The sequence below is a fragment of the Brucella thiophenivorans genome, from assembly GCF_002252445.1.
Taxonomy (GTDB): domain Bacteria; phylum Pseudomonadota; class Alphaproteobacteria; order Rhizobiales; family Rhizobiaceae; genus Brucella; species Brucella thiophenivorans.
Genome location: NZ_NNRJ01000019.1, coordinates 399,615 through 457,285 on the forward strand (window position 1 = coordinate 399,615; position 57,671 = coordinate 457,285).

The following is a 57,671-nucleotide window of genomic DNA, read 5'->3' on the forward strand; positions in this document are numbered from 1 at the left end:
CCATTCTCGACGACTTGCAGGACCGTGGATTTACGGGACTGGAACTATGGACGCGAGGGGTTGACCGATCGCTGTTTTATGCACGCAGTGAAGTGGAAAGCGAGCTTCCCAAACCGGTTTTCATCTGCGTCGGACGCGTTGCAACGGAAAAAAACCTGCCAGCATTTCTGGAGCTGGATTTACCGGGCACCAAACTGATCGTGGGCGATGGCCCCGCACTTGAAAATCTGAAAGCACGCTTCCCGGAAGCCGTATTTGTCGGCAAAAAAGAGGGAAAGCCACTGGCACAAGCCTATGCATCAGCCGATGTCTTTGTTTTTCCGAGTAGAACCGATACTTTTGGTCTCGTTTTACTGGAAGCGATTTCAACTGGATTACCAGTCGCGGCCTTTCCCGTGCCCGGATCGAAAGACGTTATCGGTGCAACCGGGGCAGGTGTTCTTTCCGAAGATTTGAGGGCTGCAGCTTTGCAAGCCCTTGAAATGTCGGAATTTAATCCTGAAGAGCTTCTGAAGCCTTTCACATGGGAGGCTTGTGCAGATATTTTTGAGAATGTCCTTGCCTCAACGCACAGCGTTAGTAAACAAGGCTATAGCGCGAACGCTCAGCCCCAAACGGCAGCTTCTGGTGGATAAACAAGCGCACCATCATATCGGAGGTTTGGAACCCGATCTTGCGCCAAGAGGAGCGGGCCGTCGAGATCAACAACATCAGCTTTCTGTGCGAGCAATACGGCAGGCGCCATGCCAAGCGATGTTCCGACCATGCAGCCAACCATGACCTTTAGGCCAAGCGAAATGGCCTTTTCGCGCATGATCAGCCCTTCGGTCAGCCCACCAGCCTTGTCGAGTTTGATGTTCACAGCATCATAACGTTTCGCGAGGTCTTCAAGACCAATCGACGTGTGCACGCTTTCATCGGCACAGATGATAACCGGACGCTTGATACGGCTTAGAATTTCGTCTTTTCCGGCGGGCAGGGGCTGTTCGATCAGAACCACACCAGCCTTTGCGGCAGCACTCATGTTTTCTACAATATTATCATCGGTCCAGCCTTCATTGGCATCAATGATGATACGGCTATTGGGGGCTGCATCTGCAACCGCCTGAATACGCGCGATGTCATTATCTCCACCCATTTTGACCTTGATCAGCGGGTAATGCGCAACTTTTGCAGTCGATTCCGCCATTTCTTCGGGCGTACCGAGCGACACTGTGATGGCCGTTTCAAGTGGACGCGTTGATAGTCCGAGTAAAGCCGCAACAGTTTTGCCGGCTAACTTTGCCTCCAGATCCCAGAGAGCACAATCAACTGCATTGCGCGCGGCACCCGCGGCCATAATCGTCTGAATTTCCTGACGCGTTGCACCGTTCTCGATGGCACCGCGCACCGCCTCGATCTGCGCACTTACACTGTCAATTGATTCGCCATAGCGTGCATAAGGCACACATTCGCCACGCCCCAGCTTGTCTCCTTGGGCGATCTCGCAAACGATCACGAAAGCTTCAGTCTTGGAGCCGCGGGAGATTGTGAATTTCCCAGCAATAGGGTAGCGTTCAGAGATGATTTTCAAGTTTTTGTGCATGGCTATGGCTTCCAGTACGCAGTATTTCGGTCGCGCAACGACTCGTTTAAGAGGTTAGGCCATGTTGACCGACGCTGACGACAAAACAAGTGGGAGCGCCAATGTTGCGCCAAAGATTGATTTGGCCGAACAGGATGGCGCACGCCATATCAGCCTGAGCGGACGCTGGATTTCGCAGAACGTTGGCATCGTCGACAAGAAAATGCGCGAGCTCGAAAATATTGGAGGCTCGCAAGCAGCGATCATCAATGCATCTGGTGTGGAAAGCCTTGATACGGCTGGTGCCTGGTTGATAGAACGCCTGCGCCAACGCCTGCTGTCTCACAAGATCGATGTGCAGCTTGAAGGCATTAAACCGGCATGGCTACCGCTTGTGGAAGAGGTCGGAAATTCCGTAGAACGCACATTGGATGTGCAGCCAACTCAGAAGCCATTTTTCCTCATAAAAATGCTCGATTCTACCGGTCGAGGTGTTGCATCAGTCTATCAGGATTTCCTGATGGCAATGCATATTCTCGGTGCGACTATTCGCGGTGCACAGCTTAAAGCAGGGCGTGGCAGCGGCATTCCATTCCCGGCCATCGTCAAACAGATAGACCGGATGGGCGTGGGCGCGATTCCGATTATCGTCCTCATGTCGACAATTGTGGGTGCCATTATTGCGCAGCAGGGTGCATTCCAGCTTCGTTACTTCGGTGCTGAAATCTTCGTCGTCGATCTGGTCGGCATTCTTGTTCTTCGTGAGCTCGGCGTGCTTTTGACTGCCATCATGATCGCAGGTCGATCAGGCAGTGCGATCACGGCTGAAATTGGCTCGATGAAAATGCGCGAGGAAACCGATGCGCTCACAGTCATTGGGCTTAATCCGGTCGGCGTTCTGGTCTTCCCTCGGCTTGTCGCCCTGGTCGTGATTCTACCGCTTCTCACGATCATTGCCGACTTGTCCGCTCTGGTGGGTGCCGCCGCCGTCACTTATTTTTATTCGAATATCTCGCCGGAAGCATTTGTCAGCCGTTTGCACGACGCAGTCGCACTTAACACTTATTTTGCAGGCCTTATTAAAGCGCCTTTTATGGCAATGATTATCGGCATACTTGCTTCTGTTGAAGGCATGAAGGTTGGCGGCAGCGCAGAATCACTTGGCAGTCGCGTGACTGCTTCTGTGGTTAAATCAATTTTCGTCGTCATTGTTGTCGACGGTATGTTTGCGATGTTCTACGCAGCAATCGATTTCTAAGCCCTATATATAAGAAATTGTGGGGTCTTTCGGACACAGTTGCAGACAAAACCTATACAGTTTTATTTCATACTATTCTGTTGAAGGTCATGCTCGGATAAACAATAAATATGGAGAATATCATCGATAATCAGCAGCCAGCACAGAACGCAGAAAGCAGCAGTACACCTGTACCGATCATTTCGGTTCGGGACGTTACCGTTGGTTTCGGCGGTCGCGCGCCTGTGCTCGATAATCTCTCACTTGATGTTTATAAGGGTGAAGTCCTTGGCTTCATCGGACCTTCAGGGTCAGGTAAGTCTGTGCTGACCCGCACTATTCTGGGTCTGAACAAGAAGCAGTCCGGCCAGATCGAGATTTTGGGAAACAATATTGATAAGCTGACCGATGTTGAAAAAATGGCCATTGATATGCGTATGGGCGTTTTGTTTCAGCATGGTGCATTGTTTTCTGCGCTCAGCGTTCTTGAGAACATTCAGGTTCCGATGCGCGAATATCTGGACCTTCCTCCAAAACTGATGGATGAACTGGCACGTCTGAAAATAGATTTGGTTGGTCTCAATCCCGATGCGGCAGATAAGTTTCCATCTGAACTTTCAGGCGGCATGATCAAGCGCGCAGCATTGGCCCGCGCTTTGGCTCTCGATCCCGACATCGTATTTCTTGATGAGCCGACATCTGGTCTTGACCCGATCGGTGCGGCGGACTTTGACGAATTGATCGCCAATCTAAGCGATACTATGGGTCTGACTGTTTTCATGGTAACGCATGACCTCGACAGTCTTTTTGCAATTTGCGACCGGATTGCAGTTCTAGGCAATAAAAAAATTCTGGTTAGCGGTTCCATTGAGGACATGCTGACTGTAGACGATCCGTGGGTTAAATCCTATTTCCGAGGAAAGCGCGCGCGTCAAATTGATACTTCATCGACGAGCAGAAGACGGCCTGACAGCCGTTTGCAGACTGGATAAGATATGGAAACTAAGGCCAATTACGTTGTGGTAGGAGTTTTCACGTTAGTCGTCAGCCTGCTGGCTTTCGCTTTCGTGTATTGGATTGCGCGCTACGGCGAAGCGCGTGATTCCGTAGGGCTCGACGTTCGCATTCCCGGATCTGTGACCGGTCTTAGCATCGGCAGTCAGGTTCTGTTCAACGGTATCAAGGTTGGCGATGTTCGTCGTCTGCACCTTGATGAGTCCAATCCAAGCATGGTTATCGTGCAAACCCGCGTCAACGCGTCCACACCGATCACCCGTTCCACAAAGGCAACGCTCGGCTTCCAAGGCCTGACCGGTCAGGCCTATATTGAATTGAATGGTGGTAGCCTCGAAGAACCTAATCTGCTCACAGAAGCAGCCAAGGAAGACACGATTGCCCGAATTGATGCTGATCCTTCATCGATAAACAATCTCCTTGCGACGGCGCAGGATATTTTTGGACGCGCAAATTCCGTTTTGGGCGAGTTGGAAGGCTTTGCGAAAGAAGCTCGTGGGCCATTGATTGACACCATCAACAATACAAAGACCTTTACAGACGCACTGGCAAAGAATGCGGATGTTATTGATGAGCTTGGCTCCAATGCCGATAACATCAATCAGATCGTTGCGGAAGCAAAGCAGATGATGGAGCGTCTCAATGCTGCTTCTGCCCGTGTTGAAAATGTTATTGCAAAGGCAGATCAGCTTCTCTCCAGTGATGATAAAAATGGCATTGTTGCACAAGCCAAGGCTACACTTGAATCCATTCGCCAGCTTTCCAGTAATCTGGATAAGCGTATCACCCCGATTGCAAGCAATCTTGAACGCTTCTCCGGTCAGGGGTTGAGTGATGTTCAGGCGCTGATTGGTGATAGCCGTCGCGCTGTACAGCGTGTAGAACAGGCTGTAACCGATATTGAGCGTAATCCGCAGCGCTTGTTTTTTGGTGGCCCCGGCAGTGTACCGCAGTATAACGGAAGGACGCGTCATTAATGTCCAATACAGGTTCTGTCGTGACAAAATCCCACTATCGTTTCATTCTGCCTCTCCTGCTTGTAACTATGCTTGCAGGCTGCGGAACAACAACCCCACTCGATACATTCAATCTTTCGGCACCGCAGCAAACGCAGTCAGCGTCAGCAAACCGCAAGAACCTCCAAATTCTGGTTCCGGCACCAAGCGCTTTGAAGGCGCTTGATAGCGAGAATATTGTTGTCAACACCGCACCCGGCTCAATTGAGTATCTCAAAGGCGCACAATGGGGCGACAGGCTGCCGAATATCGTGCAATCACGTCTCGTTCAGGCCTATGAAAACACTGGCGCTTTTGGCGGTGTAGGACGTCCTGGCGATGGTCTGGCTATCAATTACCAGATACTCAGTGATCTGCGCGTATTCAGCATTCAGGCCTATGGCGCTCAGAGAGCGGCAGTTGTGGAAATTGCCGTCAAGCTGATGAACGACAAGAATGGCGAAGTCCGTGCAACGCGCGTCTTCCGCGCTACAACACCAGTATATGGCACGTCCAATGGCGAATATGTCAAAGCGCTGGATGGTGCATTCGAACGCGTAGCCAGTGAAATTGTCGGCTGGACCGTCTCGTCGCTCTGAAAGCTGATAAATCAATAATTCGAGGCAGTTTGGTGTTATCCGAACTGCCTTTTTTATTGACTTAAATTCAGCCTTATAGCTGATCAACAAATTTCAATGAAGATGCAGAGGACTACCGGCGAGCCATAATAATAAGAATACCGCTGCTCAATCTTACGAAGCCAGTGACTTTGAAACACATTTGTCGATATTCGAAAACAAGCTATCGACCTACCTTGCAATGGAAGAGCGCCAAGAATTTATGGGCAGCTTTATTTGGCTCTGACACTTAAAGCACATCCCGAAAAGTGTGAAACGGTTTTCGGACCAAGATGCGCGTCAAAACAAACATTTAGAGCGCCGATCTGATTCAATCAGATCGTAACGCGCTCTAATGGTTCAGTCGCTAAATGTGGCGAACCGACTGCTGACGCAAAAAATCGGCAAATATCTCGGTCTTGGAGAATTGTTTTGAAATCGATGCCGCGACGTGGGTTGGGTAAGCAACTGACAAATATCCAATTGGATCAAGCATGTTTATTGGCGAAATTGGATGAACCGGTAATTACAAAGACCCAGCCTGGTTCAGGATTTTTTCAGCAATTAGAGCATTCCCCGCAACAGTGCATAGCGGCTTTGCGTAGGATATTGCGTGAAAAAATAGAAAGAGTGGCTCCAGCGATTCCCGTCAAACATGAACCACTCTAGGATTCAAGGTTTCAGGAATTACTCCTAACGTATACGGACCGGCTTTAGATCGTCGGGACATTAAAATGCCGATCTCTTAGGCGATAACAGACATCTGCTTAACGTATCATGTGCCTGCAACGAGACAAAAAACGCGGCCCGAAAGCCGCGTTTTTTCTCATTTATGTATCAGGGATTAGCGCAGACGACCGCTTGCATGGGCGAGCATCGTGTATACTTTGCCGGTATCCGAAGTCAGATACGTGCGCGTTACCATGTTATCACGATCGTTGCGGGCAACGTCTTCAAGCAGGCGCTGGAAGTCGTCCATGTAACGATCAACTGCGCGGCGGAACTCACCATCCGTCTGATATTTGCGCTTGATGTCGTCAAAGGTCTGTTGACCTTTCAGCGTATAGAGACGGCGAGTGAAGACATTGCGCTCACCACGGCGATAGCGGTCCCAAAGTTCAACCGAAGCTTCATGATCAATTGCACGCGCAATATCGACCGAGAGCGAGTTGAGAGATTCAACCACATGACTTGGCGAACGCGGAGCAACAGTTGGCTGAGCCTGTGAAGGCGCTGCAACTTCTTCTTCGCGTGAAGCGCGTGCCAGAAGATCAGAAACCCAGCCGCGTGGCTTTTCATCCGATGCCGCAGTCTGTACGGGTCTCGGTGCTTCTGCCGGACGAGCACGGACAGCTACATCAGCCTGTGGGCGCGGTGCAGCCGGAGCCTGAACCGGAGCCGATACTGGGGCAGGTCGCTGTGTTTGAACCGGACGAGAAACCGGGCGGTCTGCACGGCTTTCGCCGACATCGACCAGACGTCCCGATTTGTTGACGATTTCAGCAAGCTCCTTAAGAGCATTGATCTGTTCACCAACGGCCTTGCGCATAGCGCTTGTCGTTTCCTTGGCTTCAGCCGGCATATCAAGTACGCCTCGCTTGAGTTCGCCACGTGTCGTGTCGAGTTCGGTGCGGATTTCCGTTGCAGTCCTACGAATATCATCGGTTGCAGCAGAGAACTTCTGCGATGCCTGTTCAACGATCTCGGCAACGCTTTCGCGCATCTTCTCAGCTGAAGTGCGTGTCTGCCCCTCAGCGCGCTGGAAGGCGGAAGCCACGACCGTTTCAAACGACTGCATCAGCTTTTCGATGCCTTCCGACTTCTCGACCAGACCTGCAGCCAACTTATCCAGCGCCAGATGGCGATCTTCAAGTGTACCAGTAAGACCATTCTGGGCAGAGCTGATCATGTCAGAAGCCGAAGAAAGAACCTTGCCATGCTCCTCAAAGCGCTCGGCAATATCGGCAATCTGCGACAGTGTACCATCGGACAGCGCACGCAGTGTGCCGATATTGTTGTCGATGAGGCCGGTTGAGGCCTGGAACATCTGTGCTGCACGGTTGGCATTTTCGACGAAGCTGCTTGTTGTCTCAACCAGACGGCCATCAATGCTCGTTAGGTTACGTGCAGCAACTTCAATCAACTTGCCAAGTTCGCCATTGGAAGCGGCGAGGCGGTCGATCAAATCACTTACATTGTCTGAGAGACCAGATTTTGCCTGCTGAACGGCCGCAATGGTTTCAGCCGTGCGGCTGGCCAAGGCATTAACCAGTGCCGCATTTTCGGCACGAAGACGGTCAGTGGCAGCGTGGGTTGCTTCTTCTAGCTGCTCTGCAAGGCCGCGACCGCTATCCGCCAGACGCTGCACGAGAGGCTCGGCAGTGTCGTTGAGGATCTGGGTGATTTCCTGAGAGCGAGCTGCAAGAACTGCATTGAGTTCACGTGTGCGTTCTTCAAGCGTAACAGCGGTTGTGTCCGTCACCTGAGCGATGCGCGCTTCAACAGAACCCAGTTCCATCGTGATTCGCGAACCGATGTCGCCAAGACGCGTGGCAATTGCATCTGCGCGTTCAGTGAGGCGAGCCTCAGTGCCCGACAGATTTTCGGTAACGCTTGAAGAGAATGCTTCGCTGTGACCGGCCAGTGTTTCACTGGTCTTGGTCGCAGTGTCGGCAATCCGTGCTTCAATTGCCGAAAGTTCCCCGGTGAGGCGACTTTCGATGGCTTCGAGGCCACCAGCAATCGCACTAGCACGCTCGTTCAGGCGAGATTCGGTGCCAGCCAGATTATCGGCAACGTTTGTAGCAAATGCTTCGCTATGGCCAGCAAGCGTTTCGCTTGTCTTGGCAGCTGTATCAATGATGCTGCTTTCAATCTGCGACAGACGCGATGCAATCGCATTGGCGCGTTCACCAAGACGCTCTTCCGTGGCGGAAAGATTGCTGGTGAGGTCTGCACTGAAGCTTTGACCGAAACCGTCGAGTGCTTCGCCAGCCTTGGCAGCTTCTGCTGACAAGACAGTGGCTGCTTCTGTAATCTTTTCACGCAGCGAACCTGCAACAACACCGGCACTGTGTTCCAATGCGCGACGAACATTGTCGACGCCAATGGTCAGCGCTTTTTCCATAGTCTGAGTGCGTTCTTCGATGATGCCAGTCTGGCCTTCGAAAGCACGGGTAATGGAATCGCTGCTGTTTTCAATTGCGTTATGCAGATTGGTGGTGCGCTGTGAAAGAATATCGCCATGATCCTGAAGCGTCTGGCTTAGCGATGCAGTGCTTTCTGTAAGGGTTTCACGAATTGCGGCGGTACGACCTTCAATGGTCTGCTCATGTCCATCAAGAATATGGGCAAGGGTGCTGTTGTGATCGTTGAGAACCGAACGGAGACCGCTTGTGCGTTCTTCAACGCGCTGCACATGATCGGTAAATGTCGCTTCGAAAGCATCGCGGCTTGCGCCGATTGTTTCGCTGATCGCCTGCGAACGCTCATCAAAGACACGTGCGAGTTCTTGCTGGTTATCAGCAATAAGCGCCTGGAGTGAGGTGACGCGCTCATCAAATGTGCGTGCCAGAACTTCCCGATTTTCATTGAAGTTATCGCGCATTAGGCTCGTGCGTTCATCCATCAACTGAGCCAGCATGGCCTGATTACCAACAATAACGCTGTTGAGCGAAGCAGCACGTTCATCAAGCGAACGGGCGTGATCTGCAAATGTCGCATCCAGACGCGATGCATTGTTTGCCATTTCTTCCTGCAGAACATTGGTCCTGTCAGCAAGGATTGCGGCATGCTGTTGCGCAGCAGAATTAAGAGCCGAAGCACTGTTGTTAATGGCATTTTCAATGTCGCTCGTGCGCGCAGTCAGCGTGTCTGCATGACCACGAATGACGGCAGAAACGCGCTCGGTCTCACCTTCAAGCGAGGAGGCAAGAACATCGCGGCTTTCTGCAAGCTTCCCGGCAAAGGCGGAAGCTTTTTCGCTGAGAACGTTACCGACGCTTTCACTGATCGAATTCAGCTCATCGCTGATCTTCGTCTTGGTTTCATCGATCATGCCACTCAGCGCGCTGCGTCCACCAGAAAAAGTTTCTGCAATTTCACGGGTACGGGCAATGAGGTTTTCATTGATCTGACGCGAACGTGTTTCAAGCGCTGCGTTGAGCTTTTCTGTGCTGCTGTCGAGCGCATGGGCGCGTGTTTCAAACTCGGTGAGAAGCGAGCGACCACGTTCATTGAGCGTTGTGTCGAGCTGTGTCAGACGCGCATCAAACTCGCTGATCATCGACTGCGTTGCGCCGCCGAGCAATGTTGCAATTCCAGCAGTACGCTCGTCAAGTGCCGAGCTAACGCGTTCCGAAATCTCACGCGACTGCTGGTCAAGCGTTGTAATGCGGCTATCGAGTTCGCTTGAGAAGGCTTCACCAGATGTGGTGATACGGTTTGCAATATCGCCGGTACGCTTTTCAATTGCTTCGGCAATCGCACCACCGCTTTCATTGATGCTGCCGATCAGGCGTTCGCCAGAATCGCCCAAAAGCGAGCTGAGCTGTTCCGATGCAGAGGCAACATTATCGCGTATGATATTGGCCGCACTCGACAATTCTTCCTTGAGCTGCTCATGAGCGCCGGTAATGGAAGAGCGAACACGTTCGGCATGGCTGACGACAGCTTCGCGTTCATTGCCAAGATCGCTGACAAGCGAACGAATGCGAACTTCGTTATCGCTGTAAGCACGTTCAAGCTGATTGACCTCAGACTGAACAAGGGTCTCAAGTTCAACAGCGCGTGCGAGCGTACGCTCAATGCCTTCGTTCATCGCAGCTACTTCGCGACGAACAGCCTGGCTCAGCGTGGAAACACGATCGCCGGCTGCAGCTTCAGGCTGCAAGAGCTTAAGCGCTGCTTCCGACATGCTGCGGGCTGCAACATGCATTTCTTGCGCGCGTTTAACGATGTGAGCAAAGCCCCAGAACATGGCGATTGGCAATGCGACGCCAGCAGCAACACCGATGCCGGCAGGGGATGTAAAGAAATTCGTCGTTGCCTGAAGACTTGAGAAGACATCCGGGCTGATTGCCTTGCTGATTGCAACGCCACCAGCGGCCCAAAGGACGCTCATAGCAGTCGTTGTCCAGTAAAGCTTGGACGAGCGCTCAGTTGCGCGGCGCGGCGCAGTCACGATGGAACGACCATTGCGCGAATCGTCATTGGCAGGCGTAAGCGATGTGGCAGGCGTGGCGGCTACAACAGATGGTGCAGGCGAGGCCGAAGCCGTTGCAGCAGCTTCCTGAACAACAGGCTTGGCTTTATTGGCAGGCTTTTGTGTAACATTGGCGGCTTCAGGCACGGCTGATGAAGCTGTCGCTTTGTTTGCTGGGGCGACCGGAACGATCGGAACAACCGGCGGCATGGGCGGCGCTGCAGGGCTGGCAATGACGGAAACGGTTGTGATCGCTTCAGCTTTCGCAGTTCCTTCAGTAGTAATATCGACAGGGGAGACTTGCGGTGCTTGAACCACTTTCGTGTTCTGCTCTGCGACGAGTTCTTCGGCCGCGCGCGAAATCTGCTCTTCCAGGTCATCGACTGAGAATTCTTCGTCAAGCGCACTCATATCCATGTCGATGTCGAAATCGTCACCGAAATCAATGTCGAGTGCCTGTTCAAGTGCCTGTTCAACCTCGTGGTCGAGCTTCTGCGCCTTGGATTTTGAAGCCATAGCCTTGCCTACCTCGTACTCATTACTGCGACGGCCGGATCACTACAGAGCCGTTACAAAACTCATTCCGCCATTTTTCATCGTACCGGCTCAGGCTTGTTAAGGAAATAGGCGCCTGGGCCAGATGTCTAAAACTTTAAATACAAGGTTAACAAATGCGACCTCATATGCAGAAAATCCCGGAATTCCGGCGTTTTTAAGTTAATGATCATTCTGTGGAAATCAAACAAATACGAGAAATCACTATAGCGCATCCCCGGCAAAAGGTTAACAAAAATACGCGCAGAAGGTGAACTGATAGTTTTCTTCCACCCATAGTTCGATTCAATGCCGTGCATTTTGGGTCGTGATCAGCACATTACCATTAATATGTAACGGCATATTGGCGCAGTTCTCTACGGAGCGACTTCCTGTGGTTGAAACTAGGCGCATAAGACCGTATTTGCCTTTGCAACATATCAAAGAAGCTTGTTGTGCCTTGAAGAGGGCGTTAAACGGCTATAAATCGCGCCGTCTTGGCGTGTTCAGGAACTTAAAATGACAAAGATTATATTCGTTTCCGCTGATGATGCTTCACGCATTGAAGTCGACGCCGACAATGGATCGAGCGTTATGGAAGCAGCAATCCGTAACGGTATCCCGGGCATCGACGCGGAATGCGGTGGTGCATGCGCCTGTGCAACCTGCCATGTCTATATTGATGAAGACTGGACGGACACGGTTGGCGGGCCAGATGCGATGGAAGAGGATATGCTGGATTTCGCCTATGAACCTCAGCCGAACTCACGTCTTTCCTGCCAGATTCGCGTAAGCGACGAGATCGACGGCCTCGTCGTTAAAGTCCCTGAACGCCAGAATTAATTACTTTACTGGCTCATTTTTTCGAGCTTGTAAGTCAGTAACCGCTCAAAACGGCGCTCGAAATTGATTGTTTCAACACGATCAAATCGCTCCTGCGCCTTATCATGCGCTGCCATCAGCTGTTCTGTCACCTTATCAATGTCAGCGCGAAGCGTCGCACAATCCCTGCGGCTGCGCAGCGAACGTATCTGCCGCTCCATCTCGCTCGCATGACTACGGGCGATCACAATATGACTTTCTTCGTGGCGACGAATGTCCTGATAGAGAGTATCCCAGATGAGTGCCAGTTCAGGCGAGGCTTTGCGACGCTGCTTCCAGCGCGGCAGCATCACCTTCGCGTGCACATTGACATAAACACCCTGAACCTTGCAGGCGCGGTCGCCTGTCGCGCGGCCGTAACGCACTTTGGCGTCAAAGCGGATTTCGGCAGCACCCGGATGATGTTGTCCGGTCTTTTTGAGAAATGGTCCGCTGCGCGACAATGCCTTGTCGAGATCTTCCGCTGTCTTTCCGTTCACGGTATAAAAGTTGAATGTCCGGAAAATGGAAGCCGCTTGCGCCTGTGGAACAACCACGGCCAGCGCCAAACCTATAGCCAGAACTCGTTTCTTAAAAGACATGTTCCGGCACCTCTTCATATAACCAGAAAGAAATTCGCAAATTCATTGATGAGCAACATGGCATGCAATCGTCAAGAGAACTATAACGACCAGCATAAAACGTCATACTTGTTATTTGGCTGCATCAGTTCCGACAACAAAGACAATTGGAATATTCATCAATGATGAAAGAATGGCAACTTGCCCATGATCGTAACCTTCAATTGGGTGCAAAATCTGTCATCATGGGCATTTTAAATGTCACGCCGGATTCATTTTCCGATGGCGGTCTTCATAATGATGTCGACAAGGCATTGGTGGTTGCTGAAAAAATGCTGGATGATGGCGCAACTATTATCGACGTTGGTGGCGAGTCGACCCGTCCGGGTGCAGACGCTGTGGATGCTGAAACGGAAGCGGCTCGCATTGTGCCGGTCATTCGCGCACTGACCGAACATTTCGGCTGTATTATTTCAATTGATACCTACCGTGCTTCAACGGCTCAGCTCGCGGTTGAAGCAGGCGCGCACATCGTCAACGACGTTTGGGGTCTGCAAAAAGAGCCGGAAATCGCAAAGGTTGCCAAACATACCGGATCAGGTCTGGTCATCATGCATACCAGTCGCGACCGGTATGCCAATCCCGATGTGATTGCCGATCAGTTTGAATTTCTCGATAGCTCATTGGAAATCGCGGGCAGGGCAGGCATTGAAGCCTCCCGCATTGTGCTTGATCCGGGTTTTGGCTTTGGCAAAGACAAAGATGAAGACATTGCGCTGATGGCGCGTATGGAGGAGTTGCAGCGTTTCGACTATCCTCTGCTCGTTGGGACGTCGCGTAAACGTTTCATCGGTGCAATCACCGAACAGGTCGACCCTTTGATGCGCGATGTGGGAACGGCTGCAACATCGGTAGCGATGCGTCTGGCTGGTGCCAGTATTTTCCGAGTTCATAATGTCGCTTTTAATAGGGACGCACTTGCAGTTGCTGATGCTATCCTGCAAAGCAGAGTAAATAGGTAATAGGAACAAAGCCGTGTACACCATTCGCATCATGAATTGCGCATTCTTCGCGCATCACGGCGTCTTTGACGAAGAGAACAAGCTCGGCCAGCGTTTTTATGTAGATGCTATCCTTGATGTCGATCCGAGCGATTCACTGGAAAATGACGATATTGAAGGCACAGTTCACTATGGAATCGCTTTTGCCGTCATTGAGGACATCATCACCGGACGGCAACGTTATTTGATCGAAACACTGGCGCTCGATGTCGGCAAAGCACTCACAGAGCGTTTTCCGCAAATTAAGCGTGCTGAAATCACGATTCGCAAACCGAATGCACCGGTTCCGGGTGTGCTCGATCATGTGGAAGTCACGGTGGTATATCCGCGTTGATCGAAACAGACATGCCTTATCGCGCCTGGCTGGGTCTTGGCGGCAATATTGATAATCCCGTTGCGTCCATGGCCAAAGCATTGAAATTGTTTGATGGGCGTGGCGACACGAAGGTCATCGCCGTCTCAAATGTTTACCGCACACCGCCATGGGGCAAGACCGATCAGGCGTGGTTTCACAATGCATGCGCAGAAATCACAACGGCACTTGAACCGATCAAGCTCATAGAGACATGTCTTGAAGTGGAGCGATCGCTCAAGCGCGTGCGGCTGGAGCGCTGGGGACCGCGCATCATCGACATTGATATTCTTGCGATGGAAACCAACGCGGGGGAAGCCATCGTCTTGAATGAGACATCTCTTGAACTCCCGCATCCGCGCATACAAGACCGCGCATTTGTAATTGTACCGCTCAATGATATTACACCGGAATTGCAAATTGCTGGAAAAAGCGTTTCCGAATGGGAAGCTTCCTGCGAAAGTTCGGAAATAGAAAAAGCCCGCACGGATGCGGGCTGGTGGCTTGAAACATAGATGGTTTAATTCTTGGCGATGCTGCCGACAGCCATGTTGTCAACGCGCTTCAGACTCATACCGATCACCGGAACCAGTTCCTTTTCGACGCGAACAGACACAGTAACATTCATAGTGTTTTGATCGGAAACACGAGCAAGCATGGCCCCATTGAGGTCTTTGCGATTGAGGCCTAGAACAACCTTGTTACCGGTGACGGAACCAGACGTTACATTGAGGCCTTTGCCTTCTGCACCGTCATTGAACTTGCCGGAATAGCTTGAGCCGCTGCGGGTAACTGTCGCTTTCATTGGCTGCGAAAACACGCCAACGCGGCAGGAACCATCCAGCGTCATACCGATTGAATCATCGGGCGTTGTGCCAGCCAGCGTGCAGACGAATTTCGTGCCTTTGTATTTTCCGGCAACAATCTCACCCGGGCCCGACCATTGGCCCTCGATGGTCTGGAAAAACTGTTCGTCCTTGTCAGCAGCCAGTGCAGGTGCAGCAAGGAACGATGCGGGCAGTAGCGTGAGGCATGCAACGATGTAATTTTTCATATTCAGCTCTGTCCCGGAATTTCCACCACAAAGGCCATTCCAATCGTTTATTTCAATACACGCTGGCACGAACGCTCAGCATGTTTCGAAGGCGCAGGGATCGCAGATTCGAGCACCCAATATTCATGTCTTATAATCGTCGCGAATGGTTAATGCTTCGTTGTTGCGGATCGGAAAGTCAACTCATTTGCATCAATATGAGATGTTTCTAGCCACGATTTTTGGGCTTTAGATCCTTATCGCCATTTATGCGCGCAATATCACCAATGAAGTCGCCAATACCGGGTCTTTTCTCTGCATTGAAAGGGAAGGGCCGCACGACATCCATGGCCGCAATCCCGATGCGAGCCGTCATCAAACCATTGACCACGCCTTCACCGAGCTTTGCGGAAAGCTTTGACGCCAGCCCATGACCGATAAGCTGCTGGATGACGCTGTCCCCCATGGCAATTGTACCAGTCACAGCCAGATGCGCGACAACGCGCCGCGCAAGCTTCAAAAAGCCCAGCGTTCCGGGGCGGCCACCATAAAGCTGTGACAGTCTGCGAATAAGACGCGCCGATTCAAAGATCACATAACCAATATCGACGAGCGCACGCGGACTGATCGCAGTCACAAGGGAAACACGCTTGGACGCATTGAGAATGAGCGCACGGGCTTCGCGATCCAGCGGACGCAGAATTTCAGTTTCTGCAAGCTGAATAAGATTGCGACCATCGATGATTTCATCGCTTAAGCCATCCAGCATCTGTCTTCCGCGTGCGGTTTCGGGCAGGCTTGCTGCAATGGTGCGCAATTCATCGACAGCTTTGCGCGCTGCCGCCATATCATCACGCTCGGCAGCATCAGCTGCATCCTTGCGCAGATGCTGAACCGATGCCAGCCTGCGCAATGCCAGCAACTCGCGCATAATAATCGCAACAAACGCGATGAGGGCAATCATCGCAACACCAAGCGCTGTCCAGCCAAGCCAGTCCGCACGTGAAAACAATGCCTGAATGAGGTCTTCAATCCAGATGCCAATGGCAAACGAAGCCAGGATACCCAAGGCACCGAACAGGATTTTGCTTAAAGACCATCGCCGGGAAGGTGGCGCTTCAAAGGACGGATCAAGGATCTCAAGCTCTGCCGCTTCGTCATCGCTAAGCGCAAAAACATCCACGTCAGGAACGAGCCTTTCCATATCCGTGACTGCGCGAGGACGACGGGGGACGTCTTGCGCCATGTCTGGAGACGAAACCGTATCAACAGGTTTCCTGACGGTAAACGCCGTCGGTTTGCGTGGAGGCTGCTCACTCATGCCAGACGATCTCCGATAAGAAACTGGAGTGCGCGATCAAGCCGGATGTGTGGTAGCGAAAGGGTGATGCCTTCCGCAGTGCGTTCAAGACGCGGAGGGCGAAAGCGCACAAAACGAATGGCTGGCTCTTCACTCGAAAGCGATTGTTCGAATATTACATTAGGATTTTTTGGTAAATCACCGGGAAATATAGCAGTTTCTGTTTCACCATCGAATATATCGCCGTCAATATGCTCGCCTTTAAGCGGCGTTCCGATGATGACGGGCAGTGTGTCTTTGCCTTCTTTGACTGTCGCTTCGCGGGTGGCACGAACGGCGGCCATGGCCAGCACTTCAATATCAGCGCCGGAAAAATCAGCGCGCTCAATAGCGCGTTCCACAAGGCGCCGAACGATTGCCTGCAATCTGTCATGGCTTTCATGATGCAGATGGTCGGCTTTGGTTGCCACAACCAGAATACGCCCGATACGACGCTGGATCAGTCCTGTGAGCAAATTGGCGCGTCCCGGACGGAAGCACGAAAGAATATCGGTGATTGCGCGTTCAAGATCACTCACCACGGCACCACCGGCATTCATGGCCTGCATAGCGTCAATCAGGATTATCTGGCGATCAAGTCGCGCAATATGCTCGCGAAAAAATGGTTTGATCACATGCGTTTTGTAAGCCTCGTAACGACGCTCCATCATCGCAGCCAGACTACCGGTTTTGAAATCATCCGGCTTTAAATCTGGCAGGGGGGCGAAAGTAAGCGCTGGCGATCCTTCGAGATCACCTGGCATCAGAAAACGTCCCGGCGGCAAGGTCGAGAGAGCACGCTCATCGGCTTTACCGGCGCGCAAATAAGCAGTGAAACTCTTTGCCAGTCTCTGCGCGGTCAGTTCATCGGCATTACCTGATGGCGTAACGCGCTCAGCCTCTCGAAGCCAATCCTCTGCCAGATCCACATGGGTCGGCTCATTGGCAAGCGCAAAAGAATCTGCGCTGAATTCACGATAGCTTTTGCCAAGCAAAGGGAGATCAAGCAGCCATTCGCCGGGATAATCGACAATATCAACGGACAGACGCCCCGGCGAAAGCCAGCGCCCCCATGCCGATGCGGTCTCATATTCGATGGTCAGGCGAAGCTGCGATATGGCGCGAGTTGAATCCGGCCAGATACGTTCATCAAGCAGCGCTGAAAGATGCTCTTCATATTGAAAACGCGGCACGGCATCATCCGGCTGCGGCTCAAGCAGAGAGCGGGAAATACGTCCGGATTTATAGGCTTCAAACATCGGCAGGCGACCACCATGCACCATATTGTGCACGAGTGCCGTGATGAAGACGGTTTTGCCTGCCCGCGAAAGACCAGTGACACCAAGTCTCAATGAAGGAGACATTAAACCAGTCGCACGATCTGCTAATGTATCGAGCGCGATCCGTGCCTCATCACCGAAACTGGTCAGTTTTGCCAATTGTTACCTCGTAAAAATTACATCACGTCAGAGCCATAGATAGGAACTCATGAGGCATATCAACAAGGTCGAGTTGGAATGCCTGACCAGTATCTATGATTTTGGCAGAGGAAAACTTTCCAGAATTCCTTTGCCATGAGCAATTTCAGACAGCGGCCCATCAAAGCGGATTGTGGCAAGAGCTGCGGTTGGAAAACCGGCTTCCAGTCGGGAGAGACTCGAAGAGTCACCTTCGCCGCACAGCGCCAAAGTCAAATCTTCGATACTCGGATTATGCCCCACCAGCATCAACTGCTCCGAATCGGCAGCTGCTCGAATGGCTTGCATATATTCACCCGGGCCTCCGCTATAGATAGCCTCATCGATGATTGTCTCAACCTTAATACCGAGCCGTTCGATCAAACCAGACGCCGTTTCGCGCGTTCGACAGGACCCCGAAAGCAAAACCTTGTCGGGAAAAAGCCCGGAAGCTTTCATAGCCTCTGCCAATCCGTCCAGAGCGGATATTGCTTCTTCATCCAAGGGCCTATCAAAATCATTCATTGCTGGCTTTGTCCACACTGCCTTGGCATGTCGGAGAAGGAAAAGACGACTCATAGAGTGCTCCTGGCTGCAATTTGAAAGGCGTGATCTGGTAGTGGTGCCACAATTTCTGCAAATTTGCTTTGGCTAGATATAGTTTTAGATCGTTTTTTTATAATTCACGTGAATATTCACAGGTAGTCTTGCTTTTTTATTGGGCATAAACTGGATGATCGATTGTTCTTCATTCGTAATTATGTTTCGTAAGTAGTGGCCTGACGAGGCTTTTGAAGATGTTTATAAAAATAATAACTAATAAATTGTCCACCTAAAATAATGTGCATATTTTTTCATCAAAATCATACAATTTTGATGACTTAAAAAGTAGTGAAGCGCGTGTGTTTGATGTTGTGTCCTCGTTGCGATGGACTTATATAACCGCTCGCGTCTCCTAGATGTGGGGTAATTCAGAATGAGTGAATTGATCGACCTTGACTATAGGCCCACTGAAGACGAGCCGTTCATGAATGAACGGCAGAAGTCTTACTTCCGTGCAAAGCTTGTTGCATGGAGGAATGATATTCTGCGCGAAGCGCGCGAAACTCTCGACGCGTTACAGCAGGAAAATGCAAACCACCCGGACCTGGCGGATAGGGCATCCTCCGAAACGGATCGGGCAATTGAGCTTCGCGCTCGTGACAGACAGCGCAAACTGATTTCTAAAATTGATGCAGCCATTGGCCGTATTGAGGAAGGAACCTATGGTTTTTGTGAGGAAACCGGCGATCCAATCAGTTTGAAACGACTTGATGCACGACCAATCGCAACGCTTTCTATCGAAGCACAAGAGCGCCATGAGCGCCGCGAAAAGGTCTATCGCGACGATTGATTTTCATCCAGTCGTGTATGAAATTTGAAGGCTGCGGTTTCCGCAGCCTTTTTTTCTTTGCTTAGAGCGTTTCCAGCAAAAGTGCGTAGCGGTTTTGCGTAGGATAATGCGTAAAAAATACATAGAGCCATTCGTACACTTCCACTTAAACGGGAACTGCTTCGTGTAGCGCACAAAAAAGGGTATCAGCCCATAAGGCTGATACCCTGAAACTATGGAAGCATATGATCAGAAATTGCGTGTTTCGTTTCTGGTAAGCTCACCAAGAAGCTTTTCCATCTCATCCTCGATGCTATCGTCTTGACGGAGGTCCGGCTTATTATCGTTTGGGGAAATATCGAGCGAACCAAGCAGTTCTTCTTCAAAAAGATCGACGTCAAGCATTGCTGGCTCGTTATTAGCAGAACCAGCCGCGCTTTCAGTTACCAGATCAGCCATGATTGCATCATGTAATGCGCCACCGATATCGCCGAGATCATCATCAGCAAACTCCGGCTCGGCATTTGCAGACACCATAGCTGGCTCTGCTTTAGGCTCCACATGCGCAACAACCGCCGGACTCTGCACCACATCGCTGATTTCGGGCACAGGCGCTTTTATGCTCGTCGTTTCACGTTCTGGCGTCACACTTCCAAGATCGGAAGTCGCAACCGTTGCTGTGGCAGCAATGGCACCTGCACCGAGGCCCGATGTCGAGCTTAAGACACCGCGCGATACCTGGCTCAGCGGATAGGCTGGGTGCAGACGTGGAGACTGAGGCTGCTCAGCCGGGCGAGGTGCTGCTGGCAAAACCGTGCGTGGCTGTGGCGGATAATTCGGGGCAGGGCGTGGCGGTTGAGGGCGCGACTGTACGACAGGTGCTTCTACCGTCCGTGGTGCCTGCGGCGCAACCGGCATAACCGGCGGAGCAGGAGGTGTGCGAAACTGTTGTGCCTCAACATGAGCGGGTTGCACAATTGCTTCCCGCACAGGTTCTGGCTTGCGCTGGAGCGGCGTTTCGATTGGGGAATTAAGCTGGATAGCTTCGTTTTTCTCCCCCGCCTGCGAAACTTGCTGTGAAAGCGTCGGACGCTCTGCCACTTCAGACGTGATGCTCGCCTCATGCTGGCGGAAACGCTCAATATGTTCCGGCTCGATACGGGTTGCCTGACGCGAATTGGCGCGCGATTCCATCACAATATTCTGCTCGACGACGACATCAGTCGGTCCACCAATAAGCAGAAGATGTTCGACATCATCGCGACGGATCAGAACCAGCTTACGGCGGCTGTCTACGGCAGCAGCATCCATCACTGAAAGTCTCGGCTGACGTCCTGTTCGCCCATTCGAAGCAAAACCGCCGCCGCTAAAGCGGCGGATAATACTCAGAACAACGAAAATTCCGCCTAAAATGATCGCAAAAATAAGGATGAAACCGACAATATTTGCCGCGCTTTCCCCAACAAGACCGCTGAGCCATTCCTTCATGCGGGTAACCCTCTCATACTAAAACCAATAATGTCCGGTTGACCGAAACCACAAGTTCCCCACGTTTCATCACCGCGACAACACATATTCGATAGAACACTAGTTCAATTTGCCTTGCTTGGGAATGTTCCATCCATTTGCAAGAAACATATGATCCCCAGCCAAAACAGTGCAAAACGCGGCGCTTCGTGCTGTTTTATGCGAGCCATGCTTGTGCTGTCAGGCAATTAACGCATTCTGCGAATCGGATATACCCTGCAATATGCGTCAAAATCTGGCACAAGACGTAAAGCTGGAAAGCGATGCAGGGAACGTGATTGGTTTTGCTTAATGAAAAAGATAGCGCTTGAGCTGGGAGAAAACATCATGAAAGGGCAGTGGGCCTGATGTCGCGACAGACGGACAATAATTATCCGAAACCGCTCGTGATGCCGAAGCGTGGCTCCAGCTCAGCCTTGAGGCTCCTGATTATCGGCGTTGTGCTGACAACGGCAGCCCTTGTCTATTTCCTGTTTCGCGATCAGCTTGGCGACGGTTTTGCAATCGTTCTGATGGGCATATTGTCCATGATCGGCGTTTTCTATCTTTTTGGCGCAGCCACTGGCCTGATCCAGTTCAGCCAGCGTCACGGTGGACAGGATCTGGCGCATGCTTTCATGGATACGCAGCCGGAAGGAACAGTCATTTCCGATGCACGCGGCCAGATTGTTTATGCAAACCGAGCCTATGCCGGAATGACCGGCGTTGCATCCGCAGAAGGCATACGCTCGCTTGATAATATACTGACAACGGAACCTGCTGCATCCGATGCCATTTATCGCCTGACAAATGCTGTGCGTGACGGTCTTTCAGGGCAGGAAGAAGTGCGGATTTCCGGCGGACTGTCGCGGGATAATCATGGCTCTGCCGCTCCCGTCTGGTATCGCATCAAGGCGCGTCCGGTGGATGGCGGACAGGACTTCAAGGGAACACTTGTTGCCTGGCAGATCGCAGATATTTCAGACGAGCGTGCCGAACAAGAGCGCTTCTTTCAGGAGTTGCAGGAAGCAATCAACCACCTCGATCACGCACCGGCTGGCTTTTTCTCTGCTGATCCGTCTGGCCGCATTATCTATCTTAATGCTACCCTCGCTGAATGGCTTGGTGTCGATCTGACCCAATTTACACCGGGTTCGCTCACTCTCAATGATATTGTTGCTGGCAGCGGTATGGCGCTGATCAAAGCCGTCAAAGCCGAACCCGGCACCAGCCGCAACACGGTGATCGATCTTGATCTGATCAAGCGCAACGGCCAAAGCCTTGCCGTACGCTTTTATCATCGGGTACAGGCTGCACGCGACGGAACACGCGGCACAAGCCGAACCATCGTTCTTGATCGCGCTGAGGGCGAAGATTCGTCGGCAACATTGCGCTCGGCAGAAGTGCGCTTCACACGCTTCTTCAATTCCGCTCCGATGGCAATTGCGGCAGTCGATGCACAAGGCCATACACTGCGCACCAATGCGCGATTCCTCGATATTTTCGCACCCGTTGTTGATCGCGATGCGGTCGATAACCGCGTCAAACTTGAAAACGTCGTTCACGAACGCGATCGCGAGACCTTCAACAAAGCTTTGGCTGCAGCCTTCGCAGGGCAGGCCAGCATTTCGCCCGTCGACACTGTGTTGCCGGGCAATGAAGATCGTCATATCCGTTTTTATCTGAGTGCTGTCACCGATTTGGGCGAAACAAGCGAAGAAGCTGCGATTGTTTCTGCGGTCGAAACCACCGAGCAAAAAGCGCTCGAAAATCAGATGGCGCAAAGCCAGAAGATGCAGGCTGTGGGACAGCTTGCCGGCGGCATCGCGCACGATTTTAACAATGTGCTCACAGCTATCATCATGTCGTCGGATTTGCTGTTGAGCAATTACCGCGCTTCCGATCCGTCCTTCCCGGACATTATGAATATTAAGCAGAATGCAAACCGTGCAGCCTCGCTCGTGCGGCAATTGCTTGCATTCTCGCGCCGTCAGACCTTGCGTCCTGAAGTTCTCGACCTCACAGACGTTCTGGCCGATCTGCGCATGCTTCTCGCACGTCTCGTCGGCAAAGATATCGGTCTTAAGATCGAGCATGGCCGCGATGTCTGGCCTGTTAAGGCTGATCTTGGTCAGTTCGAACAGGTGGCTGTCAATCTGGCCGTCAATGCGCGTGACGCCATGCCAGACGGCGGCGACATCACACTGCGCACACGCAATGTCAAAGCACACGAAGCTGCCAAGCTCAATTATCGCGATCTGCCCGAAGCCGACTATGTCGTCTTCGAAGTCGAAGACAGCGGAACTGGCATACCAGCCGATGTTCTTGAGAAAATCTTCGAGCCGTTCTTCACCACCAAGGAAGTCGGCAAGGGCACCGGCCTCGGTCTTTCGATGGTGTATGGCATCATCAAGCAGACCGGCGGCTTCATCTATTGTGATTCCGAAGTCGGCAAGGGTACGACATTCAAAATCTTCCTGCCGTGCCATATCGAAGAAAATGGTGCCGACAATGCGCCTGTAGCGGTCAAGGAAAAGAAGGTTGAGAAGGCGGCCGATCTTTCCGGTTCGGCAACCGTGCTGCTCGTTGAAGACGAAGACGCCGTGCGCATGGGCGGCGTGCGTGCGCTTCAATCGCGTGGCTATACGGTGCATGAAGCAGCATCTGGTGTCGAAGCGCTTGAGGTTTTGGAAGAACTCAACGGCCAGGTGGACATTGTCGTCTCCGACGTCGTTATGCCTGAAATGGATGGCCCAACGCTGTTGCGCGAATTGCGCAAGACGCATCCAGACATCAAATTCATCTTCGTATCCGGCTATGCGGAGGATGCATTTGCCCGTAATCTGCCTGCCGATGCCAAGTTTGGCTTCCTGCCAAAGCCTTTCTCTCTCAAACAGTTAGCAACTGCTGTTAAAGAGATGCTGGAGAAAGAAGATTAATGCCTGAACGCTTGGTTGCGATTTTCGGTGGCGGACCAGCAGGACTATTCGCCGCCGAACATTTGTCGGCACTTGGGCATTCGGTTACCATCTATGAACAGATGCCGACCGTTGGGCGCAAGTTCTTGCTTGCAGGAAAATCTGGCCTCAACATCACGCATTCCGAAGATTTTTCGCAATTTGCGCAGCGCTTTGGGACAAGCAATGACCATCTGTTGCCTGCCTTGCAGCAATTCACACCACAGGATTTGCGCGACTGGGCCGACAGGCTTGGTGCTGAAACCTTCGTAGGCTCATCAGGTCGCGTCTTTCCAAAGGCGATGAAAGCCTCGCCGCTTCTGCGTGCATGGCTGCGACGTCTGGAGGCGCAGGGCGTCAAAATTCTGACCCGTCACAAATGGCTTGGGTTTGAAGGGAACAAGCCTTTGGTTCAGACGTCCAACGGCATTGAAGCGATAGCGTGCGATGCAACGCTCTTTGCCTTTGGCGGCGGCAGCTGGCCCAAGCTTGGCTCCAATGGCGCATGGACCGAACTGTTTGCAGAGCAGGGCATCGATATTGCTCCTCTACGTTCTGCCAATTGCGGTTTTGATGTCGATTGGAGCAAGTTTTTTTCAGAGCGCTTTGCGGGAGAGCCGGTCAAATCAGTGACGATCACAAGTCAGGCAGCCGTGACACAGGGCGAGTTCGTCATTACGCGCAGCGGTGTGGAAGGCAGCCTGGTCTATGCGCTTTCGGCGGTCTTGCGCGATGAGCTTGAGCAGAACGGGCAGGCAAATCTCGTGCTTGATCTGACGCCGGGGCGCACGCAAGAGCGGATCGCACATGATATTTCACGTCAGGATAAGAAGATAAGTATAAGTAATCTATTGCGAAAAGGCGTAGGCCTTACGGGTGTGAAAGCAGCACTGGTACTTGAGTTTGAGCGGGAGAAAGACCCGATCAGACTTGCGCACACAATCAAGTCGCTCAAAATTCCGCTGCTGCGCCCAAGACCTATTGAGGAAGCTATCTCCTCTGCTGGTGGCATAAAATGGAGCGAGATTGACGCGCATTATATGCTGGCAAAAATGCCCGGCACATTTGTGGCCGGAGAGATGATCGACTGGGAAGCACCAACTGGCGGTTATCTTGTCACCGCATGTTTTGCGAGCGGGAAGGCATCCGCAAACGGCATTCATAAATGGCTTCAAAAAAGCGGTTAGACTTTTCATCTAAGCGTCACATGGGAGGGAATATGATACGCTTTTTGAAAGTTACAGGTTTCATTGTCCTTCTCGGTCTTGTGGGTGCCGTATTATGGCTGGGTTTCAGACCGCCGGAGCTTCTTAAAGTCGGCACCGGCTATGCCGCAAAAATCGTCTGTTCCAACGTGTTTCTGGCCCATCGCAATGCCGACGAAGTGCTCGCTATTGATGTGCAGGCACCCGGGCATCCGCTGCTCAAATATCTCAATGTATCCGTTAACAATGACGACCAGAGCGTAACCGCGCATATTTTTGGTTTCTTTGCTCCGAGCAAAGCCGTTTATCGCCCTGGACTTGGCTGCGCCAATATTCATAACGAGGATTTGCGTCCCCAAATGACCGTGCCTGCCGACGCTGCGGCCAGAATATCAGACATTCAGATCAATCCTGCAATTCAAAGCATCATCGAGAACCCAACAATGGCCGGTCCCGGAATGCGCGCCATAGCGGTGCTAAAAGACGGTCAGATTATTGCCGAAACCTATGCGCCAGGCTTTGATTCAAATACGCCTCTGCTGGGCTGGTCTATGACCAAATCAGTGATGGCAACCTTGATCGGCATGCGCATTGCCGAAGGAAAAATGGACTTGCAGCGCGATCATCTTTTGCCGGAATGGGAAAATGACGAGCGTTCAAAGATCAGACTAGCTGATCTGCTGGCTATGGAAAGCGGTCTGAAATTCGATGAGGATTACGGCGATGTTACCGATGTAACGCGAATGCTTTACCTGGAAAACGATATGTCTGGTTTCGCTGCCTCATTGCCGCTTGTAGCGCAGCCCGGCGAAAAGTTCAGCTATTCGAGTGGCACATCCACTATCCTTTCAAAGCTCTATATGAATAGCTTCGACAGTCAGGAAGAGGGCCTATCCTATGCCAAAAAGGCGCTTTTCGAGCCTTTGGGTGTAACCAATGCGACATTGGAATCGGATGCAAGCGGCGTACCGGTCGGTTCATCTTATCTTTATGCGACTGCTCACGACTGGCTTCATCTCGCAGGTTTTCTGATCGAGAATGGCCGGATTGGTGATCAGCAGCTTTTGCCAGACGATTTCGCAAGCTTCATGCGTCAGCCATCCAAAGCCTCTCAGGGACGCTATGGATCGGCACAAGTCTGGTTGCAAACCGCGGGTGTTGCGGCAGGAATGGGCGGCATTCCGGCGGACGCCTTCTGGATGTCCGGCCATGATGGACAAAGCCTGATTATTGTTCCGTCAATGGATCTGGCGATCGTCCGTCTCGGCCTCACGCCATCGCGCGCCGGATATAAGGTTTCCACGCTTCAGGAGGCCGTCATCAAGGCACTTCAGGATTTGCCTTGATGTCAACCAGATTAAGCTTACGGAAATCGCCACCACTTGGATTCTGGAATGGATAAAGACCAAATTCCGGCATCACTGCATAGAGATGATCGAAAATATCAGACTGGATTTGCTCATACGAAGCCCAGACGGTTGTATTGGTGAAGCAGTAGATTTCGAGCGGCAAACCGTCTGGTGTGGGATCCATCTGGCGCACAAGCAAGGTCATGCCGCTGTGAACGCCCGGATGGTTTTGCAGATAGGTTTGAACATAAGCGCGGAACGTACCGATATTTGTGAAACGGCGCGTATTAACCGGGTTGTTGGCCTTTTCACCCAGTTTGGAATTCCAATCGGCTATCTCTTTTTCTTTTTTCGACAGATAGTTGGTTAGCTGGTCAATCGAAGCAAGGCTGTGAAGTTCATCCTCACTTAAAAAGCGAATTGTAGCCTGATCGATAAATAAGGCACGCTTGATGCGACGGCCGCCTGATTGCTGCATACCGCGATAGTTTTTCATCGGTTCGGTGATGAGCTTGCGGATCGGAATTGTGGTGATCGTCTTGTCGAAATTCTGAACTTTGACAGTATAAAGCGCAATCTCGGTCACATCGCCATTGGCATCAAGATTTTTCATCTCGATCCAGTCACCAACCCGTACCATGTTGGAGGAAGCAATCTGCATACTGGCAACCAGTGAAAGCAGGGTATCCTGAAAAACCAGAATGAGCACTGCGGCCATCGCACCAACGCCAGACAACAGGATTACCGGCGAGCGATCCAGAAGCGTCGCAATAATCAGCACAATCGCGATGATGTAAATGATAAGCTTGCTGACCTGAATATAGCCCTTGATCGGGCGATCCTTGGATTCTTCGCGGCGACTATAGAGCGTGTCGACGACACTCAAAACAGCGCTTACCGTAAACGCTAAAGTTAGAATGATGAAGGCTGTAGCAACATTGCTGATCACAGTCAGCGCCGTATGAGGCAGCTCCGGGACAGCGGCAATGCCGGATGCAATGATCAGTGCAGGAACAATATTGGCCAGATGTCCGATGACACCATGCTGCTTTAATTCCTCATCCTGTCCGAAAGTCGTTTTTTGAACGATCCGGTTGAGAACCTTGAGCAGAACTGCCTTAACGAGAAAATTTGCTACAAAGGCTGCAAGAAAAAGGCCGCATAACATTGCAACCGTTTGCGCCCATGGATGAGCAATAAAAAATTCCGACAATAGATTTTCCCGATATTGGCCTGAATATTTTGATGATTTGTAAGAGTCCTACGTGCGTGAACCGCTGAAATCAACCTTCGGGCTTAAAAACAAACAAATCCCGGCCAAAAGGCCGGGATTTTTATCCATATATACAGAATACTTACTGAGCCGGTGCCGGGGTTGCTGGCGTGGCAGGTGCCGTCGCATCCGGTGTTGCCGGAGCAGGCGTTGCTGCTGGAGCGTTCGTTTCTGTGGCTGCATTTGGATCGGCTACACCATCCTTAAACAACACTGAACGTTCAAATGCTGGTGCTTCAGTCAACTGTTCCTTGCTTGCCTTAACCGACAGCCACTTTTTGCCGTCACTACGTGTCGCGAGTTGCAACTGATCAGGGCTGACTGCAACATCCTTTTCGCCGACACCCAAGAAGCCGCCTACACCAATCACCGCGGCCTGAACTTCACCGTCCGGGCTGACGATCAGATCATTGAGTTTGCCAACAGAGGCCGCATCGGCTGCATCACTTTCATAGACTGTCTGCCCGATAAAGCTCGAAACCAGAAGCTGCCCATCCTTGGCTTCCATGAAGCCGATCTTTTCAGATTCTTCAGCAGGTGGGCTACCAAACATATTCTGGGATGAAACCGGAAGCTCCGAAGCCGCAGGGGCCGCTTCCATTGGTGCAGGGGCTGCTGTCTGGGCGAAGGCCGATCCTCCGATAAGCAGCGCACACGTCGTTGTCAGAAGTGTTGTTCTAAGCATAACCATCTCCTTTATACGCTCGGTTTCATTAAAAGAACGTAGAGAATGGCCTTGGGTTCCAATTTTTATTATTTTTTATGCATCATTTTGAACCAAGAGGATTACATGTAGTAGAAAAAATTGGACTTCAAAATAAAACAGGCCGGAATTTTCCGGCCTGTTTTTAATACTGTATATTACTCTATTTTAACTGCAACCACTTGTGGAACCGCAGGTATCACACTTCAAACACGTGCCGTTGCGAACCATAGTGAAGTTCTGACATTCCGAGCAACTATCACCCGTATAACCTTGCATCATCGACTTGAGACGACGATCCGCTTCAAGCTTCTTGGCTACATTGGTTGTTTCCGAACGAGCAGATGCTGCGTCAGCGGCTGCTTTATCGGAGAACAGTTCTGTCGCCGCCATATTGCTCTGTTCGGGGGATGGCACTGGCTGCTCTTCAAACTCACGCTTGAATGCCGTCGCACCATCCGTCACCAGACCAACCGTGGCGGGGCGCGTCGAAGACGCTTTCAATGTCGTGACATTGGAAGCCTGCGGCGCAGAGGTTGTAGCACTTTTCGATTCATTGCCGGGCAGGGTGCCAGAAACAGTATTTGACACCAACGTAGGCTTATAGCCGCGTGTCCAGCCGGTAGACAGAAGATTGGTCTTGCCTTCCTGAATGCCTTTGCCGAGCGCCGTATTCGAGAAATCGCTCGTATCGACATGAGCGAGATCATTGCGTCCCAAATAGGAAACAGCCAGTTCGCGGAACACATAGTCGATGATCGACGTGGCTGTCTTGATGGCATCATTACCGATAACCATGCCAGCCGGCTCGAACTTCGTGAAGGTGAAGGCCTCGACGTATTCTTCGAGCGGCACGCCATATTGCAGGCCCAGCGACACGGCGATAGCAAAGTTGTTCATCATTGCACGGAAAGCAGCACCTTCCTTATGCATATCGATAAAGATTTCGCCAAGACGACCATCACCGAATTCACCGGTGCGCAGGTAAACCTTATGACCACCGACGACCGCCTTCTGCGTGTAGCCTTGACGACGGTTTGGCAGCTTGTCACGCTCACGAACGATCTTTTCGATGACCTTTTCGACAACGCGTTCGGTGATCTGCACCGCACGTGCCGCAGCCGGTGCTTCGATCAGCGCTTCAACTGCATCGTCTTCGTCTTCATCATCCGCTATCAGAGATGCATTGAGCGGCTGTGAAAGCTTGGAACCATCACGATAAAGCGCATTGGCCTTGAGCGCCAGCTTCCATGAAAGCAAATAAGCGCTCTTACAATCTTCAACGGTCGCTTCATTTGGCATGTTGATGGTCTTGGAGATCGCACCCGAAATGAATGGCTGCGCCGCAGCCATCATCCAGATATGGCTTTCCACCGAGAGGTAACGTTTTCCGATCTTGCCACAGGCATTGGCACAATCGAACACGGCGTAATGCTCTTCTTTCAGGAAAGGAGCGCCTTCAAGGGTCATCGCACCGCAAACGTGAACATTTGCCGCTTCGATGTCCTTTTTGCTAAAGCCAAGAGCTGGCAGCATTTCAAACGAGAAATCATTGAGCTGCTCATCGGTAAGCTTCAACACGTCCTTGCAGAAATCTTCGCCAAGCGTCCACTTATTGAAAGCGAACTTGATGTCGAACGCACTCTTAAGCGCAGCATTCAGCGTTTCAATCTTCTCATCGTCAAAGCCTTTGGCCTTCAACGTTGAAGGATTAACAGCCGGTGCCTGATTAAGATTGCCATGACCAACAGCATAGGCTTCGATTTCAGCAATCTGGCTTTCCGAGTAGCCAAGGGTGCGCAGCGCTTCTGGAACAGCACGGTTGATGATCTTGAAATAACCACCACCGGCAAGCTTCTTAAACTTCACCAGCGCAAAGTCAGGTTCGATACCGGTCGTATCGCAATCCATCACAAGACCTATCGTGCCGGTTGGCGCAATAACGGTTGCCTGCGCATTGCGGTAGCCGTATTTTTCACCGAGCTCCAGCGCCTTGTCCCATGCAGCGCGGGCGTGGGCAATCATATCCTGATCAGGGCAATCTTCGGCAATCAGACCAACCGGATTAACGGCCAGACCTTCATAACCGGAGTTTTCATTATAAGCTGCGCGACGGTGATTGCGGATAACGCGCAACATGCTTTGAGCATTTGGCTCATAGCTTGGGAAGGCACCGAGTTCTTTCGCCATTTCAGCGGAAGTGGCATAAGAAACACCGGTCATGATTGCAGTCAGCGCACCGCAGATCGCACGACCTTCGTCTGAATCGTAAGGAATGCCGGACGTCATCAACAAGCCGCCAATATTGGCAAAGCCCAGTCCAAGCGTACGATATTCATAGGAGAGGCGCGCTATCTCCTTTGAAGGGAACTGCGCCATCATCACCGAAATTTCGAGAACCATCGTCCACAGACGCGCTGTGTGCTCATAAGCGCTAATGTCGAACGAGCCGTCCTTGTTGCGATAGGTCAGCAAGTTGATCGACGCCAGATTACAAGCCGTGTCATCGAGGAACATATATTCAGAGCACGGATTGGACGCACGGATCGGGCCAGCCGCAGGGCAGGTGTGCCAATCATTCATCGTGGTGTTGAAATGCAAACCCGGATCAGCCGAAGCCCATGCAGCATAGCCGATCTTTTCCCAAAGATCTCGAGCCTTGAGCGTCTTCATCACGCGACCATCGCGACGCGCTGTCAGGTTCCAGTCGCCGTCATTTTCAACAGCGCGCAGGAATTCGTCCTTGAGTGAAACGGAATTGTTCGAATTCTGGCCCGAAACGGTCAGATAGGCTTCCGAATCCCAATCGGTATCATAGGTCTTAAACTCAATGTCGGTATAGCCTTGACGCGCAAACTGAATGACGCGCTTCACATAGTTTTCAGGAACCTGATTCTTCTTCGCCGCCTTGATTTCGCGCTTAAGAACAGGGTTCTTCGATGCATCGAAGCAATCATCATTATCGGCTTCGCAGTTCACGCAAGCCTTCATGATTGCAGTTAGATGCTGCTTGACGATCTTTGAGCCGGTGACGAGAGCAGCAACTTTCTGCTCTTCTTTCACCTTCCAGTCGATATATTCTTCAATATCCGGATGGTCGACATCGACAACCACCATCTTGGCGGCACGACGCGTTGTACCGCCCGACTTGATTGCGCCCGCTGCACGGTCGCCAATCTTGAGGAAGCTCATCAGGCCCGACGACTTGCCACCGCCCGAAAGCTTTTCGCCTGCACCACGCAGATGCGAGAAGTTTGAACCCGTGCCGGAACCATATTTGAACAGACGCGCTTCACGAACCCACAAATCCATGATGCCGCCTTCATTGACGAGATCATCGCCAACCGACTGAATAAAGCAGGCATGTGGCTGCGGATGTTCGTAAGCAGACTTGGATTTGGTCAGCTTGCCGGTCTGCCAGTCAACATAGAAGTGGCCCTGACCAGGACCGTCAATGCCATAAGCCCAATGCAGGCCGGTGTTGAACCATTGCGGGCTGTTTGGCGCCACACGTTGCGTAGCCAACATATAAGCAAGCTCATCGCGGAAAGCGCGAGCGTCTTCTTCCGAGTTGAAATAGCCGCCCTTCCAGCCCCAATAGGTCCATGTGCCGGACAGACGATCAAACACCTGACAAGCATCCATTTCGGAACCGAAGCGCTGTTCTTCGGGCAACTTTGCCAGCGCCTCTTCATCAGGAACCGAACGCCATAGCCATGATGGCACGTCGTTTTCTTCAACTTTTTTCAGATGTGCAGGGACGCCGGCCTTGCGGAAATATTTCTGCGCAAGAATATCGGCTGCAACCTGACTGAATTGCGCAGGGACATTGATGTCCTCAAGGCGAAACACCACCGAGCCATCGGGATTCTTGATCTCACTCGTCGCCGTGCGGAATTCAATCTCCGCATAGGCCGACTGGTTTTCTTTCGTAAAACGGCGTTCGATCTTCATCTGTCCCATCCAAACGTTCTATATATAGTAGCTTGGCTGAAAAATTCAGCCCCGGCGTGCGACCCACGCTATGTGTCTGCTTATTCACTCAAATTGTCCTCAAATTTGCCAGGACAATCATGCTGGAGGAGCAGGCTCCTCCGAGAATTCATTCAGTCGATTTAGATCATGCAAAACCAAATCAACGCTCCAGCCAAAGGCCGTTCTTATTCAAACTTGCGGATAAGGATTTCCTTATCTGGTATGCTATCATGATTACAAATACTAAATCTAGTATTAATGCGACATCAGCGCCAATAAATTCCATTCTGCTTATGTAGCTAAGTTCCTGAATTTCAGACGAAAAAAATCTCGCGCGATACACATCTTTTCGACGTAACGCCCGTTAGTAACTCGACTGATTTGAAGAAAAGGCCTACAGAATCTTTACCCTCGGCCACGCAACTTACGCAACGATGTCGTTATAAAAAACGACTCGCACATGAGCGTCAAGCTTTGGTTTACCATTCGGCCACCAACGCTAGATATTGTGATCACGCCTTGGGGGAGAATGTGGATAACGGGGAGAATGACACTTATGTGAAGGGCAGGGCATTTAATGCAAAGACACATGCCAATTCGCAACACCAGACCTGATTTTAAAAATAAGGAAGCTTACGAGGCCAATTTGCCACCCGCAAAAGCTACTCAGCAGCAATCGCGCTCGGTGAACTATCGAAATCCAGCAAAATACGTTTCAGATCAATTTCATCGACCCGTGCGGCTGCCTCGCGTGGCGAAACCCACTCGCAAACACGCTGCTCGCGTTCCGGCCAGTCTTTTGCGCGCTCGACGTAGTGCAGTGCATAAACGGCGACCGAAAACTGGTTGATGCATTCAGGCGGCAGATCATTTTTGCAATATTCAAAATTGCCAATTGGGCGAGATGAAATCTCGCCACGCACACCGGCTTCTTCGTAAGCCTCGCGTGCAGCGGTTTGAGCAAGTGTGCGGCCAACTTGTGGCCATCCCTTGGGAATGATCCAGCGGCCGGTGCCTCTGCTGGTGATAACGAGGATTTGTAGTTTATCCAACTCATAGCGGTACACGAGCGCTGCAACTTGCTGCAAACGACCAGAAGGCGTCAGAATACGCTTCTCCGTTGCCACAAATTTTTTAGCCAGTGTTTTCACCGTGAAAGTCCCACCATCTTCCATACAGAATGGATTGATTCTCCGAAATGACAATGGGTTTATTTTACAGGCTCCTTAAAATTGAAGGCAAAAAACGCCTTTGTTTTTAAGGATTTACTGAAATTATCGATCACTCCGCTTTAAATTAAAAGCTTAGTGATGCGCCTCCATCTCTTTTCGGCTGACTTTCAATATAGTGTGATTGCGGCAGCTTTACCACCACAATCACCTTTCATTTATTTTCGTTTATCCGCGTTTTCCGCCTGCAATTGGTTCCTGATAGGTGAAACCCATATCCCATGGGAAATAAATCCACGTATCCTGTGAAACTTCGGTCACGAATGTATCGACGAGCGGGCGACCTTTTGGTTTGGCATAAACAGTCGCAAAATGTGCCTTTGGCATCATTTCTCGCACAATAGCTGCGGTTTTGCCGGTATCAGTCAGATCATCGACGACGATCACGCCTTCACCGCCGTTTTCGAGAAGCGGAGCGCTGATTCCCTTAAGAACCTCCATTTCGCCCTGCGATGTGTAATCGTGATAAGATGCAACACAGACCGTTTCGATGAGGCGAATGCCCAGCTCACGACAAACGATTGCCGCCGGAACAAGTCCGCCGCGAGTGATTGCAACAATGGCACGCCATTCTCGATCCATATCTGCAATACGCCAGGCGAGTGCGCGGGCATCACGGTGGAACTGATCCCAGGAAACGGGAAAGGCTTTATCGGGCAACGACATCAAAACGCTCCATGGAAAATCCGAAAATCTCACTCCGGATCTGTCAAACCAAAAAATGCGCGACGACGACTGCCATTCGCGCTGAACTGTCTGGATCTGCGGCTTTCCATTATGCGCGCACAACATTTCAAATGCATGCTGCACAAACCAAGAAAGGCTTTCCGCCCGGCATATTCAGCGCCGGGTGATGCTGATAACCGCAAAAAAGCCTCTCATGCAAGGGCTGTGAGACACCTTATAGCGTATCACACCTCAAAATAAGCGTCGGCCTGCTGGAAACAGGCCAACATTTTAATAAAAAAATCAGCGCGAAAACAGCGTCAATATCGGCAGATCATTGAGCATCGAACGCGTGACGCCCCCGAAAACCAATTCGCGCAGGCGCGAGTGGCTATAAGCACCCATCACGAGAAGATCTGCGCGCTGAGCAATAATATGTTCGCGCAGCACGTCCTGCGCATGACGACTATGTGATTCAAGCGGCGTTAAGTTCGCTTCAATTCCGTGACGTGACAAGGCTTGCGCCAACTCGCTCCCGGCAAGCGCTTCATCTTCGCTTTCACGTTCTGGCGGATCAACCCAGATGACATCTGTGCGGCTCGCGTTTTTCATCAATGGCATGGCGTCGAAAGCTGCGCGCGCGGCCTCCCGCTTGCCATTGAATGCCACCACAATACGATCAATCGCTTCCATCGGCATGATGGGCGTATGTGGCACCAGCAAAACTGGACAGCTCGAATTGAAAACAAGCGTATCGGCGGTTTCATCATTGGTTGCCGGATCGTCAGGGTCAGGTTGACCAGCCACGAGCAGTTCAGCACCAAGGCAAGAGGTCAGAACACCATCCGCAGCCGTTCCTGTTTCGGAGCGGGTTATACGGAATTCATGATGACCGCCCTGACGACGCATTTCTTCTTCAAAAAGCAGTTTCAGGTGCTCGGAGATCTCCTTATGCTGTTTGTCATGCAGTTCGAACATGCCGGGATCGATAAATCCGTTGGGATCAGCATAAACGATAGGAGAGGGTACAGAATAAAGTCCGATAACGTGAATGTCAGGCGTCCTGCGCGTCAACAGCGCAACTGCGGACAAAACCCGCTTTAACTCGGCTTCACTACGGGCATAAGCCACCACCGTCTTATAGGACATATCGGATCTCCTTCCGGCTATTTTTCTATTTAAGTATATAATAACTCAACGTAACAAACAGGCAAAAATCCTAATCTTCTCAAGCAGCTCCCTGCGTTTGCAACGTGATGATCATCGCTTCGATTGCACTCACTGCAAGATCAATCTTCGTCTCATCGCTGCCGCGAACGACAAGCTCCGTACTAAACCTGCCATTTTCGAATTTTGGATAAGAGCCAATAATCGTTTCTGGGTTTTCCTTCTGGATCGCTGTAAGCGGTGCACCGATAACGCCTTCGCCAAAAGGACAGGAAACAGCCTTGGACAAAAGCTTGCGACCGGTTTTAAGCGTCGGCAGAACATTATCGAGCATAGCCTGAAAAACAGACGGTACGCCTGCCATTACATAGACATTGCTGATATGAAAACCGGGCGCTGTCGATACAGGATTATCGATATGGTCCGCGCCTTGCGGCATACGCGCCATCCGCTTGCGCGAATCCGTAAACTCCAGTTCACGTCGGGCATAATTTTCGGCCAGCAGCTTCATCGCCTTATCATCATAGATACAAGGCACATTAAAAGCACGCGACACGGCATCCGCAGTGATGTCGTCATGGGTTGGCCCAATGCCGCCAGAGGTGAACACATAATCATAACCCGGACGCAATGCGTTAAGTGCTGCAACAATCGCATCTTCATCGTCGGGGACTATGCGGACCTCTTTGAGATCAATGCCGGCTGCGGTCAAAACATCGGCCAGATGACCAATATTCTTGTCTTTCGTACGTCCTGAGAGAAGTTCATCGCCAATAGCAAGCATTGCGGCTGTTACAGCCTGCTGCGGGGTATTCGTCATGCCCAGACTCCATTCGATCTGCGCATAGTTAATCCCCGGCAGATGAAAGCTGCAACTGATTTTCTATATTTTTCAAACTGGAGGCCCCGCATATGATCATTCAGTTTTACAATAACTTACATTCCTCCAAATCGTTGCGAGCTATTTATTGAATAATTTCCACTGTCAGCAAAACCAGTTGTTACAAGCGTTCAAAACAGCTTGAATTTGTTTTACAAATCATGACATAGAAAATCACAAGCTGCGGTCGTGGCGAAATTGGTATACGCAACGGACTTAAAATCCGTCGCCTTTTAGGCTTGCGGGTTCAAGTCCCGCCGACCGCACCACCTATTCCATTGTGGATTAAACCTTACAGATTTAATCATGTTTGGCGTTTCAAGCTTGTTTGCAGCTTTAAAGCCATGTAGCCATGCGCAGATATTGTTATGGATGCAGAAAGCTTACCAATGACCGCCTTCGTTAAAGCCGTAGTTCAAGCTGAAACTGCAATGCGTGCGCTGTTTCCAGAAACGCCGTTGCAGCTCAATGACTATCTTTCACGAAAATATGGCGCGGAAATCTGGCTTAAGCGCGAAGACCTGACCCCTGTTCGTTCTTATAAAATACGCGGCGCATTCAACTTCATTTCGCGCGCAGTCAAAACCGCTGAAGAAAATGCAGTGTTCGTCTGCGCTTCCGCTGGCAATCACGCGCAGGGTTTTGCTTTTGCTTGCAGGCATTTTGGCCGCAAGGGAATAGTGTTCATGCCTGTGACGACGCCACAGCAGAAAATCGACAAAACCCGTGCTTTTGGTGCCGAATACATCGAAATCAAACTTATCGGCGACATTTTCGATACCTGCTATGCCGCTTCGCAAGAATATGCGCAAGCCCATGAAGGCGTGATGGTGCCACCATTCGACCATGCTGGTATCATCGAAGGACAGGCGAGCGTAGCGCTGGAAATCGAACGCCAGCTACCAGACAATAAGAAGCCAGATTTTGTTTTCCTGCCAGTCGGCGGCGGTGGCCTTTCGGCAGGTGTCACACAATATTTTGGCGCACTTGGCTGGAAAACGGCCTATCGCTTTGTTGAGCCGCAAGGTGCCGCAAGCCTCAAGGGTAGCCTTGAAGCGGGCAAGCGGATCAAACTTTCCCAAGTGGATAATTTCGTCGATGGTGCGGCCGTTGCTGAAATCGGCAAAGAAAACTTCAAGCTTCTCAAAGGCTTCAACAAAAACATTGTGATCACGGTTCCGGAAAACCGCCTGTGCTCAACCATGGTCGAAATGCTGAATATCGAAGGCGTGGTGCTTGAACCTGCCGGTGCACTTGGCATTGATGCACTCAAGAATTTCAAGAAAAGCGAACTCAAAGGCAAGCGCATCGTCATTGTGGTGTCGGGCGGCAATTTCGATTTCGAACGTCTGCCAGACGTGAAAGAACGTGCCCTTCGCTATGAAGGCCTAAAGAAGTATTTCATCTTCCGCTTCCCGCAGCGCCCGGGCGCGCTTCGATCGTTCCTTGATCTGCTTGGGCCGGAAGATGACGTCGCACGCTTTGAATACCTTAAAAAATCCGCGCGTAATTTCGGTTCTGTGCTGATTGGTATCGAAACCAGAAATGCTGCCAATTTCAAAATTTTGGAAAAGAAATTCGCTGAAGCGGGCTGGGCTTATCAGGATATAACTGACAATCAGGTACTTGCAGATTTCATTATCTGATCGCGCATCAACCAAAAAACGTTTGCATTTTTGCGCAAAACAGACCATATGGCCCTTTAGGCGCATGGACTGAACAATTTCAGTCTTCCCGGAATCGGACTTGTTGCGTCTCGCCTCTTGCAGTCAGAATGGTCTGATAGCAGGGGAGACCCGACTGGTTTCGGGCACGGCAGCGCAAGTCGACCGGAGTTTTCCGGCGTCCCGTCGTATCATCAAAAAGCTATTGTTCGGCAAGTTGCGCTTGTCCGAAGTTTTAGAGCGGACCACGATTGTGTGGTGCCGCCGAAAGAGATTGAATTGACTACTGAAAACACAGGCGGCTTTGCTGCTCTTGGTATTACAGGCGTTCTGCTTAAAGGCGTTGAAGCCGCTGGCATGACCGAGCCAAAGCCCATTCAGACGCAAGCCATTCCGCATCAGCTGGAAGGCCGCGACATTCTTGGTATTGCGCAGACCGGCTCCGGCAAGACGGCTGCATTCAGCCTGCCAATTTTGCAGAAAATCATTGCACTTGGTGACAAGCGCAAGGGCAAGACTGCGCGAGCGCTGATCCTCGCGCCAACCCGCGAACTCGCTGTACAGATCGAAGAAACAATCCGCGTTGTTGCCAAACAGGCGCATATTTCGACGGCACTGGTTCTTGGTGGCGTTTCGCGTCTGAGCCAGATTAAGCGTATGCAGGGCGGCGTTGACGTACTTATCGCAACTCCTGGTCGTTTGACCGATCTGGTGCGTGAAAACTGCGTAGATCTGTCAGAAACCCGTTGGCTGGTTCTCGATGAAGCTGACCGTATGCTCGATATGGGCTTCATCAACGATGTGAAGCGCATCGCTAAAGGCACACACAAGAATCGCCAGACTGCTCTTTTCTCGGCAACCATGCCTAAGGAAATCGCAGCCCTTGCACAGACACTGCTGCGTGATCCTATCCGGGTCGAAGTTGCGCCACAGGGTACAACTGCTGCGGAAATCACGCAGGTCGTGCATCCGGTTCCAACAAAAGACAAGCGCCGTCTGCTTTCTGGTCTGCTGGCTGACAAGGGCATGAAATCGGTTATCGTCTTCACCCGCACCAAGCATGGCGCAGATGCTGTTGTTCGTCATCTCGAACGCGATGGCTTTGATGTTGCTGCAATCCATGGCAACAAATCGCAAAATGCCCGTCAGCGCGCGCTGAACGGCTTCCGCGATGGCACGCTTCGTATTCTGGTCGCAACCGACATCGCCGCCCGCGGCATTGACGTTCCGGGCATCAGCCATGTCGTCAATTACGATCTGCCAGATGAGCCGGAAACCTATGTGCACCGTATTGGCCGCACTGGCCGTAACGGCGCAAGTGGCGCTTCAATCACACTATATGATGCAGCTACGGAAGATACGAAACTACGTGCAGTTGAACGTGTTACCCGTACGAAGCTGACTATTAAGGAAGCACCTGTTAAACTTGCTCCGGCACCTGCAGCAAAGTTTGATGACGCTGATAAGCCAGAGCGCAGCCGTAAGCCCGGTTCGCATGGTGTGCCGCAGAAGCATCGCCGTCCGGCAAATAAAATGGCTAAGTCATCTGGCGAACATCGCGCAAATCCAGCGCCCAAGCCTGCAAGTGGTGACGCTGCTGCACAGCCAAAGCGTCCATTCCATCGCAAGCGTCGTCCAGGCAACGGCGGCGGTCAACGCGCTGCATAAACGCTCGATAAAAGAATAATAAAAAGCCAATCTGATCTAATCAGATTGGCTTTTTATATGCGGTTTTTTCGTTGAAGCCTGAATACAGAGTTTGCACTTACGCTTTCACGGGGAAAATTATTCCGAACTTGCTTGAAGAGCATTGTGCTTCAACATAGTTTCCTCTCAACTAAGGGATGGAGACCATGCTCGACTCGGCACTAGACGCAATCGGCAATACGCCACTGATCCGTTTAAAGAAGGCTTCCGAAATCACCGGTTGCGAAATCTATGGCAAAGCCGAGTTTCTCAATCCCGGCCAGTCGGTCAAGGACCGTGCCGCGCTCTATATTATCCGCGATGCGGAAAAACGCGGCCTGTTAAAACCGGGCGGCGTTATCGTCGAAGGCACAGCGGGAAACACCGGCATTGGCCTCACATTTGTTGCCAAGGTGCTCGGCTATCGTACTGTGATCGTTATTCCTGAAACGCAAAGTCAGGAAAAGAAAGACACTCTTCGTCTGCTTGGCGCGGAATTGATTGAAGTGCCTGCTGCACCTTATCGCAATCCCAACAATTATGTGCGTCTGTCAGGCCGTTTGGCCGAGCAACTCGCAAAGACCGAACCCAATGGCGTAATCTGGGCCAATCAGTTCGACAATGTCGCTAATCGTCTATCGCATATTGAAACAACGGCGCAGGAAATCTGGCGTGATACCAATGGCAAGGTCGATGGCTTCGTTTCGGCGGTAGGCTCGGGCGGCACGCTCGCGGGTACAGCTTTTGGCCTTAAGGACAACAATGCAAATATCAAGATTGCATTGGCCGATCCGCATGGCGCAGCACTGCATTCTTTTTACACCACGGGCGAGTTGAAGGCCGAGGGCGATTCCATCACCGAAGGCATCGGGCAGGGACGTATCACCGCCAATCTCGAAGGTTTTACACCAGACTTTTCCTATCAGGTGCCAGACGCCGAAGCACTCGATATTGTTTTTAATCTTGTGCAAGAGGAGGGGCTTTGCCTCGGCGGTTCATCCGGCATCAATATTGCGGGTGCGATCCGCCTTGCAAAAGATCTCGGTCCGGGCCACACCATCGTGACGGTGCTGTGCGACTATGGTAATCGTTATCAATCCAAGCTGTTCAATCCAGCTTTCCTGCGCGGCAAGTATCTGCCAGTACCGGGCTGGTTGGAACAGAAAACCGACATACACATACCTTACGAGGGATAATCATGGCATACGAGACTGAAGCTCTTTTCCGCGAAGATGCATATCTTAAAAGCGCGGAGGGTTCAGTCCTTGCCTTGACGGAATCCGGCGGAATCATTCTCGATCAAACCAATTTCTACGCTACTTCCGGCGGACAGCCGGGAGATACGGGTTATTTTGAACGTCCCGACGGTTCACGCATCCAGATTGCTGCAACCGTTACCGGCGAGAGCAAAAGCGAAATCATCCATATTCCAGCCGAAGGGGAGGGCTTGCCTGATATTGGTGAAAAGCTGGTTTTGCATATCAACTGGGAACGTCGCCTTAAACTCATGCGAATGCATACGGCCTGCCATCTGCTTTCGGTCGCCTGTCCGTTCCCGATCACTGGGGCTGCCGTCGGTGAAGAGGAAAGCCGCGTTGACTTCGACCTGCCGGATGCAAGCTACACCAAAGAATTTGTCACAGAAAAGCTGATGGCAATGGTCAATGCCAATGAGCCGGTCAGCTTGCACTGGATAACCGACGAGGAATTTCTCGCCAATCCCGACATTGTCAAATCAAAAAATGTGCGCCCGCCGGTGGGAGCAGGCCGCCTTCGTCTGGTGGTGATTGGTGAAAATGGCTCGGTAGATTCGCAACCTTGCGGCGGCACACACGTTTCTCAAACGCAGGAAGTGGGTGAAATCCACATCGGCAAGATCGAAAAGAAGGGCAAGGAAAACCGCCGCTTCCGCATTCGATTTGGCAACGCACCGCAAGCTTGAGAATTTCAGGAGCAATCATGTCCGATAAAAGCGCATTTGTTATCTCCCGCGATGATCTGAAAGCCCGACTAGGCGAGCCGGGTTTGGCGATTGTCGACGCTTCCTGGTATTTGCCCACAGCCGGTCGCAATGGACGCGACGAATATGATGCAGCACATATTCCCGGTTCTGTATTTTTCGATCAGGATTTGATCGCAGATAAGGATTCCGGTCTGCCACATACTTTGCCATCGCCGGAGTTTTTTGCACGCCATGTCGGTGCTATGGGCATCACAGTTGACGAAACGGTGGTTGTCTATGACGGCCCCGGCATGTTTTCAGCGCCGCGTGTATGGTGGATGTTCCGCGTCATGGGCGTGAAAAACGTTCTGGTTCTTGATGGCGGTTTCGACAATTGGAAATCCTCCAATTTACTGGTCACCGATGAAATAACCAAGATCGCACCATCCCTTTTCACGCCGTCATTTAACGAAGCCAAAGTCGTCGACTTTAACGAGATGAGTAAGGTCGTAGGCGAACACAGCTCGCAGATTGCCGATGCGCGTGCCGCTGGCCGTTTCACTGGTCGCGATGCAGAACCACGCGAAGGAATGCGCTCTGGTCATATGCCGGGTGCGCGCAATGTGCCGGTCGGAACTCTATCTGAAAATGGCGCGCTGAAAAATCTCGACAGCCTACGTGAGATATTCGCTAACGCAGGCGTCGATCTCAACAAGCCTGTTATCACAAGTTGCGGTTCTGGCGTGACGGCTGCGGTCATCACGCTTGCTCTGACTTCCCTTGGTCATGAAGACAATCGGCTTTATGATGGCTCATGGAGCGAATGGGGCAGCAGACAGGACACGCCGGTTGTAACAGGCGAAGCAGAATAACATGGCTGAAAAGCTTACCGCCAGAGTGACACATCTGGAGATGACAGCGAGACCGTCGCTGTCAGTTCCGGTTCCGTCTGGTTTGCGCCTTGCAATCATGCGTTCGACGCAAATGCCGGTGCATTTTTATCGCTACCTTTATGAACAGGTTGGACGCCAGCACCATTGGATGATGCGACGTGTGCAAAGCGATGAAGAAGTGACGCGGGCAATCCATGCCGAAACCACGGAAATTCACGTTCTTTATGTTGATGGAAATCCGGCAGGACTTTTAGAGATCAATCTAGCCTACATGCCTGAAACGTCAGAAATTCTCTATTTTGGTTTGATGCCAGACTATCAGGGGCGGGGACTGGGGAAATTCTTTCTGAACGAAGCGATTTCAACCGCATGGTCACACGATCCACAAAAAGTGGCTATTCACACCAACACGCTCGATAGTCCGCGTGCACTGCAACTTTATCAGAGGATGGGCTTTGAGCCGGTTGGCTGGTCAGAAGAAGAGGTCATACCTTGGGAATAAGCTAGACCGGTTCTCTTAAACGGAACGGTCAGGACCGCTCTTATCTATTTATTTTTGCGCATTATCCAACGCAAAACCGCAACGCACTTTTGCTGAAAATGCTTTACCCTCGTGCAACTTCTCGTCCATTGGTGATCGAAACCACGGACGCGCTCGTAATACGACCGCTTTCTTCATCAAAGACCACACAATTGCGACCACGTTGCTTCGCCATATAAAGGCAGCGATCAGCGCGGCTTAACACCTGCGAATTCGTCTCGTTCTTCGGCGCAGACGCAACCCCGATGCTGATTGTCAGCGGATAAATCTGATATTCCGTTGCATGAAACGGGGTGTTTTCAACTTCTGAACGTATTCTTTGCGCAACCCGCATACCAGTTTCACCGGTTGCGCCAGGAAGAAACACGCAAAACTCCTCGCCACCAATACGGCCAACGAGATCACCCTTGCGCGTTACATTCTGCAGCGCAAATGCGATAAGCTTGAGTGCACGATCACCCACGCTATGCCCGAATGTGTCATTAATTGCTTTAAAATGATCCGCATCGATGACGAGAAGCGTTCCATTTTCAATACGCGAACGGCTGATTTTCATTGCATCGAAAAGTGCTTCACGGTTGAGTAGCCCAGTCATGTGATCAACGCGTGAGCGAGCTTGAAGCTCAATATGCGCCTTTTCAAGCTGCGCATATGCATCCTGAAGCTTGCTGTGATGATAAAAAATGTAAACGAGAGAAGGAAAGGCTGTAACTGTCGGGATACCGGCACTGAGACTAATAGCGGAGGGACCAGGCAGCGAGCCGGAGAAGAATCCAACGACGAAACTGGTTCCCAAGGAAAACAGGACGACACACAACGTTATCAACGCTGCTTTCCATAAAACCGTCTTCATACCTATGAAATCCCCCAACCCTACGAAGATATTTTAGGTGTCTGTTGCTGAACCCTCTATGAACAGACATGATCGTAGGCGCACAACCCGAAAACTGTAAAACACCTATGCAGGGGAACCAGTCAATTCGACTAATTTCTGTTTCCACTGCCATCAGATAAGTCATGCGCTAGAATAAATATCCGAGCGCAACCCTGCCAGTAAGGACAAAATGCGATCTCAGGGGCCTTATAAAAGGAGCGACTTAACGATGAAAGCTATGTTCCCGCATCAATGCAATTTTTTATATATGTGTGCCATTAACGACACAATCTAGAGTAGTGCAACATGAATATATTACTGATAGATTTAGCTTAAGACAACAATCTTTAAAAGAAATGACATTTGCTGTAATTTTTCACATTTATAGCACGTGCGATTTCAATTAAATCATAAGATGCACTCCAAATAGCTTTTTTACACGCATTGTACGCGGAAAAGCGTTCCGCAGTTTCAAGATGCGCTCCAAAATAAAAAAAACAGGGTCGCCTTTTGGGCGACCCTGTTTTTTGAAGTTAGATAAGCCTTAAAACTAGAAGACTGCCAGATATTTAAGAAGCGAAATGATACCAATAATGATGACAATAACCTGAGCAATTTGCTTCACTTTGCTATCAAGCGGCAGCATATTGATGAGGTAAAGAACGAGGAAGATAACCAGAATTGTTATCAGAAGACTAATGAGGATGGACATAGGCAGTCGGACCCTTCCCGGAACGGCTGTTTAACTCATTCGGCGGCTGTTCCATAGCTTTGCCGAAAGGAGCATTATAAAAATGGGAAGTGTGGCTCGTTACCGAGCTTGAAACTGTCCCCGATCCCATCATCTTTGGTTGTAAAGATGATATGCCGGTTAACGTTCCAATCAGAATAAGGTTCCCATAAATTCAACATAAAATCGGCGACTTACGTCGCCAATAAAAAATATGTTCGGCTAATTTTGCATAGAACCTGTCTGCTTGCGCCGGCTGTGCCAGCTAAATGCTTCTTCAAGCAGGTGAGGGGTGTGGCCACCTCTTGCGCATGAGCGCTCAAAATAATCGTTAAGCTGATCGCGATAATCCGGATGAGCGCAATTGTTGATGATCAGCTTTGCCCGTTCGCGCGGCGCAAGCCCGCGCAAATCCGCCAGACCTTGTTCCGTTACAAGAATATCAACGTCGTGCTCAGTATGATCGACATGCGTCACCATCGGCACAATAGACGATATAGCACCATTCTTTGCTTCGGATTTGCTGACGAATATCGAAATATAAGCATTACGTGCAAAATCACCGGAACCGCCAATGCCATTCATCATGTGCGTGCCATCGACATGGGTCGAATTTACGTTGCCGTAAATATCGAACTCAAGCGCGGTATTGATACCAATAATACCAAGGCGGCGGATAACTTCAGGGTGGTTGCTGATTTCTTGCGGACGCAAAATCAGCTTGTCACGATAACGATCGATATTAGTGAAGACGCGCTCACCACATGCAGGGCTTAGTGTGAGGGATGAGCCGGAGGCGTAGTCAAGCTTACCAGCATCGAACAGATCAAAGGTACTATCTTGCAGCACTTCGCTATACATCCGCAGATTATGGAACGGACTGTCGGCAAAACCATTCAGAACGGCATTAGCGATAGTTCCAATACCAGCCTGTAAGGGATTAAGCGTCAGATCAAGACGGCCTGTCTCAACTTCATGCAAAAGAAACTGGATAAGATGTGAGGCAATGGCAACCGTTTCGCCGTCGGCTGGCTCCACAGTCGATGCGCTGTCATTTTCATGCGTTATGACAATACCGGCAATTTTCTCCGGCGGAATAGGAATATAGGGCAGGCCGACGCGACTATCACAAGCCGTCACCGGAATGGGATCGCGGGAAGGGCGTTTGGTTGGAATATAAACATCATGCAACCCCTCAAGCGCCAGCGGCTGATTAAGATTGACCTCAACAATGACTTTTTCAGCTAGAATCGCAAAGCTTGCAGAATTGCCAATAGAGGTTGTTGGAATTATCCCGCCATTTTCCGTAATCGCCAAAGCTTCAACGACTGCATAATTAATGGGGCCAATCTGGTTGGAACGCAATTGCTCAACCGTCTCAGACAGATGCTGGTCAATAAACATAACTTCACCACGATTGATGGCAGCTCGCAAAGTTCGGTCCACCTGAAACGGCATGCGACGCGCAAGCACATGCGCTTCGGTCAGCAACTTATCGACATCATGTCCAAGCGAAGCACCGGTAATCAGCGTAATCTGAAAAGGATCGTTGAGCGCACGCGCAGCCATTGCGAGCGGAACGGCCTTGGCATCACCGGCGCGCGTAAAGCCGCTCATACCAATGATCATACCATCTTTTATCAGGCTTGCAGCTTGTTCCGCAGTGATGATCTTATCACGCAGAGACGTGTTCCTGATACGTGCTTCCAACATGCAATCTACCTTCCTTGCAGAACATTGTTCTCGGGTCTGGCTAAAGTAATTACATCGTAGAATGGCATCGGGGAAATGATTTCAATCAAACAAAATCACGAGTTCTTGAATAGAGAATAGCTCTTTGCATCGCAAAGATTCCGATATAAATCTGACCTAGCAGGCACTGTCCTTCTTTCACTCACACTGAAGCGTTTTTTCGAACAGGCACCGTCTTGTTGGCGATTTCAGCTTCTCAAACAGAGGTTATGCGATGAACAATATCGCTGATGTGATCGATCACGGACTGCCGTAGCTCATCATACCGGATCAGCTTACGTTGCTTCGAACGCCGCTCGCGGGATTTCTGCTCGGCAATCGTGCAGTAATAGCCGTTTAAATCCTTGATCTCATCATCGTGAAACTGATTGCGCTTGAGTTCACGAAAAATGGTCGAGCGGTGCCTTCCAAGCTTCTCAGCAATAACGTCAACGGAGAGCTTTGCGGTGCGCCAGCGTGCTATTCTGCGGCGTTCATCCAGATCAATATGCGCGTAGGTGCGTTCCATGACAGGTTCCTTGCATTGGATAACTCATTGTTATCATTTGCAAGTCGCACTTCAAACTAGAATCCACCCCCCGTTATACAGGTCGATCACATAATATGGATTATGGAACCTAAGACTCCGTTTTATATCGCGAAACCCCGCTCAGTGGCGTTTCGCAATATAAAGATGGCCTGGTACTGGCGCGCCTTGTTCGCTGCGAACGATAATATCTTCGCAGCGAACACAATCCATTCCGTGCTCAGACAAAAGCGAGCGAACATAAGACTGCGCATGGGCAAAGCGCTGGAAATCGCCAACCATGAAATCGCGACCGGTAAAACGTTCGTCGCTTTGCGTTTCACTGGAAAAACCAAAATATCCGCCTGATTTGAGATGCGCAGCGACACCTGCAAAAAATGCTTCGAGTTGGCCCATATAAGGCAACACATCGGTTGCGACGATCAAATCCCAGGCATTTTCCTTCGTACCTTCGAGAAACTTGACGGCTTCGCCTACAAAAAGCGCATCATAATCGCCTTTTTCATAAGCCACTTCGATCATATTTTCGGATATGTCGACGCCCGTCTTGTGATCGGCCATATCATCAAGCGCATCGGCAGAAAGTCCTGTGCCGCAGCCAAGGTCCAGCATCCTTTCCACTTGAAACCCATCATCCATTTCAAGAAGCATTTCACGTAACTGCAACGGAACATCATAGCCAAGTTGATCGACAAGGATGGTGTCGAACAGTTCTGCATGTTGGTCAAACAACGTCGACACATAGGCATCAGGAGCCTTTGGAGGAACTGAACCGCGTCCCATACTCGCCAGACGCACCGCCGCGCCACCATGATCATCGGGATCGATGCGCAACACGTCCTCATAAGCTTTGGCGGCTGCATCAAGATCGCCAGATTTTTCGAGCGAAAGTGCAAGATTATAGGCCTCTGCAAGCGCTTCCTGATCAAAAGTCTCTTTGTTCTTGTCCGCCATAAAACTTGCCTTTCCTGACACGACCGAGAGCATAATTCCCTGCACTTGGATCAGTGTAAGGAATTATGCTTTTATAATAAAGCCTTAGCGCAATTTTGGTGCATCAGATAAAGCACGCGGCTCTCTAAGAGAAATTCTCTGTAGAGTTTCTTTTACGGCATGACAAGCAAACTACAAAAAAGATAGTGAGCGCCAGCCCCCTACTTCGCAGCCGCTGTTTTAGCCGTCGCTGAGCCGGGCTTATGGTCCGCAAGCCTGCGCGCAATAACAGCGCAAGCCATAAGCTGTATCTGATGGAACAGCATCAGCGGCAATACGATACTTCCCACATCAGCGCCCATGAAAATCGCACTGGCCATAGGCGCACCACTGGCAAGGCTCTTTTTGGAGCCGCAGAACATGATGGTGATCCGGTCTGCATGATTGAAACCAAGCCATTTACTGCCGTACCAGGTGGCAAGCATCACGATAATTAGAAGCAAGATGTTAACGCCAATCATTACGCCAAGATCGTTCCACGAGACCGTGTTCCACAGGCCTTGGACAACAGCTTCACTAAACGCAAGATAAACGACCATGAGGATGGAACCACGATCAACAAGGCCAAGTGATTTGTTGTGGCGGCGCATGAAATTGCCGATCCATGGCTGAAGAATCTGACCAAGAACAAAAGGTGCAAGCAATTGCAGCAAAATTGATTCAAGCGCATCGACGGAAATTCCACCACCGCCTTTGACAGCGAAAAGCAATCCGACAAGCAATGGCGTCAGAAACATACCGAAAATATTTGATGCTGACGCAGAAACAATGGCGGCCGACACGTTGCCACCAGCCATTGATGTAAAGGCTATGGAAGATTGCACGGTCGAGGGCAGAACGCAGAGATAGAGAATGCCGAGGTAAAATGGAGATTGCGCAAGTCCCGGAATTGTCCAGCCAGCAACAAGCCCCAGCATAGGAAACAACACAAACGTCGCGCTGGCAACTGCTAGATGCAGTTTCCAATGAGTGACGCCGGCAACAACCGCTTCACGCGACAGGCGCGCACCATGCAGGAAGAACAAAAGCCCGACTGCAATCTTCGTCGCAATGGCAAACCAATCGGCGAAATCGCCCTGCACTGGAAGAAATGATGCAAGCAAAATCGTTGCGATCAACATGCAGGTGAATTTATCGGGCAGAAAACGCATTCTCTCGTCAGTCCTTTAGTGCATCCATTTGAAAGCCCAAATCCAAACTGGTCGGAGAGCTTTCACACTCGGAAATTATCTCCAGCTTGTAATAGACCGATCAAAAACAGGCACAATACCAAAGGACAGGCTTGAGTGCAGATCCGATCACTTTTGCGGGAAATTGCAACATCATTTCACCAACGCGAACGACTTTGAGAACTCAACCCACATTGTATCCGTCAGGATTCTTCGATTGCCAGTTCCACATGTCTTCACACATCTCGCGCAAATCCTTCTTGGCAGTCCAACCAAGAAAATCCCGTGCGAACGCTGGATCGGCATAGCACTCTGCAACATCGCCAGGACGACGCGGTGAAAGCTCATACTTGATCTCGCGATTGGAAACATGCTCGAATGCCTTTACCACATCGAGAACGCTATAGCCCTGCCCGGTTCCTAGATTGACCGAGAAACATGCTGGTTCATCGAGTTTCTTGAGCGCCTTGAGATGTCCGGCAGCAAGATCAACCACATGAATATAATCACGTACGCCAGTACCATCGGGCGTTGCATAATCATTGCCCCAGACATTGAGCTTCTCACGGCGACCTGTCGCGACCTGCGCGATGATCGGCATCAAATTATTCGGAATCCCCTTGGGGTCTTCGCCGATCAAACCGCTTTCATGCGCACCAACTGGATTGAAATAACGCAAGATTGCGATTTTCCAGCTCTTATCGCTGTTATAAAGATCACGCAGCATCTCTTCGATAATAAGCTTTGTCCGTCCATAGGGATTGGTCGCAGACAAGGGCTGATCTTCGGTAATCGGCAATTTTTCCGGGTCACCATAAACCGTCGCCGACGAACTAAAAACAAGCGTCTTCACGCCTGTGGCTTCCATTGCCTGCAACAGACGCAACGTACCCACCACATTACAATCATAATAATGGAGCGGCATTTCATTCGATTCGCCAACAGCCTTGAGACCTGCAAAATGAATGACGGCTGTGCATTTATGGCGTCGGATAATTTGTTCCAGCAGCGCACGGTCGCGAATATCGCCCGGCTCACGGATAGGCGCACGACCGGTAATTCTCTCCACGCGATGGAGCGATTCCGGGCTGCTATTATCGAAATTATCGACCACGACAACGTCATGGCCAGCCTCAATCAACTGCACACACGTATGCGAACCAATATATCCGGCACCACCAGTTACAAGAATCGTCATTCTTTAAATACCTGCTTGTTGAACATATCGCCCCAATGTGCGATTTCGGTCGTTGCCCTGACTATGCAAAAACCGAAGTGGACTGCAAGCCAAACCCTTCGGTTCTTGTAGATTACCCCAATAATGCCTCGTCATTTTTCATGGAGCGAAGATGGAACCTTCCCGCAATATTGACCGTCTTCTCGAAATTATGGTTGCTCTGCGTGATCCTAAAACTGGCTGCCCATGGGATGTGGAACAGACATCGCAATCGATTGCTCCCTATACGTTGGAAGAAGTCTATGAGGTTCTCGACGCGATTGAACGCGATGATGTGGACGATTTTCGCGAAGAACTTGGCGATCTATTGTTACAGGTCGTGTTTCATGCGCGCATATCCGAAGAACAGGGGCGATTTGGTTTTGGTGATGTAGTTGAGGCCATCACGCACAAGATGATCCGCCGTCACCCGCATGTTTTTGGCGATGAAGAAGCCAGAAGCGCTGGCATGGCCAAGGGATCATGGAACCGCATCAAGGCGGAAGAGAAAGCCGAACGCGCAGAACGCCGCGCCAGACTTGGCCTCGATACAGCGGAGAAAAATGGCTATCTGGACGACATTCCAAATGCCTTCCCTGCCCTGTTACGTGCGCTAAAACTCCAGCAAAAAGCTGCCAAGGTTGGTTTCGACTGGTCTGAAGCAGCACCCATCCTTGATAAAATTGCCGAGGAAACAGGCGAACTCAAAGATGCGATGGCTTCCCGTGACAAGGCCCATATTCAAGAGGAATATGGCGATCTGCTTTTTGCAATGGTCAATCTCGGCAGGCATCTGGAAATAGATGCCGAAACCGCATTGATTGCTGCCAATGACAAGTTCAAGCGCCGCTTTGATTATATCGAAAAATCGCTCGAAGAATCAGGCAGCAACCTCGAACAAGCGAAGCTTGATGACATGGAAGCAATCTGGATTGAAGCCAAGAAAAAGGGGCTGTAAACCCCTTATAGAGCGAGCGTTGTGGATACGATTAAGCGCGACACGCTCTAGTTCAAACTTTGTCTTCCCACTTTGGGCGGAACATTTGATAGACCTCTTGCGTGGTTGCATAATCCATATAGCCAAGGCGCGTCACCGGCTTGGATTTTTTGATGTCGAACAGACCATTCGTCAGCACGTTTTCATCGATATGAACGCCGACAACCTCGCCGATAACCATATAATTATCGGTTTTCCGGCCCTCTTTGTCCTGCAAATTCCGCACTTCAACGGCCACGCATTCAAGGGCCGAATAAGCCTCTTTTACAAAAGGCGCTGCGATCAATTTGCTGGGGGCAGCGGTTAGACCGGCATATGAAAATTCACTCATGCCGCGTGGGGCATTTACCGACGAAGCGTTCATGTGTTCCTTGAGGTGATCACTCACCAGACTGGCGGTAAACTCACCAGTTTCCTCAATAAACGAAACGCTGTCTTTAAAACCGCTGGATGAAAACATAATCATCGGGGGTGTGTCGCATATAGCATTGAAGAATGAATATGGTGCGAGGTTTACAGCTCCGTTTTTTGAGCGCGTGCCAATCCAGCCAATGGGGCGCGGCGCGACAATGGCCTTGAACGGATTGTGAGGCAGATTATGACCGTTTGATGGTTCATAAAACATCGGCTTTTCCATCGTTTAAGGACTTTTCTAATATTCGATATTAGGAAGACCAGGGCCCATTATAATCTGAAACAATCTTCTCCATATCCGCACGTGGGCGCTCCGGCATCTTGTTCTGCGCGGTTCCAATATGAACGAAACCCGCAACGCGTTCGTCTGGCGAAAGGCCGAGATAGGCACGTGAAGGCGCATCATCTGAATACCAGTTGGTAATCCAGTTGGTTGCATAGCCTAACGCATTGGCAGCAGCACACAGATTCATGGCGACCGCACCAGCGGAAAGAAACTGCTCCCATTCAGGGATACGCTCATGCGCCACAGGTGATGAAACGACGCCAATAACCAATGGCGCACGCGCAAAGCGCGACCGCTCCTGATCCTTGCGGCTATCAGGCAACGGCCCTTCCCGCTCTTCGGCTCGCGTGGCAAGATATTCGCCAACCTGATGGCGTACATCGCCACGATAAAGAATGAAGCGCCATGGCGTCAGACGGCCATGATCGGGCACGCGTGCTGCAACTTTCAGCAATTCGTCAAGTTCAGCACCCTGCGGAGCCGGTTCGGAAATTGCGGAAATCGGCGTGGAACTGCGCTGTGCAAGAAACTCAAAGACCGGACGTGCCACGGGGGAAACCTCATCGCTCAAATCTGCATAAATTATTCCATATGAATGGAAGCCGCTTCCTTCTCGCGCGACATCATGAAGGTGTAAAGCCAAAAATCTATGACGACACATGTCGCACGAATATAATTTTGCAAGAGTAACAGTCAGTTTAGCCTTGAATTTGCCACCCGCTTGGGTTCAAAACATCATCATGTCAGATCGTTCAGACCTGTTTCGAACAAGCCGCAAGAAATTATCGCGCAGCAAGTCACTTGCAGCGGGCATTTCGCTTGTGCTGTTTGCATCGTCCGCGCTTGCTCAGGACATCAACAGCACAATCACACTGCCCGACTTGCCACAACCAGAGCTCGACCTGCCGGCGCTCAGCCCCTATGCCAATCCTAATAGCCCGGAAAATAATCCGCTCGTCAAAACGAGCGAACTGGATTTAAAGGCTCGTCTTAATCAGGATGGGCCGGATATTTCAACCGGGCTTGTCTGGCGCGTGTTTGCACCGGAGACCGGACCCGATGGACAGTTGGCACTGATCGCGTCATCAAAAGGCGGTAGTGCAGTTTTCAATTTGCCGGAGGGCAGCTATCTGGTTCATGCAGCCTATGGCCGCGCAGGAGCGACGAAGCGTATCACATTGACCAATGGCAATCGCCATGAAGTGATGACGCTGGATGCTGGTGGCATGAAACTAAGCGCAGTTTTACCTGATCAAGGAGCGATCAAAAGCGATCTTGTTCGCTTCTCGATTTATGCTGATGAGGACAATAGCGACCGTTCGTTGATCGTGCCAGATGTAAAACCAGATACGATTATCCGATTGAACAGCGGCACTTATCACGTGGTTTCAAACTACGGCACCGCAAATGCCATTATCCGGGCCGATATTCGCGTTGAGGCGGGCAAGCTCACCGAAGCAACAGTTCAGCATCGCGCAGCCGAAGTCATCCTCAAGCTCGTTGCAAAAAAAGGTGGCGAAGCCCTCGCCGATACCTCGTGGTCAATCCTCAATGCCTCGGGCGACGTGGTTCGTGAAAGTGCGGGCGCTTATTCGTCCATGGTTCTCATCGAAGGCGATTATGTCGCCGTGGCCAAGAACAAGGATCGTATTTATCAGCGCGACTTCAAAGTGACGTCCGGTGACAATGAAGAAGTTGAAGTTATCGCAAACCGAGAGTCCGAAGCACTAACAGACGACGATGCGGCGCAGGACTGAATAATAATTTATCCAGAAATGAAAAAGGCCCGCTCGAAGCGGGCCTTTTCTTTTATGCATTGCGCAGACGCAGAAGATCTGGCGGTGTCGCTTCTTCTGTCAGACGAACAATCGCCTCATCCAGCGTCATCGACTCTTGGTCGCGTGACCCAAGGCGACGCATATTGACCGTCTTTTCTTCTGCTTCACGCATGCCGCAAACGAGAATAACCGGAACCTTCTGAACTGAATGTTCGCGAACCTTGTAGTTGATCTTCTCGTTACGAACGTCAGTCACCACCTGCAGGCCAGCAGCCTTGAGCTTTGCCGCAACTTCAGCTGCATAACCATCGGCTTCCGAAGTAATCGTCGCAACGACAACCTGAATCGGTGCAAACCACAGTGGCATGTGACCGGCGAAGTTTTCAATCAGAATGCCAAGGAAACGCTCCATCGATCCGCAAATCGCGCGATGGATCATAACCGGCTGGGTCTTTTCCGAATTGCTGTCGATATAGAACGCGCCGAAACGTTCCGGCAGATTGAAATCGACCTGCGTGGTTCCGCACTGCCATTCGCGACCGATCGCATCTTTCAGCGTATATTCGAACTTCGGACCGTAAAACGCACCTTCGCCCGGCAAAATACCGGTCTTGATGTCTTCCGACTGCTCCTTGATCTGCTCAAGAACCGTCATCATCACGCTTTCAGCGCGATCCCACAATTCATCCGAACCGACGCGCTTTTCAGGACGGGTCGAAAGCTTGATCGTGATCCCTTTAAAGCCGAAGTCCTTATAGACCGACAGAATGAGATCATTGATGCGCAAGCATTCAGCAGCCATCTGCTCTTCCGTGCAGAACACATGCGCATCGTCCTGCGTGAAGCCACGCACACGCATCAGACCGTGAAGGGCGCCAGATGGCTCATAGCGATGCACATTGCCAAATTCTGCAAGCTTTATAGGCAGGTCGCGGTAAGACTTAAGACCATGCTTAAATATCTGAACGTGACCTGGGCAGTTCATTGGCTTCAATGCGAAAACGCGGTCGTCGTCGGTATCGTCACCGGCAACAGTCACCTTGAACATGTTGTCGCGATACCAGCCCCAGTGACCGGATGTCTCCCAGAGCGACTTATCCAGCACCTGTGGTGCGTTGACTTCCTGATAGCCGTGGCTGTCGAGACGACGGCGCATATAGCTCACGAGCGTCTGGAACATGCGCCAGCCTTTGGCGTGCCAAAACACAACGCCCGGGCCCTCTTCCTGAAAGTGGAACAGGTCCATTTCGCGGCCCAGACGACGATGATCACGCTTTTCAGCTTCTTCAAGCATGTGAAGATAGGCCTGAAGATCATTATCGTTAGCAAATGCTGTACCGTAGATACGCGTCAGCATAGGATTGTTGGAATCACCGCGCCAATACGCACCCGCAACCTTCATCAGCTTGAACGAATTGCCGATCTGACCGGTAGACGCCATATGCGGACCACGGCAAAGGTCAAACCATTCGCCCTGATTGTAAATTTTGAGATCCTGACCTTCGGCAATCGCATCGACAAGCTCAACCTTGTAGCTTTCGCCCTTATCGGCAAAAACCTGCTTGGCTTTCTCGCGCGACCAAATCTGCTTGGTGAACGGTTTGTTGCGCTGAATGATTTCGCGCATCTTCTTTTCGATCACCGGCAAATCATCTGGCGTGAAAGGCTCATTACGCGCAAAGTCGTAATAGAAACCGTTCTCGATAACGGGGCCGATTGTGACCTGCGTTCCTGGAAAGAGTTCCTGCACAGCTTCTGCCAGAACGTGCGCCGTATCGTGGCGGATCAGTTCGAGCGCGCGCGGGTCTTCGCGGGTCAGAATTTCAATTGCGCCGGAAGCGCCAAGCGGATCAGACAGATCGCGCACGGTGCCATCTACGGCATAGGCCACGGCCTTTTTTGCAAGTGATTTGGAGATTGATTCAGCAAGTTCAAACCCGGTTGTTGCGGCATCATATTCGCGCACCGAGCCATCAGGAAACTGCATGGAGACATTCGACATTTTTTCTTCCTTATCCAGTCCCGCCAACGATTGCGGGTGGTTAATTCATGAGACACGTCTCTCTGGTTAAAAGAGTCGCGAATTGGTAGCTTTTAATGAAGACTGGCTATTACTGGTTTTTGCCCGCGCCGTAAAGCAAAAGCGCCATGGCAGTTATGGCAAACTGCATCACGGCGCTGTTAGAATTCCAGAAACTAAATGGACTTAGTTACGAATTGCCAAGCAAGGAACGCCCTGCTGCTTAAGCTGAACGCAGGTCTTTTGTGCTGCATCCGAATCTTTGAAACCTGTAAAGCGAACACGATAGACTTTGCGACCACGCGGCGCGGTCGAAATCTCGGCTTTGGTACCAGGTACCAAACGGCTTACCACTGGCAGATATTTGGCTTGCAATTCGTCAGCGCCTGTACGCGACGGTGTCACGCCGACCTGAACGCGCCATGCAGACATCGCCGCTTTCACCATAAAGCCGCCGTCACCCTGCTCGATCTTATTATCTTCAATCATATCCGCAACCAGATCAGCTTTTGGCTTTTCAGGCATAAGCGCTGAGATAACCGGCAAAGGTGTCTGAACAGATGCTGTAACGATGTCGTCCAAAGCCGTGCCTACGCCTTCAGTGGCGAAGCGGGTCAGAAGTTTCGCCATACGATCATCGCGCTCACGCGACGATCCTGCTCCCAGCACAACGCCGACAAGATGTTTGTCATTGATGATGGCCGATGAAACGAGATTATAACCTGACACATCGGTATAGCCGGTCTTAATGCCATCAACGCCCTGATAGCGATACATCAGATTGTTATGGCCGTTAAACGGACGTCCCTTATAGGTAAAGCTGCGCTGCGAAAACAGCGCATATTCATTTGGAAAATCCCGACGCAGCGACATGCCAAGCACAGCCATATCGCGTGCTGTTGTCAGCTGTGTCATCTTCCCGGTTAACCCGGATGGATTGACGAAGTATGTGCTCTTCATGCCAAGATTTCGGGCTTTTTGGGTCATCAGGCGACCAAACCCGTCTTCTGAACCACCCAGATATTCACCCATGACCGTTGCTGCATCATTTGCAGAAACAACAATCATGCCGCTGACAGCATCGCGGACAGAAATCGTCGAGCCCGATTTCAGGTAAAGCTTCATCCTGACTTTCGCAGCAGCATTCTTGGAAACAGGCATTTCGTCATCCCAATGAATCCGGCCCGTCCTCAGTGCTTCAAACGTCATGTAAAGCGTCATCATCTTTGCGAGTGATGCCGGTGCATGTTGCTGGGTAGACCCTTCCTGCCCCAGAATAACGCCACTCTCGGCGTCAAACACCACCCACGAAATATTTGCCATTGCATTGGTAGCGCAGAAAACACTGGCACCAAGCGCAACACCGGCAATCAGCAGGGAGATGCGGGACGACGATCTATTCATAATGGCTCGCAATTATAGAAGACCAGATGCAAATGAAGTCAAAATGCGGCGTGATAAAGACGCTCGCTCAACCTGTTTTCCTTTTTCCAATAAAACAGAATTATAATTAACGAATTCTAATCAAACCTAAAAATATCAACAGTTTTGTGTAAAACCTTAAAAAACAAAATCTTAGCTTTCAGGCGACGAAACCCGCCAATATCGCCACGGTAAATACCAGCGATAATACGCTGACAATTCTCTCGGCACTGGATCGAACCCATGTGTTCCCATTGGACCACAACGCATGATACGAAAAAGCCCCATCCAGCTACCATTCCACAGTCCGTATCGGGCAACCGATTCATAGGTATATTCTGAACATGTCGGCATATGACGGCAGGAATTGCCGATGAAGGAAGATAATGTGAGCTGATATAGTCGTATCAGACTTGTTCCGAGCAATCTGCCCGGAGTTTTCCGCCACGGATCAGTAAAATTGCGTGTCTTACGCTTCTTGATTGCAGCAGCATCACCCGAATGATCCTTCCCGCAACCACACATTAGGCGGCCTTCACCTTTTCTTCGATCTGGCAAATGCAATCGATAACGGCATCGAATGTCAGAAGCGTCGAAGCATGGCGGGCTTTATAGTCGCGTACTGGCTCGAAATATTT

General features: G+C 50.9%; 47 protein-coding genes, 1 tRNA gene and 2 pseudogenes (2 of these 50 cut by a window edge). 22 read left to right on the plus strand and 28 right to left on the minus strand.

What is annotated here, in order from left to right:
- Nucleotides 1-635, plus strand: the 3' portion of a protein-coding gene (locus tag CEV31_RS11455; RefSeq protein WP_094507156.1) for a glycosyltransferase family 4 protein. The gene continues 427 nt to the left of window position 1, outside the view; the window shows 635 of its 1,062 coding nt (coding positions 428-1,062); its start codon lies off the left edge, out of view; the stop codon is at nucleotides 633-635.
- Here CEV31_RS11455 and dgcA read toward each other — a convergent pair.
- Nucleotides 605-1,585 (minus strand): N-acetyl-D-Glu racemase DgcA, encoded by a 981-nt coding sequence (dgcA, locus tag CEV31_RS11460; protein WP_094507157.1) that lies wholly within the window; start codon nucleotides 1,583-1,585, stop codon nucleotides 605-607. The genes CEV31_RS11455 and dgcA overlap by 31 nt on opposite strands.
- A gap of 61 nt (nucleotides 1,586-1,646) precedes the next feature.
- On the opposite strand from dgcA, the gene CEV31_RS11465 reads away from it, so the two are divergent.
- The 4 genes from CEV31_RS11465 (at nucleotide 1,647) to CEV31_RS11480 (ending at nucleotide 5,409) form a co-directional block, all read left to right on the plus strand.
- Nucleotides 1,647-2,822 (plus strand): ABC transporter permease, encoded by a 1,176-nt coding sequence (locus CEV31_RS11465; protein ID WP_094507158.1) that lies wholly within the window; start codon nucleotides 1,647-1,649, stop codon nucleotides 2,820-2,822.
- Between the two features lie 110 nt (nucleotides 2,823-2,932).
- Nucleotides 2,933-3,793, plus strand: a complete 861-nt coding sequence (locus CEV31_RS11470) for an ABC transporter ATP-binding protein (protein ID WP_094507159.1) — start codon at nucleotides 2,933-2,935, stop codon at nucleotides 3,791-3,793.
- Between the two features lie 3 nt (nucleotides 3,794-3,796).
- A complete protein-coding gene (locus CEV31_RS11475) occupies nucleotides 3,797-4,792 on the plus strand; it encodes an MlaD family protein (RefSeq protein WP_094507160.1) in 996 nt (331 codons plus the stop codon).
- Nucleotides 4,792-5,409, plus strand: a complete 618-nt coding sequence (locus CEV31_RS11480) for an ABC-type transport auxiliary lipoprotein family protein (RefSeq protein WP_094507161.1) — start codon at nucleotides 4,792-4,794, stop codon at nucleotides 5,407-5,409. Before CEV31_RS11475 ends, CEV31_RS11480 begins: the two co-directional genes overlap by 1 nt.
- A gap of 862 nt (nucleotides 5,410-6,271) precedes the next feature.
- On the opposite strand, the gene CEV31_RS11485 is transcribed toward CEV31_RS11480, so the two are convergent.
- On the minus strand, nucleotides 6,272-11,146 hold the full coding sequence (locus CEV31_RS11485; RefSeq protein ID WP_094507162.1) for an apolipoprotein A-IV repeat region-like domain-containing protein: 4,875 nt from the start codon (nucleotides 11,144-11,146) through the stop codon (nucleotides 6,272-6,274).
- Between the two features lie 537 nt (nucleotides 11,147-11,683).
- Here CEV31_RS11485 and CEV31_RS11490 point away from each other — a divergent pair.
- Entirely contained in the window at nucleotides 11,684-12,007 is a 324-nt protein-coding gene (locus CEV31_RS11490) for a 2Fe-2S iron-sulfur cluster-binding protein (protein ID WP_094507163.1), read from the plus strand.
- A gap of 5 nt (nucleotides 12,008-12,012) precedes the next feature.
- On the opposite strand, the gene CEV31_RS11495 is transcribed toward CEV31_RS11490, so the two are convergent.
- A complete protein-coding gene (locus CEV31_RS11495) occupies nucleotides 12,013-12,627 on the minus strand; it encodes a DUF922 domain-containing Zn-dependent protease (protein WP_094507164.1) in 615 nt (204 codons plus the stop codon).
- A gap of 161 nt (nucleotides 12,628-12,788) precedes the next feature.
- Between CEV31_RS11495 and folP the strand changes: the two genes are divergently transcribed.
- Genes folP through folK form a run of 3 tightly spaced genes read left to right on the plus strand, consistent with a single transcriptional unit; the run spans nucleotide 12,789 to nucleotide 14,534 of the window.
- Nucleotides 12,789-13,628, plus strand: coding sequence for a dihydropteroate synthase (gene folP, locus CEV31_RS11500; protein ID WP_094507165.1), 840 nt, complete (start codon nucleotides 12,789-12,791; stop codon nucleotides 13,626-13,628).
- A gap of 13 nt (nucleotides 13,629-13,641) precedes the next feature.
- Complete coding sequence (folB, locus tag CEV31_RS11505) at nucleotides 13,642-14,001, plus strand: dihydroneopterin aldolase (RefSeq protein ID WP_094507166.1); 360 nt, start codon at nucleotides 13,642-13,644, stop codon at nucleotides 13,999-14,001.
- An 11-nt stretch (nucleotides 14,002-14,012) separates the two neighbouring features.
- Nucleotides 14,013-14,534: a 2-amino-4-hydroxy-6-hydroxymethyldihydropteridine diphosphokinase gene (gene folK / locus CEV31_RS11510; protein WP_094507348.1), complete on the plus strand. Its 522-nt coding sequence runs from the start codon at nucleotides 14,013-14,015 to the stop codon at nucleotides 14,532-14,534.
- A gap of 5 nt (nucleotides 14,535-14,539) precedes the next feature.
- On the opposite strand, the gene CEV31_RS11515 is transcribed toward folK, so the two are convergent.
- From CEV31_RS11515 to CEV31_RS11530, 4 genes are all read right to left on the minus strand, one after another.
- Nucleotides 14,540-15,073, minus strand: a complete 534-nt coding sequence (locus tag CEV31_RS11515) for a hypothetical protein (protein WP_094507167.1) — start codon at nucleotides 15,071-15,073, stop codon at nucleotides 14,540-14,542.
- 208 nt (nucleotides 15,074-15,281) lie between these two features.
- Complete coding sequence (locus tag CEV31_RS11520; protein WP_094507168.1) at nucleotides 15,282-16,373, minus strand: YcjF family protein; 1,092 nt, start codon at nucleotides 16,371-16,373, stop codon at nucleotides 15,282-15,284.
- Entirely contained in the window at nucleotides 16,370-17,830 is a 1,461-nt protein-coding gene (locus CEV31_RS11525) for a YcjX family GTP-binding protein (protein ID WP_094507169.1), read from the minus strand. Before CEV31_RS11525 ends, CEV31_RS11520 begins: the two co-directional genes overlap by 4 nt.
- Nucleotides 17,831-17,923: 93 nt before the next feature.
- Entirely contained in the window at nucleotides 17,924-18,427 is a 504-nt protein-coding gene (locus CEV31_RS11530; RefSeq protein WP_094507170.1) for a SixA phosphatase family protein, read from the minus strand.
- A gap of 397 nt (nucleotides 18,428-18,824) precedes the next feature.
- Between CEV31_RS11530 and dksA the strand changes: the two genes are divergently transcribed.
- Complete coding sequence (gene dksA / locus CEV31_RS11535) at nucleotides 18,825-19,241, plus strand: RNA polymerase-binding protein DksA (RefSeq protein ID WP_094507171.1); 417 nt, start codon at nucleotides 18,825-18,827, stop codon at nucleotides 19,239-19,241.
- Between the two features lie 228 nt (nucleotides 19,242-19,469).
- Here dksA and CEV31_RS11540 read toward each other — a convergent pair whose 3' ends face one another.
- On the minus strand, nucleotides 19,470-20,708 hold the full coding sequence (locus CEV31_RS11540; RefSeq protein WP_094507172.1) for a flagellar biosynthetic protein FliO: 1,239 nt from the start codon (nucleotides 20,706-20,708) through the stop codon (nucleotides 19,470-19,472).
- A gap of 386 nt (nucleotides 20,709-21,094) precedes the next feature.
- Between CEV31_RS11540 and cckA the strand changes: the two genes are divergently transcribed.
- From cckA to CEV31_RS11555, 3 genes are read left to right on the plus strand one after another with little or no spacing between them, the layout of a single operon-like run.
- Nucleotides 21,095-23,665, plus strand: a complete 2,571-nt coding sequence (gene cckA, locus CEV31_RS11545) for a cell cycle histidine kinase CckA (protein ID WP_094507173.1) — start codon at nucleotides 21,095-21,097, stop codon at nucleotides 23,663-23,665.
- Nucleotides 23,665-24,870 carry a TIGR03862 family flavoprotein gene (locus CEV31_RS11550; protein WP_094507174.1) on the plus strand — a complete coding sequence of 402 codons (1,206 nt, stop codon included), beginning with the start codon at nucleotides 23,665-23,667 and terminating at the stop codon, nucleotides 24,868-24,870. Before cckA ends, CEV31_RS11550 begins: the two co-directional genes overlap by 1 nt.
- Before the next feature lie 32 nt (nucleotides 24,871-24,902).
- Nucleotides 24,903-26,234 (plus strand): serine hydrolase domain-containing protein, encoded by a 1,332-nt coding sequence (locus CEV31_RS11555; protein ID WP_094507175.1) that lies wholly within the window; start codon nucleotides 24,903-24,905, stop codon nucleotides 26,232-26,234.
- Here CEV31_RS11555 and CEV31_RS11560 read toward each other — a convergent pair.
- From CEV31_RS11560 to CEV31_RS11590, 7 genes are all read right to left on the minus strand, one after another.
- Complete coding sequence (locus CEV31_RS11560; RefSeq protein WP_374846883.1) at nucleotides 26,209-27,405, minus strand: mechanosensitive ion channel family protein; 1,197 nt, start codon at nucleotides 27,403-27,405, stop codon at nucleotides 26,209-26,211. The genes CEV31_RS11555 and CEV31_RS11560 overlap by 26 nt on opposite strands.
- A gap of 187 nt (nucleotides 27,406-27,592) precedes the next feature.
- Nucleotides 27,593-28,195 (minus strand): PRC-barrel domain-containing protein, encoded by a 603-nt coding sequence (locus CEV31_RS11565; RefSeq protein ID WP_094507349.1) that lies wholly within the window; start codon nucleotides 28,193-28,195, stop codon nucleotides 27,593-27,595.
- A gap of 186 nt (nucleotides 28,196-28,381) precedes the next feature.
- Complete coding sequence (locus tag CEV31_RS11570) at nucleotides 28,382-32,167, minus strand: vitamin B12-dependent ribonucleotide reductase (protein ID WP_094507350.1); 3,786 nt, start codon at nucleotides 32,165-32,167, stop codon at nucleotides 28,382-28,384.
- A 683-nt stretch (nucleotides 32,168-32,850) separates the two neighbouring features.
- Nucleotides 32,851-33,339: an NUDIX hydrolase gene (locus CEV31_RS11575; protein WP_094507351.1), complete on the minus strand. Its 489-nt coding sequence runs from the start codon at nucleotides 33,337-33,339 to the stop codon at nucleotides 32,851-32,853.
- A 246-nt stretch (nucleotides 33,340-33,585) separates the two neighbouring features.
- Nucleotides 33,586-34,083 (minus strand): xanthine phosphoribosyltransferase, encoded by a 498-nt coding sequence (gene gpt, locus CEV31_RS11580; protein WP_094507177.1) that lies wholly within the window; start codon nucleotides 34,081-34,083, stop codon nucleotides 33,586-33,588.
- A 303-nt stretch (nucleotides 34,084-34,386) separates the two neighbouring features.
- Nucleotides 34,387-35,232, minus strand: coding sequence for a universal stress protein (locus CEV31_RS11585; RefSeq protein ID WP_094507178.1), 846 nt, complete (start codon nucleotides 35,230-35,232; stop codon nucleotides 34,387-34,389).
- 79 nt (nucleotides 35,233-35,311) lie between these two features.
- Nucleotides 35,312-36,070: a competence/damage-inducible protein A gene (locus CEV31_RS11590; RefSeq protein ID WP_094507179.1), complete on the minus strand. Its 759-nt coding sequence runs from the start codon at nucleotides 36,068-36,070 to the stop codon at nucleotides 35,312-35,314.
- Nucleotides 36,071-36,313: 243 nt separating this feature from the next.
- Between CEV31_RS11590 and CEV31_RS11595 the strand changes: the two genes are divergently transcribed.
- The 7 genes and pseudogenes from CEV31_RS11595 (at nucleotide 36,314) to CEV31_RS11625 (ending at nucleotide 42,817) form a co-directional block, all read left to right on the plus strand.
- Nucleotides 36,314-36,399 (plus strand) — tRNA-Leu (locus CEV31_RS11595).
- Nucleotides 36,400-36,519: 120 nt separating this feature from the next.
- Nucleotides 36,520-37,776 carry a threonine ammonia-lyase IlvA gene (gene ilvA / locus CEV31_RS11600; RefSeq protein WP_094507352.1) on the plus strand — a complete coding sequence of 419 codons (1,257 nt, stop codon included), beginning with the start codon at nucleotides 36,520-36,522 and terminating at the stop codon, nucleotides 37,774-37,776.
- A 69-nt stretch (nucleotides 37,777-37,845) separates the two neighbouring features.
- Nucleotides 37,846-39,462, plus strand: a pseudogene (locus CEV31_RS11605) (DEAD/DEAH box helicase).
- Nucleotides 39,463-39,647: 185 nt separating this feature from the next.
- A complete protein-coding gene (locus tag CEV31_RS11610) occupies nucleotides 39,648-40,676 on the plus strand; it encodes a cysteine synthase A (RefSeq protein ID WP_094507354.1) in 1,029 nt (342 codons plus the stop codon).
- 2 nt (nucleotides 40,677-40,678) lie between these two features.
- Nucleotides 40,679-41,422 carry an alanyl-tRNA editing protein gene (locus tag CEV31_RS11615; RefSeq protein WP_094507180.1) on the plus strand — a complete coding sequence of 248 codons (744 nt, stop codon included), beginning with the start codon at nucleotides 40,679-40,681 and terminating at the stop codon, nucleotides 41,420-41,422.
- A gap of 17 nt (nucleotides 41,423-41,439) precedes the next feature.
- Complete coding sequence (sseA, locus tag CEV31_RS11620) at nucleotides 41,440-42,294, plus strand: 3-mercaptopyruvate sulfurtransferase (RefSeq protein ID WP_094507181.1); 855 nt, start codon at nucleotides 41,440-41,442, stop codon at nucleotides 42,292-42,294.
- 1 nt (nucleotide 42,295) lies between these two features.
- Nucleotides 42,296-42,817, plus strand: a complete 522-nt coding sequence (locus CEV31_RS11625) for a GNAT family N-acetyltransferase (RefSeq protein WP_094507182.1) — start codon at nucleotides 42,296-42,298, stop codon at nucleotides 42,815-42,817.
- A gap of 103 nt (nucleotides 42,818-42,920) precedes the next feature.
- Here CEV31_RS11625 and CEV31_RS11630 read toward each other — a convergent pair whose 3' ends face one another.
- From CEV31_RS11630 to galE, 7 genes and pseudogenes are all read right to left on the minus strand, one after another.
- Nucleotides 42,921-43,709, minus strand: coding sequence for a GGDEF domain-containing protein (locus CEV31_RS11630; RefSeq protein ID WP_094507183.1), 789 nt, complete (start codon nucleotides 43,707-43,709; stop codon nucleotides 42,921-42,923).
- Between the two features lie 571 nt (nucleotides 43,710-44,280).
- On the minus strand, nucleotides 44,281-44,442 hold the full coding sequence (locus CEV31_RS11635; RefSeq protein ID WP_094507184.1) for a Thivi_2564 family membrane protein: 162 nt from the start codon (nucleotides 44,440-44,442) through the stop codon (nucleotides 44,281-44,283).
- 240 nt (nucleotides 44,443-44,682) lie between these two features.
- On the minus strand, nucleotides 44,683-46,173 hold the full coding sequence (locus tag CEV31_RS11640) for an acetyl-CoA hydrolase/transferase family protein (protein ID WP_094507185.1): 1,491 nt from the start codon (nucleotides 46,171-46,173) through the stop codon (nucleotides 44,683-44,685).
- A 268-nt stretch (nucleotides 46,174-46,441) separates the two neighbouring features.
- Nucleotides 46,442-46,720: pseudogene (locus CEV31_RS11645) on the minus strand (helix-turn-helix domain-containing protein); the annotation flags it as partial.
- 141 nt (nucleotides 46,721-46,861) lie between these two features.
- On the minus strand, nucleotides 46,862-47,692 hold the full coding sequence (locus CEV31_RS11650; protein ID WP_094507355.1) for a class I SAM-dependent DNA methyltransferase: 831 nt from the start codon (nucleotides 47,690-47,692) through the stop codon (nucleotides 46,862-46,864).
- 200 nt (nucleotides 47,693-47,892) lie between these two features.
- A complete protein-coding gene (locus CEV31_RS11655; RefSeq protein ID WP_094507186.1) occupies nucleotides 47,893-48,882 on the minus strand; it encodes a bile acid:sodium symporter family protein in 990 nt (329 codons plus the stop codon).
- A 202-nt stretch (nucleotides 48,883-49,084) separates the two neighbouring features.
- Nucleotides 49,085-50,098 carry a UDP-glucose 4-epimerase GalE gene (galE, locus tag CEV31_RS11660; protein ID WP_094507187.1) on the minus strand — a complete coding sequence of 338 codons (1,014 nt, stop codon included), beginning with the start codon at nucleotides 50,096-50,098 and terminating at the stop codon, nucleotides 49,085-49,087.
- A gap of 151 nt (nucleotides 50,099-50,249) precedes the next feature.
- On the opposite strand from galE, the gene mazG reads away from it, so the two are divergent.
- The gene (gene mazG / locus CEV31_RS11665) at nucleotides 50,250-51,074 is read left to right on the plus strand and encodes a nucleoside triphosphate pyrophosphohydrolase (protein WP_094507188.1); all 825 of its coding nucleotides are present in this window, start codon (nucleotides 50,250-50,252) and stop codon (nucleotides 51,072-51,074) included.
- A gap of 52 nt (nucleotides 51,075-51,126) precedes the next feature.
- Here mazG and CEV31_RS11670 read toward each other — a convergent pair whose 3' ends face one another.
- Both CEV31_RS11670 and CEV31_RS11675 read right to left on the minus strand, forming a co-directional pair.
- Nucleotides 51,127-51,738 carry a flavin reductase family protein gene (locus tag CEV31_RS11670; protein ID WP_094507356.1) on the minus strand — a complete coding sequence of 204 codons (612 nt, stop codon included), beginning with the start codon at nucleotides 51,736-51,738 and terminating at the stop codon, nucleotides 51,127-51,129.
- 40 nt (nucleotides 51,739-51,778) lie between these two features.
- Nucleotides 51,779-52,363, minus strand: coding sequence for a nitroreductase family protein (locus CEV31_RS11675; protein ID WP_094507357.1), 585 nt, complete (start codon nucleotides 52,361-52,363; stop codon nucleotides 51,779-51,781).
- Nucleotides 52,364-52,553: 190 nt separating this feature from the next.
- Here CEV31_RS11675 and CEV31_RS11680 point away from each other — a divergent pair, with 190 nt between their 5' ends.
- On the plus strand, nucleotides 52,554-53,570 hold the full coding sequence (locus tag CEV31_RS11680; RefSeq protein ID WP_374846875.1) for a hypothetical protein: 1,017 nt from the start codon (nucleotides 52,554-52,556) through the stop codon (nucleotides 53,568-53,570).
- 52 nt (nucleotides 53,571-53,622) lie between these two features.
- On the opposite strand, the gene thrS is transcribed toward CEV31_RS11680, so the two are convergent.
- The 4 genes from thrS to CEV31_RS11700 form a co-directional block, all read right to left on the minus strand.
- Nucleotides 53,623-55,593, minus strand: coding sequence for a threonine--tRNA ligase (gene thrS, locus CEV31_RS11685; protein WP_094507359.1), 1,971 nt, complete (start codon nucleotides 55,591-55,593; stop codon nucleotides 53,623-53,625).
- Between the two features lie 204 nt (nucleotides 55,594-55,797).
- A complete protein-coding gene (locus CEV31_RS11690; protein WP_094507189.1) occupies nucleotides 55,798-57,015 on the minus strand; it encodes a D-alanyl-D-alanine carboxypeptidase in 1,218 nt (405 codons plus the stop codon).
- Nucleotides 57,016-57,186: 171 nt separating this feature from the next.
- On the minus strand, nucleotides 57,187-57,558 hold the full coding sequence (gene yidD / locus CEV31_RS11695; RefSeq protein ID WP_094507190.1) for a membrane protein insertion efficiency factor YidD: 372 nt from the start codon (nucleotides 57,556-57,558) through the stop codon (nucleotides 57,187-57,189).
- On the minus strand, nucleotides 57,558-57,671 hold the 3' end of the coding sequence (locus tag CEV31_RS11700; protein ID WP_094507191.1) for an iron-sulfur cluster assembly scaffold protein. Its footprint extends 327 nt past the window's final position; 114 of the gene's 441 nt are visible here — the last part of the coding sequence; its start codon lies beyond the right edge, outside the window; it ends in the stop codon at nucleotides 57,558-57,560. The genes yidD and CEV31_RS11700 overlap by 1 nt, the downstream gene beginning before the upstream one ends.

Bases quoted from the DNA above. Each gene is read 5' to 3' on its own strand.
- dgcA (WP_094507157.1), bottom strand. From the start codon at position 1,585: ATGCACAAAAACTTGAAAATCATCTCTGAACGCTACCCTATTGCTGGG.
- CEV31_RS11465 (WP_094507158.1), top strand. From the start codon at position 1,647: ATGTTGACCGACGCTGACGACAAAACAAGTGGGAGCGCCAATGTTGCG.
- CEV31_RS11470 (WP_094507159.1), top strand. From the start codon at position 2,933: ATGGAGAATATCATCGATAATCAGCAGCCAGCACAGAACGCAGAAAGC.
- CEV31_RS11475 (WP_094507160.1), top strand. From the start codon at position 3,797: ATGGAAACTAAGGCCAATTACGTTGTGGTAGGAGTTTTCACGTTAGTC.
- CEV31_RS11480 (WP_094507161.1), top strand. From the start codon at position 4,792: ATGTCCAATACAGGTTCTGTCGTGACAAAATCCCACTATCGTTTCATT.
- CEV31_RS11485 (WP_094507162.1), bottom strand. From the start codon at position 11,146: ATGGCTTCAAAATCCAAGGCGCAGAAGCTCGACCACGAGGTTGAACAG.
- CEV31_RS11490 (WP_094507163.1), top strand. From the start codon at position 11,684: ATGACAAAGATTATATTCGTTTCCGCTGATGATGCTTCACGCATTGAA.
- CEV31_RS11495 (WP_094507164.1), bottom strand. From the start codon at position 12,627: ATGTCTTTTAAGAAACGAGTTCTGGCTATAGGTTTGGCGCTGGCCGTG.
- folP (WP_094507165.1), top strand. From the start codon at position 12,789: ATGATGAAAGAATGGCAACTTGCCCATGATCGTAACCTTCAATTGGGT.
- folK (WP_094507348.1), top strand. From the start codon at position 14,013: ATGCCTTATCGCGCCTGGCTGGGTCTTGGCGGCAATATTGATAATCCC.
- CEV31_RS11515 (WP_094507167.1), bottom strand. From the start codon at position 15,073: ATGAAAAATTACATCGTTGCATGCCTCACGCTACTGCCCGCATCGTTC.
- CEV31_RS11520 (WP_094507168.1), bottom strand. From the start codon at position 16,373: ATGAGTGAGCAGCCTCCACGCAAACCGACGGCGTTTACCGTCAGGAAA.
- CEV31_RS11530 (WP_094507170.1), bottom strand. From the start codon at position 18,427: ATGAGTCGTCTTTTCCTTCTCCGACATGCCAAGGCAGTGTGGACAAAG.
- dksA (WP_094507171.1), top strand. From the start codon at position 18,825: ATGAGTGAATTGATCGACCTTGACTATAGGCCCACTGAAGACGAGCCG.
- CEV31_RS11540 (WP_094507172.1), bottom strand. From the start codon at position 20,708: ATGAAGGAATGGCTCAGCGGTCTTGTTGGGGAAAGCGCGGCAAATATT.
- cckA (WP_094507173.1), top strand. From the start codon at position 21,095: ATGTCGCGACAGACGGACAATAATTATCCGAAACCGCTCGTGATGCCG.
- CEV31_RS11550 (WP_094507174.1), top strand. From the start codon at position 23,665: ATGCCTGAACGCTTGGTTGCGATTTTCGGTGGCGGACCAGCAGGACTA.
- CEV31_RS11555 (WP_094507175.1), top strand. From the start codon at position 24,903: ATGATACGCTTTTTGAAAGTTACAGGTTTCATTGTCCTTCTCGGTCTT.
- CEV31_RS11560 (WP_374846883.1), bottom strand. From the start codon at position 27,405: ATGTTATGCGGCCTTTTTCTTGCAGCCTTTGTAGCAAATTTTCTCGTT.
- CEV31_RS11565 (WP_094507349.1), bottom strand. From the start codon at position 28,195: ATGCTTAGAACAACACTTCTGACAACGACGTGTGCGCTGCTTATCGGA.
- CEV31_RS11570 (WP_094507350.1), bottom strand. From the start codon at position 32,167: ATGAAGATCGAACGCCGTTTTACGAAAGAAAACCAGTCGGCCTATGCG.
- gpt (WP_094507177.1), bottom strand. From the start codon at position 34,083: ATGTCGTTGCCCGATAAAGCCTTTCCCGTTTCCTGGGATCAGTTCCAC.
- CEV31_RS11585 (WP_094507178.1), bottom strand. From the start codon at position 35,232: ATGTCCTATAAGACGGTGGTGGCTTATGCCCGTAGTGAAGCCGAGTTA.
- CEV31_RS11590 (WP_094507179.1), bottom strand. From the start codon at position 36,070: ATGACGAATACCCCGCAGCAGGCTGTAACAGCCGCAATGCTTGCTATT.
- ilvA (WP_094507352.1), top strand. From the start codon at position 36,520: ATGACCGCCTTCGTTAAAGCCGTAGTTCAAGCTGAAACTGCAATGCGT.
- CEV31_RS11610 (WP_094507354.1), top strand. From the start codon at position 39,648: ATGCTCGACTCGGCACTAGACGCAATCGGCAATACGCCACTGATCCGT.
- CEV31_RS11615 (WP_094507180.1), top strand. From the start codon at position 40,679: ATGGCATACGAGACTGAAGCTCTTTTCCGCGAAGATGCATATCTTAAA.
- sseA (WP_094507181.1), top strand. From the start codon at position 41,440: ATGTCCGATAAAAGCGCATTTGTTATCTCCCGCGATGATCTGAAAGCC.
- CEV31_RS11625 (WP_094507182.1), top strand. From the start codon at position 42,296: ATGGCTGAAAAGCTTACCGCCAGAGTGACACATCTGGAGATGACAGCG.
- CEV31_RS11630 (WP_094507183.1), bottom strand. From the start codon at position 43,709: ATGAAGACGGTTTTATGGAAAGCAGCGTTGATAACGTTGTGTGTCGTC.
- CEV31_RS11635 (WP_094507184.1), bottom strand. From the start codon at position 44,442: ATGTCCATCCTCATTAGTCTTCTGATAACAATTCTGGTTATCTTCCTC.
- CEV31_RS11640 (WP_094507185.1), bottom strand. From the start codon at position 46,173: ATGTTGGAAGCACGTATCAGGAACACGTCTCTGCGTGATAAGATCATC.
- CEV31_RS11650 (WP_094507355.1), bottom strand. From the start codon at position 47,692: ATGGCGGACAAGAACAAAGAGACTTTTGATCAGGAAGCGCTTGCAGAG.
- CEV31_RS11655 (WP_094507186.1), bottom strand. From the start codon at position 48,882: ATGCGTTTTCTGCCCGATAAATTCACCTGCATGTTGATCGCAACGATT.
- galE (WP_094507187.1), bottom strand. From the start codon at position 50,098: ATGACGATTCTTGTAACTGGTGGTGCCGGATATATTGGTTCGCATACG.
- mazG (WP_094507188.1), top strand. From the start codon at position 50,250: ATGGAACCTTCCCGCAATATTGACCGTCTTCTCGAAATTATGGTTGCT.
- CEV31_RS11670 (WP_094507356.1), bottom strand. From the start codon at position 51,738: ATGTTTTATGAACCATCAAACGGTCATAATCTGCCTCACAATCCGTTC.
- CEV31_RS11680 (WP_374846875.1), top strand. From the start codon at position 52,554: ATGTCAGATCGTTCAGACCTGTTTCGAACAAGCCGCAAGAAATTATCG.
- thrS (WP_094507359.1), bottom strand. From the start codon at position 55,593: ATGTCGAATGTCTCCATGCAGTTTCCTGATGGCTCGGTGCGCGAATAT.
- CEV31_RS11690 (WP_094507189.1), bottom strand. From the start codon at position 57,015: ATGAATAGATCGTCGTCCCGCATCTCCCTGCTGATTGCCGGTGTTGCG.
- yidD (WP_094507190.1), bottom strand. From the start codon at position 57,558: ATGTGTGGTTGCGGGAAGGATCATTCGGGTGATGCTGCTGCAATCAAG.